The organism is Paraburkholderia silviterrae (assembly GCF_004353915.1).
In the GTDB taxonomy this organism is placed as follows: Bacteria; Pseudomonadota; Gammaproteobacteria; order Burkholderiales; family Burkholderiaceae; genus Paraburkholderia; species Paraburkholderia silviterrae.
In genome coordinates, this window is sequence record NZ_SMRP01000023.1 from 80,766 (window position 1) to 129,280 (window position 48,515).

A 48,515-nucleotide genomic window follows, 5' to 3' on the forward strand; every position below is an offset into this window, starting at 1 on the left:
GCCGCGCCGGGGAATGCGCACTGGATCGTAGAGAGATGGTGCGGCGCGGCTGTGGGGCGCACCATGGACGCAACCTGAAGAAATCGTCAAGGCCGCCCGCGCCTGGCGAGTGTTGCGTAAGAAGAACGCAAGAAAAGCGTGCCGCATGCGGCGCGGCGCATTTCAGTACAATTCCGGCTTGACTTCGGTTGCTCCGCGTTTGACCCGAAACGCGTGCACAGTCGGACCAGCGACGCCCCGCTACGCACGACACCCTGTGCGCCGCCCGCCGCGACTCGACCTCGAGCGGCGCGCCGCGAACCGAGCACACGCGCACCTCATAACGCCCCCTGCCCATGCCATTGCCCCTTCTTGCCCTTGCCGTCGCCGCGTTTGGTATCGGTACCACCGAGTTCGTCATCATGGGCCTCTTGCCCGATGTCGCGCGCGACTTGAGCGTGTCGATTCCGGCGGCGGGCATGCTCGTCTCGGCTTATGCGCTCGGCGTGACGATCGGCGCGCCCATCGTTGCCATCGCCGTCGCGAACGTGCCGCGCAAGGCGGCGCTCATGCGCTTGATCGGCATCTTCATCGTCGGCAACCTGCTGTGCGCACTCGCCCCCAATTACCCGATCCTGATGGCCGCGCGCATCGTCACCGCGTTCTGCCACGGCGCGTTCTTCGGCATCGGCTCGGTGGTCGCCGCGGGGCTCGTGGCGCCCAACCGCCGCGCCCAGGCCATCGCCCTCATGTTCACCGGCCTCACGCTCGCAAACGTGCTGGGCGTGCCGCTCGGCACGGCGCTCGGCCAGCTCGCGGGCTGGCGCACGACCTTCTGGGCCGTGACCGGCATCGGCGTGCTCGCGGCGGCGGCGCTGCAGGTCTGCCTGCCCAGGCACATCGAGATGCCCAAGGCGAGCCTCGTGCACGAATTCAGCGTGCTCAGGAACCCGCAGGTGCTGATGGTGCTCGGCATGAGCGTGCTGGCCTCGGCAAGCCTGTTCTCGGTGTTCACCTACATCACGCCGATCCTCGAAGACGTCACGGGCTTCTCGCCGCATGACGTCACCTTCGTGCTGCTGGTGTTCGGCCTCGGCCTCACGGTGGGCAGCACGCTCGGCGGCAGGCTCGCCGACTGGAAGCTCATGCGCTCGCTGCTCTCGCTGATTGCCGCAATTGGCGTGGTGCTCGCGGTGTTCGCGTTCACCATGCACGATCAGTTCGCGGCGGTCGCGACCATCTTCATGTGGGGCGTGCTCGCCTTCGCTATCGTGCCGCCGCTGCAGATGCTCATCGTCAATCGCGCGAGCGCTGCGCCGAACCTCGCATCCACGCTCAACCAGGGCGCCTTCAATCTCGGCAACGCAAGCGGCGCCTGGCTCGGCGGCGCGGCGATCAGCGCGGGCGCGCCGCTCACCGCGCTGCCGTGGGTGGGCATCCTCATGGCGTTCGCGGCGCTTGGGCTCACCTTCGTCTCGGCGCAGCTCGACCGGCGCGCGCGCCGACGCACGGCGGTGGCGGCGCCCACGTCCTGCGTTTGACGGGCCTGGGCCGCGGGCAGCGCGCCGCCCCGCATCCGCTCGCCCGTAGTAGCATCCTGCCCGATGAAAACCGTCCTCACCCGCGATTTCCTCGCGCTGATCCTGAGCGTGGCCGTGGTCGGCCTCGGTTCCGGCGCGACCTTGCCGCTCACCGCCCTCGCCCTCACCGACGCCGGCTACGGCACCGCCATCGTCGGCCTGCTCACCGCCGCGCAAGCGTTCGGCGGGCTCCTTGTCGTGCCGGCCACAGCGTGGATCACCACGCGCTTCGGCTCGCGCCAGGTGATCGTGGGCGCGGTGCTCGTCGTCGCTGTCGCAACCGCGCTCATGCAGCTCGGCGCGAACCTGTGGCTCTGGGCGCTCTTGCGCATGGCCTGCGGCGCGGCGCTGATGCTGCTCTTCACGATCGGCGAGGCCTGGGTCAACGAGCTCGCCAACGACACCAACCGCGGCCGCGTGGTCGGCATCTACGCGACCACCTTCACGCTGTTCCAGATGGCCGGCCCCGTGCTCGTGAGCCAGATCGCGGGCTTCACGGCGTGGCGCTTCGCGATCTGCGGCGCGCTGTTCCTGATCGCGCTGCCGATGCTCGCGGCGATCCGCACGCGCGCGAAGGGCGCGGACTCGCACGAAAAGCACGGCAGCTGGCGCCATGTCCTGCCGAAGATGCCCGCGATCATCGTCGCCACGGGGTTCTTCGCGCTGTTCGACACGCTCGCGCTCTCGCTCTTGCCGCTCTTCGCGATGGGCCACGGGATCGACAGCGAAACGGCCGTGCTGTTCGCATCCGCTGTTCTGCTCGGCGACACCACCATGCAGTTCCCCATCGGCTGGCTTGCCGACCGGCTCGGCCGCGAACGCGTGCACGCGCTCATGGGTGTGCTCGTGGCGGCGCTCTTGCCGCTGCTGCCATTGGCCATTGCGACGCCCTGGCTGCGCTGGCCACTGTTGTTCATGCTGGGTGCGGCGGCGGGCTCGATCTACACGCTCTCCATCGTCGCGTGCGGCGAGCGTTTCGAGGGTGTGGCGCTCGTTTCGGCAAGCGCGCTCGTGAGCGCGGCGTGGAGCGCGGCGAGCTTCGGCGGCCCGATCGTCACCGGCGCGCTAATGGAGCACGCGGGCCGCGACGCCATGCTCTGGGTGCTGTTCGCGTGCGCGCTGCTGTTTCTCGGCACGCTGCGCTGGGAACGCGCACGCGGGATTGTGCGCGTGCGGGCTTAGAAGGCCAGTTCCGACCAGTCATCCCGGTGCGGTTTGACGAACGACAATGCGAGCCCAATTCTTCACGCGCTGATCCGGGCGCGCGACCGGCGACCCATAAAATAAAAGGGCGCCACCGAAGTGGCGCCCTTACAGCAAGAAGTCGGGGGTCCGCTTACCCGGAGGCAGCTGCCGACACTGATCCCGACTTTTCGTCAGTAATCTTACGGAAAACGGAATACACGGTCAATGGAGCTCTCCGACGACACCCTGGCCGCCATCACCCTGCTCTTGTCCGGCGAGCGTCTCGGAACGTTCCTGGCGCTCGCGGGCTCTCCCCGACCGGCCATCGCGCTTCACCAGCAAACGCTGCAGGTCGCGGGAACCCTTATGTGCGTGACAGCAGTCGTCGAGATTGCACTGCGCAACACCATCTGTGACCATCTCGCAAACCACTTCGGCACCACTGACTGGCTGCGTGCCCCACCTGCGCCATTCGGTTGGCGCGACCAGGAAAAAACGCGGATCGGCGAAGCCATTGCCAGCGCGCAACGTGCTGCATACACCAAGATGGATACCGCACAGAAGCGCACTATCGACGACAGGCTGTTCCGCAATGGCGTGCCACCGGGGCTGACGCATGAACGACACGCGAAGATTAGACAACAGTCACTTGCGGTGCCAAATGGCCAGGTGATTGCCCAGTTGACGCTGTATTTCTGGAAGCGACTCTTCTCAGCCGAATATGAATCGCCGCTCTGGCGCCCCGTACTCAAGCGAGTCTTTCCCGACAAGACGCTGCGACGAGCGGACGTTGCAGTCCAACTCGAGCGGATCTACCAGACACGCAACCGGATTGCCCATCATGAACCTGTGTACGGTCATCGCCTGCACGATACGCTCGAGGCAATTGCCTTCATCGTGACGCGACTCGGACAGTACGCACCGTGCCACGCGACGCCGCTCGCGCAGTTGCTGGTCGACGAATGGCGAACACTTTCCGCGCAAGCCGCAGGGCTGCGAGCAAGCTTCGCTGCCATGTCACCGGTTTCGTCAGTCCTGCCAGCCGGACATGAAACGCATGACGCAACGGCCCTTGCCAATCCGCAGTAGGCCATCGCCAGCCTGGACAAACGACAACGGCCAACGCGCCTCTCAGCGTAACGGCCCCTGTGCGGATGGCGACGGACCGCCGCCGCCGTACCGCCTCAATTACTTCAACGCCGGCAAAATCGTGCCGACGCACGTGCCGAAGCCCACGCGATAGCCTTCGCCCTGGCACCAGCCCGCGAGCGTGAGCTCGTCGCCGTCTTCGATGAAGCCGCGCTTGCCGCCGCTCTTGAGTTCGAGCGGGTTCTTCGCGTTCCACGTCAGTTCGAGCAGGCTGCCGAACGAATCGGGTGTCGAGCCCGAGATCGTGCCCGAGCCCATCAGATCGCCCACGCGCGTGTTGCAGCCGGCCACCGTGTGATGCGCGAGTTGCTGCGCCATCGTCCAGTACATGTGGCGGAAATTCGTGCGCGCGATCGTGGTGGCCTCGCTCGCGCCTTCGGGGCGCAGCAGCACTTCGAGCGCGAGGTCGAACGCATGGTTGCCCGCGTGACGCAGATACTCGAGCGGCTGCGGCTCCTGCGCCGGCTGCGCGACGCGAAACGGCTCAAGCGCATCGAGCGTCACGACCCACGGCGAGATCGTGGTGGCGAAGGTCTTCGCATTGAACGGCCCGAGCGGCACATATTCCCACTGCTGGATGTCGCGCGCGCTCCAGTCGTTGAGCAGCACCAAGCCGAAGATATGCTCCTCGGCGTGCTCGCACGCGATGGGTTCGCCGAGCGCATTGCCGCGGCCGACGATAAAGCCCGTCTCCAGCTCGATGTCGAGCTTGCGGCACGCGCCGAACACGGGACGCTCCTGATCGGGCAGCTTCAACTGGCCATTGGGACGGCGCACCGGCGTGCCGCTCACCACCACCGACGAAGCGCGCCCGTTATAGCCGATCGGCATCTCGGACCAGTTCGGCAGCAGCGCATTCTTCGGATCGCGAAACATCGAACCCACATTCGTCGCGTGCTCCTTCGACGAATAGAAGTCCGTATAGCCTGGAATCTCCACGGGCAGATGCAGCTTCGCATCAGCGAGCTTCACGAACGCGCGCTGGCGCAGCCCGGCGTCCTCGCGCAACGCTGCCGTTTCGCGTGCGAGCAGTGACGAAAGCTGCACGCGCACGCTGCGCCACACATCGCGGCCCAGCGCGATGAAATCGTTCAGTGCGGGGCGTGCGAAAACATTCTGCGCGTTTTGCGCAGCGCCGGATCCAGCGGGCAAGCGCAACAATCCGGCCTCGTGCAGCACTGCCAGATCGACGACCGAGTCGCCGATCGCCACGCCCACGCGCGCGTTCGCGTTGCTTGCCGTGCTGAACACACCGAAAGGCAGATTCTGAATCGGGAAATCGCAGGCGGCGTCGTTCGCGCTGTCGATCCAGCTCTTGCGCTGCGGATCTAGCGTTGCCTGCAGATCGGCAGGAATGGGGTTGCTCATGGCTTCTCCGGATTGAAGTGTTTCTTGAGGCCTTGCCAGCACTCGTAGTAATGCGCCTGCAACTGCGCCGTTTCGAGCGCGAAGCGCGTCGGACGGATCAGCGTGCGGGTCTCGAACATGAACGCCATCGTGTCGCCCACCTTGTGGGGTTTCGACGTATCGGCGCTCGAAGCCTTCTCGAAGGTCTCGGCATCGGGGCCGTGGCCCGACATGCAGTTGTGCAGGCTCGAGCCGCCCGGCACGAAGCCTTCGGCCTTGGCGTCGTACACGCCGTGCACGAGGCCCATGAACTCGCTCGCGACGTTGCGGTGGTACCAGGGCGGACGGAAGGTGTTCTCGGCCGCGAGCCAGCGCGGCGGGAAGATCACGAAGTCGATCGAGTCGACGCCCGGGGTGTCGGTAGGCGCATGCAGCACGAGGAAGATCGACGGATCCGGGTGGTCATAGCTGATCGAGCCGATCGTGTTGTAGCGGCGCAGGTCGTACTTGTACGGCGCGTAGTTGCCGTGCCACGCGACCACGTCGAGCGGCGAATGGCCGATGTCGGCGCGCCAGAGCTCGCCATTCAACTTCGCGACGAGTTCGAATTGCCCTTCGCGGTCCTCGTAGGCCGCGCGCGGCGTGAGGAAGTCGCGCGGATTCGCGAGACCGTTCGAGCCGATCACGCCCAGGTCGGGCAGCCGCAGCAGCGCGCCGAAGTTCTCGCAGATATAGCCGCGCGCCTCGCCATCGGGCAGCTCGACCTGGAAACGCACGCCGCGCGGGATCACGGCGATCTCGAACGGCTCGATCTCGAGCTTGCCCATCTCGGTCGCGATCGCAAGGCGTCCTTCCTGTGGAACGATCAGGAGCTCGCCGTCGGTGTTGTAGAAGAAGCGGTCGACCATCGGGCGGTTCGCCGCGTACAGATGGATCGCACAGCCGCTCATCGAGGCCGCCGAGCCGTTGCCCGCCATCGTCACCCAGCCGTCGACGAAGTCGGTCGGCTCCGTGGGCATCGGCAGCGGGTCCCAGCGCAGCTGGTTGGGCGGCGTGGGCGGCACATCGCCAAAATCGGCAACGAGGCGCGGCGCGCTGCCGTTGCCGCCCTCGACGCTCGCGCGCGCGGCGAGCGGCGTGAACGGCTGGTGCACCGCGCCCGGACGGATGCGATAGAACCAGGTGCGGCGGTTGTGCGAGCGCGGCGCCGTGAAGGCCGTGCCCGAAAGCTGCTCGGCATAGAGGCCGTAAGCGCAGCGCTGCGGCGAATTCTGGCCATCGGGCAAGGCGCCGGGCAGCGCCTCGGTGGCGAATTCGTTGCCGAAGCCGCTCATATAGCCGTCGGCCACCGCGCTCGTGGCGCTTTTCCCGCTTTTTCCTGCCGCCGCCTGGGTTGCGTCCCGCAAGGGTGCGTTCATCACTGTCTCTCCACGTTCTGCCGCGCCGCAGGCGCCCGGACGGGCGACCTCGGGCCGGCACGAATGATCCGGTTCTACGGGCAAGACGCGTCGGCTTCCTCCGACAGAACCCGTCGCGCGATTTACGAATAGTAAAACGGATTATGATTAGTGAAATTCAACGTAAACCCTAACCTCCCCCTCTCGCCGGCCGGAAATCCGCTCTTGCATGGATATCGTTATCACTAATCGGTGCATGTTGGAGCGCCACGGGCTGCTACCATCAAGCCATGCGGCCCCGTAGCCGCAACAACCGAACCGGCGCGGGCCGCTTGCCCGCGCTTATCTCATTAAGCCTGTCGCCACCTCACTTTCGCGTCATGATTGCTCCGACCATTCCCGAGCTCGTCGCCCGCGCCGCCAACCACCCGTTTCTCGGCGAGCACCTGAGGCTGGGCGTCGGCACGCATAGCGCCGAAGCCGTCGCGCGCCGCAACGGCGTGGAGCTTCTGAGCGCCTATGAGCCGATTTACGACATCAGCGTGCACGGCGGCGCGCAGTCGCTCACGGCGGATCTCGCGTTGGCCTCGCGCTTCGGCGATGAACTCGGCTACCAGGCGGTGACGCTGCACGAGCACGACGGCAAGACCGAGCCCTTCGACCCGTTCGCCGATACGCTCGACGACCCCGAGCTCGTCGCGCTCGACCGCTGCGTGCGCGCGCTGCACACGATCAACTTTCTTGGCTCGCAGCAGCATGGGCTGCTCTTTCTGCGCGTTCACGAGCGGCTGCTCAAGAGCGTGAAATACGACCATGGGCGGCACTTCTCGAACGTGCTGGTGTCGTTCGGCCTGAACCCAGGGCGCGTGGTGATCGAATTGCCGGCGGCGGCGGTCGCGCATCGGACCTTCGTCGGCTATCTGACGAAAAGCTACCAGCGCTATGGATTCAAGGTGGCGGGCAATCTGCCCAACGCGGGGCAGATTCTTTCGGTGTCCGACATGGCGCGGCTCGACTTCGTGAAGATGGATGCGAGCGCGGCCCTGCGCGATTCGATGGTGAAGCCGCTCGTGAGCTATGCGGCGCGGTTGCGCATGCCGCTGATCTTCAACCGCGTGGTGGACGCCGCGCAGTTCGAGCAGTTGCAGCAGTACGATGTGCGCTTCGTGCAAGGGCCCGTGTTCGCTACGCAGCACAGCGCGGCGTAGCTCGGGGCAAGCCAGAAGCCGGTTGGCTGGAAAAACGCCGCGCTTCGAAGGGCGCGGCGTAGTGAGTCCCCAGGCGGGCGCCCAGAAGTGCGAAAGCCGCGCGTGCGCCGGAATTGGCTACGTGCGCGGCTGCAAGCGCGGTTGCAAGGCGGCGGCTACAGGCGGGATTACAGGCTGATGGGTTCCTGCTCGAGTTCCACGCCGAAACGCACGAGCACGTCACGGCGGATCGCCTGGGCCAGTTCGAGGATATCGTTGCCGGTGGCGCCCCCGCGGTTCACGAGCACGAGCGCCTGGCGCTCGTGCACGGCCGCCGCGCGCAGCGCGCGCCCTTTCCAGCCGCACTGATCGATCAGCCAGCCCGCGGCGAGCTTCACGCGGCCGTCGGCCTGGCGATACGAAATGATGTGCGGCTCGCGCGCGACGAGCGCGTCGAACTGCGGCGCGTCGATCACCGGATTCTTGAAAAAGCTGCCCGCGTTGCCGAGCACGAGCGGATCGGGCAGCTTCGCGCGACGCACCGCCACCACGGCGTCGAATACGTCGCGCGCGCATTGCGCCTCGGGCAGCCCGCGTTGCGCGAGCTCGCGCGCGAGGTCGGCGTAACCGGCGTTGGGTTGCCATGCCTTTGGCAGCCGGAAGGTCACCGAAGTAATCACGAAACGATCACGCCCTTCGCGCTTGAAGAAGCTGTCGCGATAGCCAAAGCGGCATTCGGCGGCATCGAACTCGTACGGCGTGCCGGACTGCAGCTCGATCGCGCGCACGCTCGCGCAGCGCTCGGCCATTTCCAGCCCATAGGCGCCGATGTTCTGAATGGGCGCCGCGCCCACCGTGCCCGGGATCAGCGCGAGGTTCTCGAGGCCGGGCATGGCCGCTTCGAGCGTCCACGTCACGAAATCGTGCCAGTTCTCACCGGCGCCTGCTTCGACGTACCAGGCGTCGTCGTCCTCGCGCGTCACACGCTTGCCCGCCAGCGCGACGAGCAGCACGAGGCCGTCGAAGTCGCGCGTGAGCACGATGTTGCTGCCGCCGCCCAGCACGAGCGTGCGCAGGCCCTGGGCACGCGCGTCCCGCACGGCGGCGACCAGATCCGTCTCGCTCCCGATACGGCATGCGAGGCGTGCGCGCACGTCGAAGCCAAAGGTGTTGTGTGCGCGCAGCGGATAGCCGGCGGCGAACCACACCGGGGACGGATCGACGGACGTGGCGGAAACGGGCATCGAGGATGGATGTGACACGAAAAAGCCGAAGACGGAAAAACGGGCGCTGAAAGCGAAAAACGCACACTGGAAAACGCGGTGCCGTGGCGTGCACGCACCAGCGAGTGCGAGAAGCTATGCGAGCCGATGCGAAGACGTGTGGCCGAGCCCAGGCACACTGGCTGCGGGGCCGCCACTGCGCAGCCTTGGGCAAACACGACGGCGCCGGTAAAATGGCGTCGGTCCGTGATTATAGCGAGTACTGGGCATATCGCCGTAAAGGCAGCCGGACAAAACGGCTGCGGCACGCTAGCGCACGATTCGTGCGGCTCGCGCGCCACTCGCACTTTTGGGAGAAAGCAATGCCATCGTTTGACGTCGTCAGCGAAGCCAACATGATCGAAGTGAAGAACGCCGTCGAGCAATCCAACAAGGAGATCTCCACGCGCTTCGACTTCAAGGGCTCGGATTCGCGCGTCGAGCAAAAGGAACGCGAACTGACCGCGTTCGCCGACGACGATTTCAAGCTCGGTCAGGTGAAGGACGTGCTGGTTTCGAAAATGGCCAAGCGCAATGTGGACGTGCGCTTCCTCGACTACGGCAAGATCGAGAAGATCGGCGGCGACAAGGTCAAGCAGGTCATCACCGTGAAAAAGGGCGTCTCGGGAGACCTCGCCAAGAAGATCGTCAGGCTCGTGAAGGACAGCAAGATCAAGGTGCAGGCGAGCATCCAGGGCGACGCCGTGCGCGTCACGGGCGCCAAGCGCGACGATCTGCAGAGCGTGATCGCCTTGCTGCGCAAGGACGTGACCGATACCCCGCTCGACTTCAATAACTTCCGCGACTGATTCGTCTGGCTCTGTCCCGGTTTTCCCGGTATCGCTCACAAAGAGGCGACGCCCGCCGGCTCTTCAATGCCGCCGCGCCCTGCTGCGCTAGTCGTCCGTGGCGACGAGCGGCATCAGCGCCTCACCCGTCTCCAGCAGCGTCTTGAGATTGGACAGGATGCGCGGCCAGCCGCCCGACACCGCCTCGATGAATTTCGAGCCCTGGCGCCCCATGCGGTGCGTGAGCGTGAGCTTCACGGCGTACTCCACCGGTTCGATCTGGAGCGTGCACAGGGAATCGCCCTCGGCGTTCAGCTCCGGGCGGAACATGTTGCGCCAGCGGATCACGAGACGATGTGGCGCATCCGACTCGACGATCTCGCCCGAATCGGCCACCCTGCCGTCGGGAAAGCGCAGCGACCACGACGCGCCCGTCTGCCACTCGCACTCGTGGTGCATGCCGAACCAGTAGCGCTCCGTGAACGCACGGCTCGTGAGCGCCTCCCATAGCACTTGCGGCGTAGCGCGGATGAACGTGACGTAGACGAACGTCGATTCGCCCGCCGCGACGGTCACGCCGCTTGCGCCACCTGCACCGGCCGTGTGGCCTTCACTGCTGCTCATGGCGATCTCCTTCTCCTTCGCGTAAGCGTTTGAGCTCGACGAGCGCCTCCACGCGCGCGTGCTCGAGTTTGCCGATCCAGCAAGCGACGGCGGCTTGCATCCGCAAGCGCGCGAAATACGACCTCGTCGTTCATGGACTTAATTATGCAACCTCATGGTTGCATGTCAAGGCGAACAAATGGGGAAGCTCGGCGGGGGAGCACGGTGCATCGGCTGGCGCCCCAATCATGTGTGCGGTGCGCACAAGGCCGGCGGCTTCTTGCGCGGACGGCCGCCCTTGCGCCCATTCGCACGGGCGGCAGCGGCCTTCGCGGGCGACGTGACGGAGCCCATGGCGCGCGCGAGTTCGCGCATCCACGCTTTCGATCCGTAGACGCCTTGCAGCAGCCCCGGCGCCCAGACGAGCAGATCGAGCCGAGGGAAGAAGACCGACTGCCCGCCTCCCCAGATCTCGAGCTCCGAAAGCTGCGCAGCCGTAGGCGGCTTCTCAAGCATCTGAAAATCCTGAATGAGCGCGATGGGCACGGCAATGCTCACGCCGTTCGCGAACGCGACCTCGAGCTTGTGATGCGTGCGGCTGTACCGCGCGGCAACCGCGACCGGACTCGCTTGTGCCGCCCGGGTCGCGGCTTCGAATTGCTCGCGGCTGATGTCGACCATGTTTGCATTCTCCATGTTTCGATTCTTTGCCATTCCCTGCACAGGCGGCCGATTTCGGGTTCGATCGCGCCAGCGAGACGGGCGACCTCGTGATGCGCAAGCATGACGCGCTCGCGCAACCCCAGAGGGCCGCTCGGGCAATTGAGGTTGAAAACACACGAGCCTTGCGGACTCACGAGATGAACATGCGCCGGCGAATGGTCGTTTGGAAAGATGACCACCCGGGCACCGAGTACGCGAAGAACTGTGGGCATGGCTTCGAGAATAACCTAACGTTGGGTTTTTGGAGTGCCCTGCGGCCCCGCGGGACACACGGCCGTTTGCACTGGATCAAGCGCGGAGCAGATTCGAGCCGATGCCCGAGCCCGTCGCCGAGAGGAAACAACATGAGCGAGCATAAGCGGCATGGCCTCGCGAGTAACCTCGGCCATCCGGCATAGGCGCAAGCGCAGCGGTTAGAACACGGAATGCACGATGTTCAGCTGGGTGTCATGCTTTCCAGGACATGGCTATTCGGAGTGGGCGGGCGACCAGTCATCTACTAGGTGGTAACGAATGCGATGTTCCTCCGGACGAGATTCAGTATCGACATATCACCCGCTAGAGCAAACACTGCGATACCCACCCCGGATTCTCCTTTAATAATTTGTTTTCCTAAGTCTTTGCATGACCCGCCAGCCCCTTGTAGCTACGACTATGGGATCACCAGACAAGACGCGGCCGGCTCACCGTCCTTCCTGCCTGGACCGCCGTTTTCCTCAGCGATTTCCAGCGGGCGGGCGAATCTCTACCCCACGATTTTTAACGCCCCCGCCTGATGAACTCGGGTGCTGTCGACCGAACCGATCTCCTTATGCATGTACAGCGCCACTTCGTTCGCACCGCAGTGTGCTATACCGCACAGACACGCGATACTGGCCAGGTTAGACGCAAACGGATTCGTACCCGACGAACCAGCTAGACGCGCCGTCAAGCTCGACGCGTTCTGCTCGTGCTCAGCGTGCGGAATCAGGATGCGGCCGAGCGCACAGACGAGCACGTCTTTGGCCTTGTATTCTTCGCGCGGGTTCGAAAACATCATGCGCATGAAGTTCGCGCTATATGACAGATCGTTCTGCGGATACACAAACGGCTGGCTGATGCTGTACTTGTGCGCCATGGCGACTACCGTCGGCAGCTTTACTGGCAAGTGGGTCGCCGACACTTCGCGGTAGCACGGATCCTGGAATTTGGAGCGCGTCTGCACTAGTCTTTATGGGTCCGTCTTTGCAATGACTAGCGGAGTTGCAACCCTGGTCCTGATGGCAAAACACGGCGACGGTAGCGATGCTTTCGCGCGCAAGGTCGAGCGCTCATCGACGTCGCCCCACGGCGGCATGTCTTCAGGGTTCCCGTCCGTGCCCAGCGCCCGCGGCATACGTTGGTTCGTCGCCAGTGCCTGTCTGTTGTCGAAGTGTATCGAAGTAGAACTGCAAGCCTGACATGGAGAAACCCATGAAGTGCGTGCCATTTCGACAAATAAGCGCCATCGGTTACGCGGCACTGCTAGCATTTAGCGTCGAAACGCATGCGCAGTCGCTCGAAACGCAGGCTGTGCAGGCTGACCAGGCGAACATCAAGGAACTACGCAACGAAGTCGATCAGCGCATCAAGGAGCTCGAAGCCCTCAAGCGCAAACTCTCTGACGAAGAGGCGAATTTTCAGCGGCTCAGCCGTTCACTGGATTCAAGGCAACTCGAAAGTAAGCGCGCCACCGGTGGCACGGATGTCAATGGACTGCCAGTGGGAACCCCGGCAACGGGTGGCGCGACCGCCGCGGCGCAGGCAGTCCAGGCCGACCAGGCCACGCAGGCGGCCGCACCCTCGAACGCGCAACCCGGTGCCACCGCACAGAGCGACCAGAACGCCGGCTCCAATGCCGGCAACGCGGCCCAAGGCACACAGGCCCAGGCAGCCACACCGGCCCAACCGGTCGGCCAGGCACCCGTCGCGGACACACACCCGCCAGCCGTCGCCCCGATCTTCGATCAGCCCGGCGTGCTTACGCCACGCCATACGTTTGTCGTCGAGCCGTACTTCCAGTTCAGCTATGCGTCGGAAAACCAGGTCTCACTCGTTGGGTACACGATCATTCCGGCGCTGCTGATCGGGCTCATCAATGTGAACGAGGTGAAAACGACCACGCTGACTGGAGGCCTCGCGTTCCGCTACGGGATCACGAACCGGATGGAGTTCGAGGTCCGTGTGCCATACGTGTACCAGACCAACGATGTCGTCGCGCGCGAGCCCTTCGTTGGCACGGCCGCGAACACCACCATCAGCAGCAGCGGCCACGACATCGGCGACGTCGAAATGACGTTGCGCTATCAGTTCAATCAAGGCGGTCCGGACAAGTTCTACTACATAGGCTGGCTGCGCTTGAAGACCGCGACGGGCAAGAGCCCGTTCGACGTCGTGACCGACTGCGTGGTGTCCTGTGTTGCAAGCACGACCGCCAACACGGGCCTGCCGCTGCAGCAACCGACAGGCTCAGGTTTTCTCGCGATCCAGCCAGGCCTCACGTGGCTGTTCCCTTCCGACCCGGTCGTGTTCTTCGGCAACTTCAGCTACCTGCACAGCTTCGGCAAGGACGAAAGTCTCACGCTGCTCAATGGACAGACCGAGTTTCTCGGCAACATTCAGCCCGGCGATATCTGGGGATTCAATATCGGCATGGGCCTCTCGTTGAACGAGAAGGCGTCGGTCAGTATCGGCTATGACCAAAGCATCGTGTTGCCGACCTCGCAGAATGGGCAAACGGTACCAGGCTCGGTGCGCGTCATCCTCGGCACGCTGCTGATCGGCTATTCGTACCGGATAACGCCGAAGACCACGCTCAACTTTTCGATCGGCGCCGGCCTCACGCGCGACACGCCGGACCTGACGCTCACGCTGCGTGTACCGATGTCGTTCTGATCCGCTCCTAAGCCCCAAGCCAACAACGCCCCCGCAACAATGCGTTAGCGCTTCTAGCGAGGGCGCACCGCGCCGGTGAGCGCGCTGTTCAACGTCGAAAGGAAGTTCATCGCCTTGAACGCGCCAAGCGAGTTCACGCTCGTATTGATCGTCGTAAGCGCCTGGATCTGCTGGCCGCTCAACGTGTTCTGGATCACCGCGCCAGTCACGCCTGGCAGCGCCGACGGTTGCACAGAGTTGTTCGGCCCGACCTGGATCAGCGCTCCGGTATTCGCTCCCGCGAGCAGCTGCGCCTGCTGGGCTGTCATAGTGGCGATATTCGGAATGTTGAAGCTCGTCTGCGCGACAAGATTGCCGTTCACGAACGCGGCACGCGAGATGCCGAACGACACCATCAGACCGGACGGCAAATCGAACCCGCCGCGCATGTCGTCCAGCCGGCTCTCGCTAACCGCCACGAGATCGGCGGACGCCCACGCCGGGTCGGCATCGTCCGTCCGTGATTCACACGCAGGCTTCGCATCGCCAGTCTCGAGAACGCGCGGTGCGGCTTGCGGCGCGCTTTGCATCGTACTGACCGGCCCGGTCGCGATCGCCGGCGAATCGCTTATGGCCGCGCCTGCTTCGAACGAGAACATGCTGCCACATACCACTGTGACAATGCCGGCAAGCTTCGGGTGTGCGGGTTTCATCGCTGCCCTCAGAATTCACCTGGACCGAGTTTCGGTACGACCACGTTGAACAGACCTTCGCGCGGAATGCCGGTATAAAGCGGCGCATCCGGCGCGACGTGCCAGTCACGTGGATCGTTGAACCTCGCCTTTTCATGCCTGTTGTGGATGACGAACACGACATGGTCCTGCCACTTTTCCTCAAAGCTCTCCTGTGACAGCGCCCGCGTGCCGGTGGCCGGATCGCCGATCAGCACGCGTCCGTTGCGCACACCCTTGACGACCACGAAATGGTGGTACCCGTGGTCGACGATCAGCACGATCGCGGGCGTGCTTGTCTGGTTGAGCTTTTCGAGCGGCACTTCATAACCGTCGGCCTCAAAGCCGAGCGACATCAGGAAGCTGCGGATATCGAGCAGCGAGAATCCTTCCCGACGAATCTTGTTCTGATCGCCGTGCTGGAACATCTGAACGAACGCCTGCTGCTCGCTCACCGGATAATCGTATTGATACGTCAGCAGCGTTGCCACTGCCGCTGAACCGCAGCTGAAATCGTATTGCTGCCTGATGGTCCACTTGAAGCGGGCCTCCTTCAGGCTCGTCACATGCAGCGAGTAATACCCACCCTCCGGATCGGTGACGTCGATAGGGTCGGCGTGCGCCGCCGCGAGACAGAACTCGCACGCGAGCGCGAATGCGAGGTACGCTGCGATGCGCTTCATTGCTCAGTTCCCGAAACGCACGTTCAACACCGTCGCGTTCTGGATCAGTACGTTCGCACCCGTATTCTGGATGACGGTCGGCAAGCCGCTCGAACTCGCGAACGACCCGTCGCTGATCGTGTTCGAGCCGGTCGCCACCTTGTTGGCGACGTTATCCGAAAGCGTACCGTTCAAATAGTTCTGACCAATCAGCGCATCGCCACCGCGATATTCGTCCAGCTGATCAGTCGTCATCGCCACGCCAAAGCCCGGCTGCTGGGCGTCCGGAGATACGGCAGCCGACGTTGCAGGCGTCACGGATTCGGGGCCAGCCGCTGGCACAACCACGTCGGTCGCAGCGGCTTGCACAGGTTGTGGCGGTGATTGCGCATCGTCCGCCGCGTATGCGGCCAAACCGTGCATGGCAATCACGACTGGAATGACGAGCAGCGAAACTCTCGTTTGCACTTGCATGGACCTCTCCTTGGCCTATGTGCAGCCAGCGTCGACCGCACACGATCCAGATGTCTGAGACCCAGCCTCGCGGATTGCCGGCAATGCACCGGTCACGTCATTCACGCGAGCGTTGGGAAATTGCCGTGGAGCGCCTTGCTGCGCGCCCCACGGCACCTACCCCCCGGTATTCATGCTTGAACCATGCTGTCGTTCAATGCCCGACAGTCAAATTCGCCTGCACGGTAACGGCCTGCTGCACCAGCGATGCCATGCCACTGTTCTGGCTCATGACAGAGATGCCGGCTGCCGATTGCGCTGCGGCGGTCATCGAGTTGCTCATGTCGAACGTGCCAGCATCGACGGAGTTGGAGCCACCTGCAGCTCCAGCACCACCGGCGCCACCGTTTCCGACACCGCCGATACCGACAGCACCCGCTGCGCCCGCGACTCCCGCTGCCCCGGCCGCACCGGCGCCTCCGGTTGCGCTGCCATTAGTGGCAAGCGCAGTCGAACTGCCGTTGCTGCCGCTGCCGCCGGTGCCCGTGCCGCCAGCACCGCCTGCACCCGCCGTTGCGGTCGCAGCACCGCCATTACCGCCGGTACCGCTGCCCGCTCCGCCTGTTGCAGTGTTCACGCCAGTTGTGGCCGCACCGCCCACGGAGGCGGCTGTACCGCCCGTGCCAGTGCCGGAACCGCCAGCACCGCCCGAGCCGCCCGCGCCGCCGGCCGATATTGCGACAGCGGTCGAGTTATGGTTCGACGTAGCACCACCACCGCTACCGCCGGTACCACCCGAGCCGCCATGGCCACCGTTCGCCTGGGCGTTCCCGCCTGCGCTTGCCGAGAAGCCGCCCAACGCGACAGCTGCGGCTCCTGCGCCACCGCCACGTCCAGAGCCATTACCGCCCTGGGTGCCGCCAGCACTTGCGTAGCCGCCAGCGGCACCGTTGCCGCCATTGCCATCACCGGCCGTCGCACTGCCATTTTTGGCACTACCGACCGTGGCGCTGCCGTTCATCGCGGTACCGCCCTTGCCGCCGCCGCCGCTAGCACCCGTGTTGCCGGCATTGCCGCCTACACCCGCGCCGGCGTACCCAGTGCCACCCTTGCCGCCATTGCCGCCGGCGGCACTGCCCCAGTTACCCGCCTGGTTGCCGATGCTCGTGACTCCCAGGTTTGTCACCGAGCCATCGAGCCTGCTCAGCGCCACGGACTTCGTGTTGTTGAAGGAGTCCTGCTTCACATTGGCGTACGACGCCACCTCGTTGGCGTTGTCACCGGTCGTTGAGGCCTGGTTGGCGCTTGCGGTACTGCTCAGCGTGTTCGCGCCGGACGACGATTGCTGATTGCAGGACTGGGAGTTGTCGCTGCAGGGGTTCGCCATCGCGTATCCGCTAACCCCAAGAGCCAACAGCGCGGCCGTCGCCATCAGAGTTCTTCGCATGAGAGCCTCCTGCTGGCTAGTGGCCAACGGTCAGGTTCGCCTGCACAGTAACGGCTTGCTGCACAAGTGATGCCATGCCGCTGTTCTGGCTCATGACCACGATGCCTGCTGCGGACTGGGCCGCACCCGTCATCGCATTGGCCATGTCGAACGTGCCTGCGTTGACGGTGTTGGCTCCACCGGCGCCGCCAGCACCGCCGGCCGCTCCGTTGCCTACGCCGCCAGTGCCTACACCGCCAGTACCGCCCGCACCGCCTGCCGCACCGAGCGCGCCACTGCCCGCGGTTGCGCTGCCGTTGCTCGCCACGGTGGCTGCGCCGCCATTCGTCGCGCTACCGCCTGTGCCTGCGGCGCCTGCACCGCCAGCACCCGCCGTAGCCGTCGCTGCGCCTCCTGCACCGCCGCCGCCCGTGCCCGCGCCGCCCGTTGCCGTGCTCGCGCCGGTCGTGCCTGCGCCGCCGGCACTGGCAACTGCGCCACCCGTGCCACCGCCTGCACCACCTGCTGCGCCAGCGCCACCCGCGCCGCCAGGCGACGTCGAAGTCGCGACCGACGTATGGTTCGCACTAGCGCCACCGCCGTTACCGCCGGCTCCGCCGCCACCACCACCGCCACCGTTGCCGCCAACGCCGCCGCCATGGCCAACAGAGAAGCCGCCAGCCGCGAGGCTGCCCGCTCCGGCCGAACCGCCATGGCCGCTGCCATCACCGCCTTGCGTACCGCCGGCGTGCGCGCTGCCGCCCTTCGCGCCGCTTCCCGCATTGCCGTCGCCGGCAGTTGCGCTGCCGTTATGGGCGTTACCGGACGTAGCGCCGCCATTGTTCGCGCTGCCGCCGCTGCCGCCACTGCCGCCTGCACCGCCGTTGCCACCGTTGCCGCCGTAGCCGTCACCGCCGTAGCCCTTACCACCCTTGCCACCGGCGCCACCCGCGGCGCTGCCCCAGTTACCGGCCTGGTTGCCAATGCCGTAGACACTGACACCCGTGACCTCGCCGTCGAGCTTGCTCAATGCGACAACCTTCGTACTGTTGTTGCTGTCCTGCCAAACCGATGCGCCGGAAGCGATTTCGTTGGCGTTACTGCCACTGGTCGACGCTTGAGTAGACGATGCGCTGCTGCTCAGCGCGTTGTTGCCGGTTATGGACGACTGATCGCAGGAACTGTCGTTGGCACTGCATGGGTTTGCTGATGCGTAACCGCTAAAGCCTAAGGCGAGGACCGCAGCGGACGCGAGTATTGTCTTGCGCATAGGAACCTCCTGTTGAGCCGAGGGGGAGCGGGTTAGCTGACTGCGCCAATCCGCCGCCTCGCGATGCATAGGTGGTGCCATGCCACTAAGCTATTGAAACAAAAGGGAAATTTCCAATTGCCGCAAAGCAGCATTCTCTTATCAGGGTTTTTGCCTGGCCTTTATGTTTCTAAAGTGCAACACCAAAACCGGCATTGCGCCGGTTCCAGATCATCATCAGCCCGAAAAAATTCTTTAAATTCAGTTGGATACGCGATCTTTCCAAGACTGATTAGAGAATAAATAAACGTTTCATCTTTGATTCAATGAAATAAAGGACTCGGGCCCATTCATGCAGTGACAGCTTGAGCTTTTCGGGTTGAAAGCCTTGTCGGGCTTGATTCCTGTTATTCCCGACCGATGCAGGCAAGGTCAAAAGAGAACGTCGGAAGCCAAGCCAGAACGTATCGTTTTCATCTCCTCGTTGCTTTAGCAACATCTCAATACGCGAGGACTACGTTTTTAATTACATGAAAAAAGCTATTTCATGAAGTATCTGTTTTGCACACACCTATTATGATGAACGCGTGACAGCCTTCTGTGTGACACCATACATTTCAGAACATTTCGCGGTTCGGCTTGTGCAACACCGGACACACAGGCCAGATTCAATCTTGACGGCAGAGCGGATGAGTCGATTACAGATCCGCAAGTGACTGTTTGCGATCATCGACGCAAAAAAAAAGCGGCGCCGCAGCGCCGCCCGGTTCCCGCCGTCGTCTCGCGGACTGCCGCGCAGACTCAATCGAGCTTGAACTGCCCCACTGCTTGCGCGAGGTTCGCGGCCTGGCCGCGCAGTGCCGCGGCCGCCGCGGTCGACTGTTCGACGAGCGCCGCATTCTGCTGGACCATCTCGTCGAGCTGGCTCACCGCGCGGTTCACTTCCTGGATGCCGCGCGTCTGCTCGCCCGCCGCATTCGTCACCTCGGAAATGATGGTGGTCACGTTCGACACGTTCGCCACGATCTCGTCCATCGTCTCGCCGGCGCGGCGCACGAGCTGCGAGCCCGAGCTCACGCTCGCCACCGTCGACTCGATCAGCGCCTTGATTTCGCGCGCCGCCTGGGCGCTGCGCTGCGCGAGGCTGCGCACCTCGCCCGCCACCACCGCGAAGCCACGGCCCTGCTCGCCCGCGCGCGCCGCTTCCACGGCCGCGTTCAGCGCGAGAATGTTGGTCTGAAACGCGATGCCGTCGATCACGCCGATGATGTCGGCGATCTTCACGGAAGCGTTCTCGATCGCGCCCATCGTGTCGACCACATCCGAAATCACCGCGCCGCCGCGCGAGGCCACCACCGATGCCGACGATGCTGTCACGTCCGCCTGCTGCGCGGCGTTCGCGGACTGCGCCACCGTCGCCGTGATCTGCTCCATCGAGGCCGCCGTTTCTTCGAGGCTCGCCGCCGCCGATTCGGTGCGGCCCGAGAGGTCGATGTTGCCCGCGGCGATCTCGTCGCTCGCGGTTCGCACCGATTCGCTCGCGTCGCGGATATGGCGCATCACGGCGCGCAGCTTGTCCATGAACACGTTGAACGCGTGCGCGATCTGCGCGACTTCGTCGTTGCCCACCGCGGGCAGGCGCTGCGTGAGATCGCCCTCGCCCTTGCCGATGGCGTCCATCGCGTCGCGCACGCGCGAGAGGCGCTGGAACGACACCGTCGCGACCGCCCCCACCACCAGCGCCGCGATCACCGCAATCACCACCAGCGCACCCAGCGAGGCCGTGAGCAACGAGCGCATGCCTGCCGTGGCGTCGGCGCGATCGAGCGCGACCACCACGCGCCAGTCGGTGCCCGCGATCGGCTGCGCGCGCATCAGCTTGGTGTCGCCGCCCACGTCGACCTTGAGCGGCGCGCTGGCCGAAAACAGCGCAGCCAGCTTTTCGCCGGCCAGTTCGGGCGCGATGTCCGTCACGGGCTTGAGCGTGAGCTTCGGGTCGTTGTGGGCGACGATCTGGCCCGCGCCGTCGATCAGCATCCCGAAGCTCGCGGGCGTCGGATGGATCGCGCGCACATTGGCAATCACGCTGTCCATCACCACGTCGCCGGACACGACGGCCTTCAGCGCGCCCTCGCGGATCACGGGCTCGGCGAACGACACCACGAGCTTGCCGGTGGCCACATCGAGATAAGGCGGCGTCACCACGGCCTTGCCCGCCGAGACGGCCTGCTGATACCAGGGGCGGCCGGTCGGATCGTAGTCGGCGGGGATGCCGGCGGAGTCGCCGAACTTCGCGGTCTTGTCGGGGTAGCCCACGTAGACGTCGGTGAAGCCGCCCGCCGCGGCAATCTGCTTGAGCATGGGCACCGGATCGGGCTGGAGCACCGCGTCCTGCAGCGAATCGATCATCCGCGCGTGGCTCGCGACCCATTCGTCGATACCCTGGGCGTGGCCGTCCTCGACGGCCGAGAGCGTGGCGTCGACCGAATCACGGTTGTGCGAGTTGGCAACGAAATAGTCGAGCGCGGTATTGGCCGCCAGCGCCACGACGACGATTACGACGCATAGCGCGACGATGCGCGCGCGAATTGTGGTGAACATAGATGGGGAAGCGCCGTAGGGAAATGAGTGAATCGAATGCGGTAAGCGTTGGGATAAAGGGATAACCCACGCGTTTACGGCGTCCGGCGCGAAGGACTTGAATCGGATTTATCGGGGCGCGAACGAATCGGTCCGCGCTCGCATGGCAAGGCGCGGGCCGAACGATGCCCAGCGAGCTAGAGAAAGCGAAGCCGAAGGCGGCTCAGGTGATGGACCGCAGGAGGCGGCCATGCATGCGGCGGAGAGTTGTCGCCGAGAAATGCAAAAGCGGCCCGCGCAAAGGGCGAGCCGCAATCCGTCGAAGCGGTTCGAAGCGGGTAGAAGCGGAGGAACTCGGGACGAAGCCGAAGAACCCGCTGCGAAGAAAGACGATGTGAGAACGAAGCGGCGCTTACTTGCTTGCCGCAGCCGCCTTCTTCTTGTCGCCGATACGGCTCTCGGTGCCATTCATGAGCTTCGAGATATTGGCGCGATGGCGCCAGAACAGCAGCACGCTCATCGCGAGAATCGCGAGCGCCGTCACGTGCGTGCCGAACAGGAAGACGTCGAAGAGCGGTGCGAACACGGCGGCCGCGAGCGCCGCCAGCGAGGAATAGCGCGTGAAAAACGCGACAATCAGCCAGGTGAGCAGCGTCGCGCCCCCGAGCACCGGATTCACGGCGAGCAGCACGCCCGCGGCGGTCGCCACGCCCTTGCCGCCCTGAAAGCGGAAGAACACCGGGTAGAGGTGGCCGAGGAACACCGCAATGGCGGACAACGCGACGGCCGTCTCGCCAAGGCCGAAGCGCGGCCCGAAGCGCGCCGTGAGCCAGACCGCGAGCCAGCCCTTGAACGCGTCGCCGATCAGCGTAAGGATGGCGGCCTTCTTGTTGCCGCTGCGCAGCACGTTGGTCGCGCCCGGGTTGCCGGAGCCGTAGGAGCGCGGGTCGTCGAGGCCCATGACGGCGCTCACGACCACGGCGAACGAAATCGAGCCGATCAGATAGGCAGCAACGGCGACAAACAGGTTGTACATGCACGAAACCCGAAGGAAGAGAAACGAAGCGCGGCGGCCCCAAGGTGATGCCGGGATGCGGGGATGCGCGCGCGAAGGCGCTCATTCTACCGAAGCACGGGCGGCCCTTGCCGCGACCCCAGGGTAATCAGGGAAATCGGGGAGCGTACCGGCCGCATTGGGGTGCTGGCCTGGCCGCTAAACCGGGCACGACCCCGGGCACTAGTCCACGCCGGGCGTCGCCACGCCGGGCGTCGCCACGCTCGCGCACTGCACCGGCTTTGCGCCCAGCAGCGAGGTGAGCACCGCAGGCGCGAGGCTCACGAGATAGCCGCGTCTGCCGCCGTTGAGCCAGATCTGGTCGAGTTCGAGGATGGTCGATTCGACGTAGACGGGCATCGCCTTCTTCGTGCCGAACGGCGACGTGCCGCCCACCAGATAGCCCGTGTGACGGTATGCGACTTCGGGCTTGCAGGGCTCGACGCGCTTGGCGCCGATCTGCCGCGCGAGGTTCTTGGTCGACACCTTGCAATCGCCGTGCATGAGGACGATCAGCGGCTTGGCGTGCTCGTCCTCCATCACGAGCGTCTTGACGACGCGATGCTCGTCCACGCCGAGCTGGCGCGCGGATTCGCTCGTGCCGCCGTGCTCGACGTACTCGTAGGGATGCTCGCCGAACGCGACGCCGGCGCGGCGCAGCATCTGCGTGGCGGGCGTTTCGGAGACGTGTTTCGATTTGCTCATGGCGGGCATTCTACCCGCGCGGATGATGCGTCTCGTGCAAGAGCCGCAGCCGCTCGCGCGCGACGTGCGTATAGATCTGCGTCGTGGAGATGTCGCTATGGCCGAGCAGCAGTTGCACGACGCGCAGGTCCGCGCCGTGATTGAGCAGATGCGTGGCAAACGCATGGCGCAGCGTGTGCGGCGAGAGCGGCGCGTGCACGCCCGCATTGAGCGCGTGGCGCTTGATGATGTGCCAGAACTGCTGGCGCGTCATGCCTTCGGCGCGTGCGGTGACGAACAGGGCATCGGCTGTGCGCGCGCCTAGCAGCGCGGGCCGCGCCTCGCGCAGATAGCGGGCGATCCAGGCCGCCGCCTCTTCGCCGAACGGAATCAGGCGCTCCTTCGAGCCCTTGCCGAGCACGCGCACGACGCCTTCGTTCAGGCCCACCTCGACCGTCTTGAGCGTGACGAGCTCGGTCACGCGCAAGCCGCTCGCGTACATCAGCTCGAGCATCGTGCGGTCGCGCAGGCCGAGCGGCGTGGCCACGTCGGGCGCGTTCAGCAGCGCCTCGACCTGCGCTTCGGTGAGCGTCGTGGGAAAGCGCGGCGCCTGCTTTGCCGAGCGCACGCGCACCGTCGGGTCCGCGCTCACGCGCTGCTCGCGCAGCGCCCAGCCGTAGTAGCGCCGGAATACCGAAAGACGCCGGTTCGCCGAGGTCGACTTGTCGTCCTTGCGGCGCACGCTGTAGGCGAGCAGATCGTCCTCGTGAACCGTGTCGATGCCGTGCGAGCGCGCGTGCGCGAGCCACTCGGCGAACAGGCGCAGATCGCGCCGGTAGGCGTCGAGCGTATTGCGCGAGAGACCGTGCTCGAGCCACATGGCGTCGCAAAACGTGTCGATGGCGAGCAGGCTCGTGGAGAGCGCCTGCGCGGCAGCAGGCGCAAGCGCGGTGGCTTCGCCGCCGTCCGGCGCGCCCGGCATCACATCGGCCACCTGATCTTGCCCGTCGTCGTCGATGCCGTATTCGAGGTCGTTATCGCTGTCGTTATCGGCATCCTTGTCGACATGGTTGCCGGCGCCGTTATCGTTCTGATCGTTCACGTGTTCCCTTTCGCTGCTCTCTTGCGCCAATTCCTGCGTGCCTCGCGCGTGCGCGCGTGGCGCTCATCGGATGGTTACGCCTTCATGGGCGAGGAGCCAGCGCTTCACGTCGCGAAAGAAACCATCGCCGCCATGATGCGCGAAGCCGCCGATGCCGCTCGCCGACACCACGCGGTGGCACGGAATCACGATCGGAAAGGGATTCGAGCCGCACGCCTGCCCCACCGCTCGCGCGCTGATGCTGCCGATGCGCTTCGCGAGCGCGCCATAGGTGAGCACCTCACCCGCCCCGATTGCGCAAATGCCGTCCCATACGCTGCGCTGAAACGCCGTGCCACGCGGCGCGAGCGGCAAGTCGAAGTCCGCTTGCGCGCTCGCGAAGTAATGCGCGATCTGTGCGACCGCGCGCTCGGCGAGCGCGCAATCGGGGTCGACTGAATGCGTGGATTCGGGCAGATAGACGATCTCACGCACGGCGCCATCGGCGGTGCGGATGCCGACCTTGCCGAACGGTGCGTCGATTACCGCGTTGAACATGGTTCCTCTCCTTGGCGCATGCAAAGCTCAATGCCCACGCCAGTCTAAGCCGCTTCCAGCGCCCATTGCACATGCTCGCGCACGAGCGCCGACTCGTCGTGCTCGCGCGCACGCAATGCCGCGACGATAGCCGCGCGCCCTTCCTGCGCATCATGCGGCTGGCCACAGGCGCCGTCATTCTCGCGCGTCGCGCGCAGTGCATTGCCCATCGCCACGGCGATATTGCGCGACCAGCATTCGTAGCCGATGCGCCTAATCGCGCTGCCCTGCATGCGTTCGTTGAACTGCGCCGCACTCCAGCCGAACAGCTCGACGAGACTCGCGCGGTCGAGCCCGTGGCGCACGTCGAAGTCGGCCACCGGCGCGGCCTGCGCGAACTTGTTCCACGGGCACACGAGCTGGCAGTCGTCGCAACCATAGACACGATTGCCGATCAGCTCGCGCAATTCCAGGGGAATGCTGCCCTTCAATTCGATCGTCAGATAGGAAATGCAGCGCCGCGCATCGACGCGGTACGGCCCGGTGATGGCCCCCGTCGGGCACGCACCGATGCAGCGCGTGCAAGTACCGCAATGGGCGCCGGGCTGTTCGGGCGCATGCGAGGCGGAGTTTTGCGCGTCTTGCGCGGCTTGCGCATTTTCCGCGTCAGTCGGCAGCGGCACGTCCACGTAGATTTCGCCGAGAAAGAACAGCGAGCCCGCGTCGCGCTGCAAGAGCAAGGTGTGCTTGCCGCGCCAGCCGATGCCCGCCTTCTGCGCGAGCTCGACTTCGAGCACCGGCGCGGAATCGGTGAAGACGCGAAAGCCGAAGGCGCCGATCTCGGCCGCGATGCGCTCGGCAAGCTGCTGCAGCCGCGCGCGCATCACCTTGTGATAGTCGCGGCCGCGCGCGTAGATCGACACCACGCCCGCAAACGGGTCGGCAAGACGCGCGTGCTCGCGCCCGCGCCAGTCCTCGTGCTCGCCCGCGGCGGGCACTTCGGTCTGAGCCCCGACGTGCGCCGCGCCAGCAAGCGTCGCGGCGGGCAAATACGCCATGCGCGCGGTGATGACACGTCGCGTACCGGCCACAAGCTCTGCGGGCCGCGCGCGTTTCATCCCATGTTTGGCCATATAATCCATCTCGCCATGGCAGCCCGCCTCGAGCCACGCGGCAAGGCCCGCCTCGGCATGAGAAAGGTCGGTGTCGCTGATACCGATCGCACCGAACCCCAGCTCGCGTCCCCATGCGCGGATGCGTGTCGCGAGCGCGGCCAGCGCCGCTTCGTCCAGCGGCGCGGCCACATTCTGCGGCGCCATCGTGCCGACGCCCGGCGTAGCCACGCCCGACGCAGTCGAATGCGCGGGCGCTTTCGCGGACGTCCTGACCGGCACGCGCGCATCGACCAGATCGTGCACTTCGTGCTGATCGTGCACTTCGTGCGTTTCGTTGTGCACCGGGTTCGAAGGGGAATGCGAGGGATTCATTACGCTATTTTACGAGAATGCCCGGAACACCCGACATGCCCGGACACGACCACGCGAGCCCGCCCGCCGCACCGATTCTGCTCGAGCGCCGCTTCGAGCTCGCGGACGAAGCCGCCACCGATGCGTTCGGCGCGCGCTTTGCGCACGCGCTCGAGAGCCTGCGCACGCAAGAATCCGGCCAGAGCGCCGGCGTCACGAAAAAAAATCAGGTCAGCGAATCCGCCGCCTCCAGCGTTGTGCCATTCAACGGCCTGCACGTGCAGCTCTTGGGCGACCTGGGCGCCGGCAAGACTTCGCTCGTGCGCGCCACGTTGCGCGCGCTCGGCCACGCCGGCCGCGTACGCAGCCCGACGTATACGCTCGTCGAGCCCTACACGGTGAGCACGGTGAGCGGGGAACTCCAGCTCTATCACTTCGATCTCTATCGTTTCAGCGACCCGGCCGAATGGGCCGACGCCGGCTTTCGCGAATATTTCGCACAAGGAGCCGTGTGTCTCGTCGAATGGCCGCAACGCGCGGGCGGCCTGCTCGGCGTACCCGATCTCGCGTTCCAGCTCGAGCCAGGCCAGTACGGTGAAGGCCGCGTGCTCACCGCGTACGCATACAGCGCATCAGGAAAGGCATGTCTAGAAAGATGTTAATCAAACCGTTCCGCTCGATCGAATCCGCGGCCACCGCCACGCACAACTGGCGGCGCCGGCAGATTCTGAAGGCGGGCGCGTCCACGCTGGTGCTCGGCCTCTCCGTCGCGGCACCGCGCCTCGCATGGGCGACCTCGGTGATCGGCGTGCGTGTGTGGCCCGCGCGCGACTACACGCGCGTGACCATCGAATCGGATCAGCCGCTCTCGAACACGCAGCAATTGCTGCAGGGCCCCGACCGGCTCGTCGTCGACCTGAGCGGCCTCGACCTCGACGATGCGCTCAAGAATCTCGTCTCCAAGATCACGCCGAACGATCCGCAGATCCAGGCCGTGCGCGTGGGCCAGTATCAGCCGAACGTGGTGCGCATGGTGTTCGACCTGAAGGGCGCCGTGAAGCCCCAGGTCTTCATGCTGCAGCCGGTGGGCTCGTACAAGTACCGGCTCGTGTTCGACCTCTATCCCGCGGTTGCGCCCGATCCGCTCATGGACCTGCTCGCGCAGACCGAGCGCAAGCAACAGCAGCTAGACGCGCGCGAGGCGATGCGCGATAACGCGCCGCCTGCGCCGCCCTCCACGCTCGCGGGCCCCAACAATCCGCCGGCGCGCGACAACAGCGACGCCTTCTTCGAGCGCTACGCGCAGAACGACGCGGGCGCGGCCACGCCCGCCACGCCTGGTGCGTCGACCGCACCCTCCGCGCCGCGCCCGATGCCGCCGGTGCCGCCTGCAACGGTCCTGCCGCGTCCGAAGCCGGCGCCGAAGCCGCCCGTCATCGCCCAAGGCAACAGCGGCGGCGACAGCAGCGACCAGGCCGACGACAACTACGGCTTCACCACGCCCAAGACCAGCAAGGGCGGGACCACGCGCCTGTTGACGGTGGCGATCGACCCGGGCCACGGCGGCGAGGATCCCGGCGCGATCGGCAGCGCGGGCACGTACGAGAAGCACATCGCGCTCGACATCGCGAAGAAGTTGCGCGCGAAGATCGACGCCCAGCCCAACATGCGCTCGATGATGACGCGCGACGCCGACTTCTTCGTGCCACTGAACGTGCGCGTGCAGAAGGCGCGCCGCGTGGGCGCCGACCTCTTCGTGTCGATCCACGCCGACGCATTCACCACGCCGGCCGCGCGCGGCTCGTCGGTGTTCGCGCTTTCCGAGCACGGCGCGTCGAGCGCGGCCGCGCGCTGGATGGCGACCAAGGAGAATTCGTCGGACCAGATCGGTGGCATCAACGTGAAGACGGCGGACGCCTCCGTGAACCGTGCGCTGTTCGACATGTCGACCACGGCGCAGATCCGCGACTCGCTGCGCTACGGCGGCTTCGTGCTCAACGAAGTCGGCGAGATCAACAAGCTGCACAAGGGCTCGGTCGAGCAAGCGGGCTTTGCGGTGCTCAAGGCGCCCGACATTCCGTCGATCCTCGTGGAGACGGCCTTCATCAGCAACCCCGAGGAAGAGCAAAAGCTCAACGACGACGCCTATCGCGACAAGATGGCGAACGCCATCCTCAAGGGCATCAAGCGCTACTTCGCGGCAAATCCGCCACTCGCGAAGAACCGCATGACGTAAGCATGCAAGCGGCGCGCGGTGTCCTTGCGCGCCGCGCCCGGCTTCGCACGGCCTCGCAGCCAGTCGATACGTCGCGCAACCCCAAGGTCGTGCGGCGTTTTCGCATCCAGACGCACCAAGCCTCGTGCGCCACCCGGCTTCAGGACCGCGCGGCCCGCATCGACGCGAGCCGCGCCCTCGCCCAGCCACCGAACACGTTCACGGCCAACCCGGCCATCACGAGCGCGGCGCCGCCGATCTGCGCGCCGGAGAGGCGCTCGCCGAGCAGCAGCGAGGCCGCCGCAAGCCCGACGATCGGCACGAGCAGCGAGAACGGCGCGACCTGGCTGGCCGGATACCTGGAGAGCAGCCGGCTCCAGAGGCTGTAGCCGAGCAAGGTGGCCACGAACGCGAGATAGACGATCGCGCCGATCGAATCGACGCCGATGCCCGCCATCGCCGCCTCGATGCGCTGCGGTCCCTCCATGAAGTACGAGAGCACGAGGAACGGCAGCGGCGGAATCAGGCTCGCCCACACCACGAGCCCGACGAGATCCACCTGGCCCACCTTCTTCGTGACGATGTTGCCGAGCGCCCACATGCAGGCCGCACACAACGTGAGCACGAAGCCAGCGGCCGTCATCGTCTGGGCCCCCGCGCCTGCGGCCGCAGACGACTGCAGGCCGATCACCGCGAGCCCGGCCGCCGCGACCAGCAAACCGATCACGTTCTGCGCGCCAAAGCGCTCGCCAAGGAAGAGCGCCGCGAACACCAGCGTGAAGAAGGCCTGCGCCTGCAGCACGACGGAGGCGAGCCCGGCGGGCATGCCCACGTACATGGCAGTGAAGAGGAATACGAACTGCCCGAACGAGATCGTCGCGCCGTAAGCGAGCAGCCAGCGCAGCGGCAATTTCGGGCGCTTCACGAACAGCACTGCCGGAAACGCCGCCAGCAAGAAGCGCAGCGCGCCGAGCAGAAGCGGCGGCACGCCGTGCAGTCCCACTTTGATCACCACGAAATTCACGCCCCACGCGAGCACGACCACGAGCGCAAGCAGCAAGTCCTTCGGCGACATCTCCGGCTCCGTTGATTGTTCTGTCGAATACGCGAGTCTACCGGCGAGCGCGCGGCCGCGCTTGCGACGCCGCCACCGCGTCGCACGCCCACCTTCAAACGCCTGCTTCAAGCGCCTGCTTCGCTGGCGGCGCGCCGGCGAGGCCGGCGTTAGAATGGGCGCCTGCTCGCGCGCTCGCGCAAAGCGCCATCATGCGTGCCGGCGCGCGTATAGCCTGTACCGTCCGACCCATCAAGGAAGCATCCATGTCCTCATCGATCAAAGCGGTCCTCAAGCCCCACCAGCGCGACATCGGCAATCTCTATGTGCGCCGCGTGCTGCCCGCGATGGCCGCGCGCCTCGTCGGCCCGTTCATTTTCTTCGACCATATGGGGCCGGCCACGCTCGAGCCGGGCTCCGGCGTCGATGTGCGGCCGCATCCGCATATTGGACTCGCCACCGTCACGTATCTCTTCGACGGCGCGCTCATGCATCGCGACAGCATCGGCTCGGCGCAGGAGATCGTCCCCGGCGACGTCAACTGGATGACGGCGGGACGCGGCATCGTCCACTCCGAGCGCACGCCCGACGCAGCGCGCAAGACCGGTCTCACCATGCATGGCATCCAGACCTGGGTCGCGCTGCCGCTCGAGCACGAAGACACCGAGCCCTCGTTCTTCCATCACGCCGCCGCCACGCTGCCGGCTATCGAGCGCAACGGCGTCTCGATGCGCGTGATCGCGGGCACGGCGTTCGGCGCGACCTCGCCTGTCGCGACTTTCTCGGGCACGCTCTACGTGGCCGCCGAGTTCGCGCCCGGCAGCGCCATCGCGCTCGACGCGGAGCATGAGGAGCGCGGCGTCTATCTCGTCGAGGGCGACCTCAGCATCGACGGCACGCCGCTCGAGCGATACACCATGGCCGTGCTGACGCCAAACGAAACCGTCACGCTCGCGAGCACGAACGGGGCGCGTGTGATGCTGCTCGGGGGCGAGAAGCTCGAGGGCGAGCGCTTCATCGAATGGAACTTCGTCGCCAGCTCGCGCGAGAAGATCGAAGCCGCCAAGGCCGCCTGGACGCGCCAGGAAATGGGGCACGTCCCCGGCGAGACCGAATGGATTCCGCTGCCCGAGAAGAGGCCGCAACATTGAAGCGCGCCGATTCGCCCTCATCTTCAGGTGTAACGGATTTCCCCAACGAGGACGCAATGGATACCACCCTGGCCACTTTTGAAAAGGACGTGATCGAGGCGTCGGCGCTCGCGCCGGTGCTGGTCGACTTCTGGGCGCCGTGGTGCGGCCCGTGCAAGTCGCTCGGGCCGATGCTCGAAAAACTCGAAGCCGAGTACGCGGGCAAATGGAAGCTCGTTAAGGTCAATGTCGACGAGAACCAGGAGCTCGCCGCCCACTTCCAGGTGCGCAGCATTCCGCACGTGGTGGCCTTCGTCGACCAGCGGCCGGTGGATCAGTTCATCGGCGTGCTGTCCGAGGGTCAGCTGCGCGAGTTTCTCGACCGCCTGATTCCCGACTCCGCACAAGCCGCGCGCCAGGCCGCCCAGGAAGCGCTCGCCGAAGGCCGCCGCGACGACGCCTATGAGGCGCTACAAGCCGCGCTCGCCTTCGACCCAGGCTTTGACGAGGCGCGCATGGACCTGATCGAGCTGCTGCTCGCCGACAACCGCGCCGACGAAGCGCACAGCGAAGTCGAGCTGCTCTCGCCGAAGACCACGCAAGGCATCGACCCGCGCTTTAACGCGCTCAAGACGCGTCTCGAGGCGCTCGACGCCGCCGCCGACCTGCCGCCCACCGACGCGCTCGAAGCCCAGGTGGCCGCGCACCCCGAAGATCTCGAAGCGCGCTTCGATCTCGCGAGCGCCCTGATCGCGCGGCGCAAGTACGCGGATGCGCTCGAGAATTTGCTCGAGATCGTCAAGCGCGACCGCACGTTCCGCGACGACATCGGCCGCAAGACCATGCTCTCGGTGTTCGATCTCGCGTCGCATCAGCCGCAGCTCGTGAGTGAATGGCGACGCAAGCTGAGCGCCACGCTGAACTGAGCACGGCGCCCACCGGTCTACCCGGCGCACAAACGAAAACGCACGGCCATGACCGTGCGTTTTTTTTTCACCTGCGTTCTTTTGCCTGTGCGCGGCCGCAGCCGGCTCGAGCATGACTGACCATGAGCGCCTTCAGCCCGCCGCGGCCCGATGCGCGAGCGCGCGCAGCACATACGCCGCGGCGGCAAAGCCGAAGCTCGCCGTCACGCACACGCTCGAGCCGAAGCCCGCGCAATTCAGGCCCACCGGCCCGTGGTGACCGGGCGAGGTGCTCACGTGCTCGGCCTCGCTGTCGATGTCGCAAACGGCGACTTCCGGGTAGATGAGCGGCTCGTCGGAATACACGGCGCTCACCTTGAAACGCGCCTTGGGGCCGCGCGGGAAGCCATGATGCTTGCGCAATTGCCCGCGCACCTTCGAGAGCAGCGGGTCCTGAATGGTGAGGGCGAGATCGTCGATGCGAATGCGCGTGGGGTCGAGCTGGCCGCCCGCGCCGCCCACGGTGATGAGCGGCACGCGATGCTCGACGCACCAGGCGATCAGCGCGGTCTTGGTGCGCACGCTGTCGATGGCGTCCACCACGTAGTCGAAGCCAGCGCCGAGCAGCGCATCGAAATTCGACGGCTCGACGAAATCCTCGACGAGCCGCACGTCGCAGGCCGGATCGATGAGCTTGATGCGCTCGGCCATCGCCTCGACCTTCGGCTTGCCGTAGTTGCCGTCGAGCGCGTGGATCTGGCGGTTGGTATTGCTCTCCGCGACGTTGTCGAGGTCGATGAGCGTGAGCGTGCCGATCGCGCTGCGCGCGAGCGCCTCCGCGACCCACGAGCCCACCCCGCCAATGCCGATCACGGCCACGTGCGCCCGCTCGAAAGCCTCGAGCGCGGGTGCGCCATAAAGCCGCGCCACGCCGCCAAAGCGGCGCGCCCGGTCGGCAACATCGGCCGCGGCGGGCGCGGTAAGATCGGCGAGGCCGGTGGAACCGGCGGAAGCGGAAAGCGGTGTACTGGACATGGCAATAGCGGATCGAAAGCGGACCGATCGCGCACTGTCACGGTCCTTGAGAACGCATATTTTGCCTGATCGCGACCAAACGGGCTGCCCCCAGGCCGATCCCGGCGCGGGCGCTGCGCCCCTGGTGCGTTGCCGCTGCCTTCGCCGCTGTCTTCGATATACTTGTCCGCATTGAAGCGCCCGCATAAAACATGACCTCGCTCGCCGACCTCCGCAAGAACTACTCGCTCGGTTCGCTCGACGCATCCGACGTCGACCCTGACCCGATCCGCCAATTCCAGACCTGGTTCAGCCAGGCGCTCGACGCCAGGCTGCCCGAACCGAACGCGATGACCGTCGCGACCGTCGATGCAGAGGGCCGCCCCGCCGCGCGCATCCTGCTGATCAAGGGCGTGGACGAACGCGGCTTCGTGTTTTTCACCAATTACGATAGCCGCAAGGGCCGCGAGCTCGCCGCCAATCCGCATGCGGCGCTGCTCTTCCACTGGATCGAGCTCGAGCGTCAGGTGCGCATCGAAGGCCGGGTCGAAAAAACCAGCGATGCCGAAAGCGACGCGTATTTCCAGTCGCGCCCGCTCGGCTCGCGCATCGGCGCGTGGGCTTCGGAGCAGAGCGCCGTGATCGGCAGCCGCGCCGAGCTCGAAGCGCGCGAGCGCGAGATCGGTGCGCAGTACGGCGAGCATCCGCCGCGGCCGCCGCACTGGGGCGGCTACCGGCTCGTACCAGGCGCCATCGAGTTCTGGCAAGGGCGTCCGTCGCGGCTGCACGACCGCATCCGCTATACACGGGACGGCGCCGCATGGCGCATCGAGCGGCTCGCCCCCTGATCCAGCGCGGCTTCTCGAAGGTTTCGCAGGGCTCCTGCGCATCACCTCGTAGTACCCAGCTTCACCCCGCATCACGCGCGCGCCGCAGTTCACCGCGGCGCTGCGCCAATCGATTTTGCCTCGTAGCACGCATTGCAATTCGCTTTTGTCTTTGGGCTTGATCCGTTCATCGGAACGCAACCATCCCGCAGGGGACCGGAGTCAGTGCGCAAGCACGCACTCCGGATCGACACGGAGAGAAACGCATGTTCTGGGAGAAAAAACTCGCACAGTGGGTCGACGAAGTCCGCAACCAGGCCAACCTGCCCGCGCGGCTCGTGCTCTGGAGCGGCCAGCAGTACGACTTCGGCCACTTCGCCGCCCCGCAGGTCACGCTGAAGGTCAACAGCGCATCGGCGCTGCCGCTCTTGCTCGAACCGAGCCTCGACAATCTCGGCGAGGCCTACGTGAAGGGCAAGATCGACATTGAAGGCCGGCTCGCCGACATCATCGACATCAGCTACTCGCTCGCGCGCAACACCCTTTCGAGCGCGGGCAAGCTCGCACGGGTGCGCCGCTACTTCACGCACTCGAAGAGCACCGACCAGCGCGCCATCCAGTACCACTACGACGTCTCGAACGACTTCTACAAGCTGTGGCTCGACGAGAACATGGTCTATTCGTGCGCGTACTTCGAGAACGGCGACGAAGACATCGGCACCGCGCAGCTCAAGAAAATCGACCACATCCTCACCAAGATCCAGCTGCAGCCGGGCCAGACGCTGCTCGACATCGGCTGCGGCTGGGGCGCGCTCGTGCTGCGAGCGGCGCAGAAGTTCGGCGCGCGCTGCGTGGGCGTGACGCTCTCGCAGAACCAGTTCGACCTCGCCACCGAGCGCGTGAAGGCCGCAGGGCTCGCCGATCGCATCGAGATCCGCCTGCAGGACTATCGCGACATTCAGGGCCAGTTCGACCGCATCACGAGCGTGGGCATGTTCGAGCACGTCGGGCGCAAGAACCTGCCCGGCTATTTCACGAAGGTGCGTGAGTTGCTCGCCGACGACGGCGTCGCCATGAACCACGGCATCACGTCGAGCGACGCCGAGAGCGGCGAGACGGCGCTGGGCGGCGGCGAGTTCATCGACCGCTACGTCTTTCCTGACGGCGAGCTGCCGCACATCGGCCTCGCGCTCGAGGCGGCGCAGCGCGGCGGGCTCGAGGCGGTTGACGTGGAAAGCCTGCGCCGTCACTATGCGCACACGCTCGGAATCTGGGCAGAAAACTTCGAGGCGCGCGCCGAGGAAGCGAAAAAGCTCGTCGACGACGAGAAGTTCCGCATCTGGCGCGTCTATCTGGCGGGTTGCGCGTACGCGTTCGAGCACGACGACGTGTCGATCTACCAGATCGTCTGCCGCAAGGCGGGTCGCAGCGCAAAGACGCTGCCATGGTCGCGCCGCTATATGTACGAAAAGCCGCTCTGACGCCGCTGTGATGGATCGGCAAGCCGTGCAGCGGCGCAGGCATCGGCCCGCGCCGCTGCGTTTTTTTGCGGGAAGGCGCGCTTGCCAGCCGTGCCCGAGCCTGGCCCATTGCGGCGAGCGGCTTTGACCACCCGATCGCCACCACGACTCAAACGCATGAACGAACGCGACGACGGCCTTTTCGGGGCACTAGAGAACGACGGCTCCGGCGCGGGGCCGCAAGAGGATGACGACGAAGCTCGCAGCGCGACACGCCCTTCGAGGCAAGTGGGCCGCACGGTCGAGCGGCGCAATACGCGCGCCGCGCACGCCGACGCGCAGCCCGACACCCAGACCGACCTGTTCGGCTTCGTGCCGCCCGAGCCGCGTGAGCCACAGTCCGGGCGCGCCGCGCGCCGGAAGGCCGCCGATGCCGCGGCCGCGGAATCGGACGGCGACGACGAGTCCGTCATGCGCGAACGCCCAACGCAGTCAAAGGCCGCGAAGCCGGCCCAATCGGCGCCCGATTCGCCCGATTCGCCCGCCCCGCGCCGCCGGGCGAAAGGCGTGCTGCCCGCCATTCCCGACCAGGGCGTGCTCGATCTCGCCGCCGAACTGCCGCCGGGCGTGCGCCTGGGCACCTCGTCGTGGTCGTTCCCGGGCTGGCGCGGCATCATCTACGGCGACGACTACAGCAACTCCAAGCTTGCGCGCGAGGGGCTCGCCGCCTATGGCGCGCATCCGCTCTTGCGCTCGGTGAGCATCGACCGCTCGTTCTACGCACCGCTCACCGTCACCGACTACCTGCGCTACGCCCAGCAGGTGCCGGACCACTTCCGCTTCATCGTGAAAGCGCCCGCGCTCATCACCGATGCGAGCGTGCGCGGCGATCGCGGCGAGCCGGTCTCGGCCAATCCGTGCTTCCTGAACGCCGATCTCGCCGCACGCGAATTCGTCGAGCCGTGCCTCGCGGGGCTTGGCGCAAAAGCGGGCGCGCTCGTGTTCCAGTTCCCGCCGCTGCCCGACCAGTTGCTCGCCGATCCGGCCGCGTTCGTCGAGCGTCTCGCGGCCTTTCTCGCCGCGCTGCCGCCGCTGCCCAAGTCTAATCCGGCGCCCGCGCCGAATCCGGCGTCGGCACAAAGTCCCGAGGTCAGCGACGCGAGCTCCCGCAGTGCACCCTCGGGTGATGCGCCCTCCAGCGACGCGCCCTCTAGTGACGCGCTCTCCAGTGACGCGCTCTCCGGCGGCACGCTCTCCAGCGATGCGCCATCGGCCGGCGCCCCGTTCGGCGACGGCCCGTGCTACGCCGTCGAGATCCGCGACGGCATCCTGCTCACGCCGCGCTTCGTGCGGACGCTGCGCGCGGCGGGCGTGCGCTACTGCGTCGGGTTGCACGCGCGCATGCCCGACCCGCTGCGCCAGGCCGCCGCGCTCGCGCTGATGGACGGGGAAGCGCCCGCGGGCCCGCTGATCGTGCGCTGGAGCCTGCACAGCGGCTTCAAGTACGAACAGGCGAAAGCGCGCTACGAGCCGTTCGACAAGCTCGTCGACGAAGACCCGCACACGCGCGACGCGCTCGCCGAACTGGCTGCGCGCTACGCGATCGCGGGCCAGCCGGTGCTGATCACGACCAACAACAAGGCGGAAGGCTCGGCGCCGCTGACCTGCGCGAAACTCGCACGCGCCATCGCCGACGAAATGCTCCGCATGCGCAGCGAAAGCGCCTCGACGGCCGAATAAAGTCCGACATAAAGCGGCGGGCGCGGTTCAGAAGCCTGAACCGCGCCCGCCGTCCCTATCAACGCGCTTGCGCGCCGCTCACTCGGCCTTGAGCCGATGCGCGAACTTCTGACGAAACTTCGCCACCTTGGGCGCGACCACGAACGCGCAATAGCCCTGGTTCGGATGCTGCGCGAAGTAGTTCTGGTGATACGCCTCGGCGGGGAAATAGTTGCCGTCGAGCGGCACCACCTGGGTGACGATTTCGCCGTCGTAGACGCCTTCGGCCTTCAGCTCGCGGATCGCCTGCAGCGCCGTCTCGCGCTGCGCCTCCGAATCCGTGAAGACCACCGAGCGATACTGCGTGCCGACGTCGTTGCCCTGGCGGTTCAACTGGGTCGGATCGTGAATCGCGAAGAAGATGTCCAGGATCTCGCGATAGCCGATCTTCGCCGGATCGAAATCCACTTTCACGACTTCCGCGTGGCCCGTGTCGCCATTGCAAACCTGCTCGTAGGACGGGTTCGCGGCATGGCCGCCCGCGTAGCCGGACTCCACCGCCACCACGCCGTCCACGCGCAGATACACCGCCTCCAGGCACCAGAAACATCCGCCGCCGAGCGTGGCGGTTTCGATCGTTTGACTCATGCTGCACTCTCCTTTGATGCCGCGCCGGCCCCATTGCCGTGAGATCCGCAGGCCCGCGCAGATATTCGCTGATTTCCCGCGCCAACCGAAGCAGCCAGGCCAATGAGCCGCCGCCCGCCGCTTTTCGTTAAAATTGGGACAATTCGCCGAAATTACACATGACGTTTACACCGACTCCCGCCTGCGCCGCCCGCCCCATCCAGCTCACGCCGGACACGCGCCCCAATGCCCGGGGCCTGCGCCCATGACCCGCCGCGCCAGCCCACCCAACTTCGACGACGGCGCGTTCCGCCGTGCGCTCGGCCAGTTCGCCACCGGCGTGACCGTCATCACGACGCGCGCGCCCGACGGGCAGCTGATCGGCATCACCGCGAGCTCGTTCAACTCGGTCTCGCTCAGCCCGCCGCTCGTGCTGTGGAGCCTCGCCACGCGCTCGGCGTCGATGCCGGTGTTCCGCAGCAACAGCCATTATGTGGTGAATGTGCTCGCCGCGTCGCAGCTCGACCTGTGCAAGCGCTTCGCCACCGTGAAAGGCGACCGCTTCGAAGGCGTCTCGCACGCGGCCGGCGACAGCGGCATGCCCGTGCTCGACGGCGCCATCGCGTGGTTCGAGTGCCATAACCGCAGCCGCTACGACGAAGGCGATCACGTGATCTTCGTGGGCGAGGTGGAGCGCTGCGGCGTTCGCGAACCGGGCGAAGACAGTAGCGACAACGGCGCGCCGCTCGTGTTCCACGCCGGCGCCTTTCATCAGTTGCTGCCGCTCTAGGCCGCGGCAAACGCAAGCGCAAGCGCCTCGAAAGGCGCAGCCGGCCAAACCGCTACCCTTGCCGCCGCCGGGCGCGGCAGCTCGAAAGCGGCCCACACATGGCCAAACGGGAGAGAACGGAACCCCGCAGGGCCGAGCGCATCTATGAAGCCTTCGGCTCCCCGCGATGCGCTATCAAATCGACCGGGATCCCCGCCTCAGTCTTGAGCGTGGTGAGCACGATGTTCGAGCGTATATCCATCACGCCCGGCGCCTTGTAGAGCTTGTTGAGCACGAACTCCGAATAGTGCTTCAGGTTATGCGCGAGCACGCGCAGCAGATAGTGCGTCTCGCCGGTCACCACGTACGCCCCTACCACCTCGGGCCAGTCGCGCAGCGCCGAGACGAAGCGCTCGTGCCAGCTTTCCTGGTCGTTGCGCATCGAGACCTGCACGAAAGCCTCCATTTCAAAACCGAGAATCTCCCGGTTCAGGCAAGCGCGATAGCGCTCCACCACGCCCTGCTCTTCCAGCAGGCGCAACCGCCGCAGACACGCGGACGGCGAAAGCGAAATACGCTCGGCCAGGTCCAGGTTGCTGATGCGCCCCTCGTTCTGGAGTACAGCAAGAATCCGGCAATCCGTGGCATCAAGCGAGATGGCGTTCATATTTGGTCTCCTTTCCCGTCTTGACTCAAATTATGTGCCAAGAACTGTAGCGTACGGCGTTTTTTTCGCAAGCACATTTCGCGACGAGTTGCCTATCATTCGAAACACACGGAGACAACCTCGTCAACACAATGAACGACCTCTGGGACATTTCCCCGCCCATTCAGCCCGCAACGCCCGTCTGGCCCGGCGACACGCCCGTTGGCGTCGAGCGCGTCTGGCGCATGGAAGCCGGCTCGCCGGTCAACGTGGCGCGCGTGACGCTTTCGCCACACACCGGCGCGCACACCGACGCCCCGCTGCACTACGACGCGGCGGGCGCGCCCATTGGAGCCGTGCCGCTCGACGCCTATATCGGCGCGTGCCGCGTGATTCACTGCGTAGGCGCCGCGCCGCTCGTGCTGCCCGAGCACGTGCAAGCGGCGCTCGATGGCATCCCGCCGCGCGTGTTGCTGCGCACCTACGCCAACGCGCCGCAGGATCGCTGGGACAGCGCGTTTTGTGCGGTCGCACCCGAGACGATCGACCTGCTGGCGGCGCATGGCGTGCGCCTGATCGGCATCGACACGCCCTCGCTCGACCCGCAAGAATCGAAGACGATGGACGCGCACCATCGCATCCGCGCGCATCGCATGGCGATTCTCGAAGGCATCGTGCTCGACGCCATCGAGCCCGGCGACTATGAGCTGATCGCACTGCCGCTGAAGTTCGCGACGCTCGATGCGAGCCCCGTGCGTGCCGTGCTGCGCGCCCTGCCCTCCCGAGCGTGAGCGGTGCACAAGCCATGAAACGCCGCTAGAGCTTGATAGACGAAGTTTTATCGACGCAGTTTTATCGAATTTCTCACCGCCGTCGCCCTGACCCGACACTCTCACCGCACCGAAGAACCGACATGAACGACCGTAACGACGCATTGGCGCTCGACCGCGCCGACCCGCTCGCAGCACTGCGCGAACAATTCGCGCTCGCGCCCGAAACCATCTATCTCGACGGCAATTCGCTGGGCGTGCCGCCCACGGCGAGCGCCGCGCGCGCACAAGCCGTGATCGGCGGCGAATGGGGCGACGGCCTCATTCGCAGCTGGAACACGGCTGGCTGGTTCGCCATGCCGCGCCGCCTCGGCAACAAGCTCGCTTCGCTGATCGGTGCGGCCGAGGACGAAGTGGTCGTGACCGACACCATTTCGATCAATCTGTTCAAGGCGCTCTCCGCCGCGCTGCGCGTCGCGAACGCGCGCGATCCGAAGCGCCGCGTGATCGTCTCCGAGCGCTCGAATTTCCCGAGCGACCTGTACATCGCGCAAGGCCTCATCGAGCAGCTCGACCGCGGCTATGAGCTGCGCCTCGTCGACGACCCGAGCGAGTTGCCCGCCGCCATCCGCGAAGACGTGGCCGTGGCGATGATCACGCACGTGAACTACCGCACGGGCGAAATGCACGACATGCGCGCGCTCACCGGGCACATCCACGCGCAAGGCGCGCTCGCGCTGTGGGACCTCGCGCACTCGGCCGGCGCGGTGCCCGTGGACCTGAACGGCGCGAATGCCGACTATGCGGTCGGCTGCACCTACAAGTACCTGAATGGCGGCCCGGGGTCGCCCGGCTTCGTGTGGGTGCCCAAGCGCAATCAGGACGCGTTCTCGCAGCCGCTTTCGGGCTGGTGGGGACACAAATCGCCGTTCGAGATGAACCCCGTGTATCGCCCGGACAACGGCATCGGCCGCTATCTGTGCGGCACGCAGCCGATCGTTTCGATGGCGCTCGTGGAATGCGGCCTCGATGTGTTCCTGCAGACCGACATGCAGGCGATCCGCCGCAAGTCGCTCGCGCTCACCGACCTCTTCATCGAACTCGTCGAGACGCGCTGCAAGGAATACCCGCTCACGCTCGTCACGCCGCGCGAACATGCGCAACGCGGCTCGCACGTGAGCTTCGAGCATCCGCACGGCTATGAGGTCATGCAGGCGTTGATCGCGCGCGGCGTGATCGGCGATTATCGCGAGCCGCATGTGCTGCGCTTCGGTTTCACGCCGCTGTATCTGCGTTATGTCGATGTGTGGGACGCAGTGGAGACGCTGCGCGACGTGCTCGCGACCGAAAGCTGGCGCAAGCCCGAATTCGCCGCGCGCGGCGCGGTGACCTGAGGAGCCATACATGACCGACCACATGCAGATTCCTGGCGTGCCCGACACCGATGTCGCCCCTGCTCACTCCACGGATGCCAACGAAGGCGCGCGCGGCGGCTGTCCGTTCGGGCATGGTGCTGCGGCGGCCACGCCGCAAGCGGGTGTGAGCGCCTCGGCGGCGACGCAAACGGGCGAAGGCTGGCATGAAGCCCAGCTCGACTTCTCGAAGTCGATGAGCTATGGCGATTACCTCTCGCTCGACGCCGTGCTCAACGCACAGCATCCGCTCTCGCCCGATCACAACGAGATGCTGTTCATCGTTCAGCATCAGACGAGCGAATTGTGGATGAAGCTCGCGCTCTATGAGTTGCGCGCCGCGCTCGCGTGCGTGCATCGCGACGAGCTGCCGCCCGCTTTCAAGCAGCTCGCGCGCGTCTCGCGCATTCTCGAGCAGCTGGTGCAAGCGTGGAACGTGCTCTCGACGCTCACCCCATCCGAGTACACGGCGATGCGGCCGTATCTGGGCGCTTCGTCAGGGTTCCAGTCGTATCAGTATCGGCAGATTGAATTTCTGCTGGGGAACAAGAATGAGCAGATGCTCAAGCCGCATGAGCATCGGCCCGAGATTCTCGCGCAGGTGAAGGCAACGCTTGAGGCGCCTTCGTTTTATGACGAGGTGATTCGGCTGCTCGCGCGCAGAGGGTTTGCTATCGCGCCGGAACGCCTCAATCGCGACTGGACGCAACCGACGCTGCATGATGCGTCTGTCGAGGCGGCCTGGCTCGAGGTTTATCGCAATCCTTCGCAGTACTGGGATTTGTATGAGATGGCCGAGGAGCTCGTCGATCTCGAAGATGCGTTCAGGCAGTGGCGGTTCAGACACGTCACTACGGTTGAGCGGATTATCGGGTTCAAACAGGGCACCGGTGGGACTAGCGGCGCGCCTTATCTGCGCAAGATGCTGGATGTCGTGCTGTTTCCGGAGCTTTGGCACGTGAGGACGGTGCTCTGAGCACCACGCGTGCGCTTCGCGGCTTGCGAGCCGTGAGGCGCACGCGTATTGAATGCTCAGCGCTCGCCGAGCGAATCGTTCAGCGTCTTCGTGAGCGGCTTCGTGAGATAGCGCAGCACCGTGTTCGAGCCGGTCTTGATTTCCACCGTGGCCGTCATCCCCGGCTGCACGTCGAGGCGCCGGCCATGCGCGTGCAAGAAAGGCCCCGCGTCGGTCTTGACCTGCACGCGGTAGTACGGCTGCTCGTTGCCCTGGCGCGTCTCGTCGCTGAGCGTGTCCGCGCTGATGTACGTGACCGTGCCCTGCAGCGTGCCGTAGATCGTGTAATCGTAGGCGTCGAGCTTGATCTTCGCGGGCAGGTCGCGCTTCAGGAACGCAATGTCCCTCGGCTTGACCTTGGCCTCGATGATGAGATCGTCGTCCACCGGCAAGATCTGCATGATTTCGTCGCCCGCGCGCGCCACGCCGCCCGGCGTCGTAATGCGCACGTTGCGCACGATGCCGTCCACAGGCGACTCGATGACCGTGTGATCGAGCTGGTCCTTGCGCTGCGCCACCACCTGCTCGACGCCGGCGAGATCCTCGAGCGCCTTCGACAGATCGGTCTGCGAATCCTGCAAGTACTTGTTGCGGCGGTTGACGATCTGGCCTTGCAGGTCGGCGACCTGGCGTTCGAGCTTGAGCACTTCGGCCTTGCTGACGTCGCCGGCCGCGAGCAGCGGCAGATTGATGTTCAGCTCGTCCTGCACGTACTGGAGCGCCTTCGACAGCGATGCCACCTCGTCGTCCACGGCCGCCTGGCGCTTGCGGAACAGCACCTCTTCGTTCGCACGGATGTCCGGGTAGGCGTCGAGATCCTGCGGAAACTGCGGCTTGCCACCGTAGACCTCGGCGTGCAGGCGCGCCACTTCGGCTTCCAGCGACGCCGCCTTGCTGCGTGATTCCAGCCACGCGGCCTCGGCGCGGGCGCGCTCGAAGCGCACGAGCGGCTGGCCGCGCTTGACCTGCGCGCCTTCCTTGACGAGCACCTGGTCGATCGTCATGAGGTCCTGCGCCTGGATGATCTGGTCGCGCGAGCTGGCGATCACCTGGCCCTGCGCGCGCGTGATCTGGTCGATACGGGCCCAATGCGCCCACGCGACGAAACCGAAGATCGCGAGGCCGCAACAGGCCGTCAACGCCCAGCGCATGTGATGTTTTTCGGCGTAGTTATCCTGCATGGTGTTGACCTCAAACTTCCGATGAAACGGCTGTCGGCGTCTTGCCGAACAGCTTTTCGAGCACCTGATCGCGCGGACCGTCCACCACCACGCGCCCTTCGCGCATCACCAGCAGACGGTTCGTCACCGGCAGCAGCGCCGTCTTGTGGGTCGCCACCAGCACCGTCGTGCCGCGCGTGGCGATGGCTTCGAGCACCGCGACGATGCGTGCCTCCGTGGCGGCATCCATCGACGCCGTCGGCTCGTCGAGCACCAGCACCTTCGGCCGCGTGAGCAACAGGCGCGTGAGGCCGATCAGCTGGCGCTGGCCGCCCGAGATGCCGCGGCCGCCTTCCGTGATCGGCAGCGCGAGGCCCTTCGGGTGGCGCATGATCAGATCGGAGAGACCCGTGAGCTTCGCGACTTCGAGCAGGCGCTCGTCGCCCGGATCGGGCAGGCCCTGCACCAGGTTGCTGCGCAGTGTGCCGCTCGTCAGGCGGATGTCCTGCGGCAGGTAGGCAATCTTCTCGTGCAGCACGTCGGGCAGGATCAGCGACATGTCCACGCCGTCGATCGTGGCTCGCCCCGACGCCGGTCGGTACAGACCCGATGCGAGCTTGAGGAACGTGCTCTTGCCCGAGCCGATCGTGCCGATGATGCCGATGCGCTCGCCCGAGCGGATCTCGAGCCGCTCGATCTCGAGCGCGGCGTCGCCGCCCTGGCCGTAGCGGAACTTCAGGCCTTCAAAGACAAGCGAGCCGTTGACGATCTCGGGCACGAGCGCGACGCCGCGCTCGTCGTTGTCATTGGGCAGCGAGATCAGCTTGTCGAGACCGCTCATGGCGGCGCGCGCGTTGGACCATTGCACGAGCGTCGAAGGCAGTTGCGCGATCGGCGACATGGCGCGCCCGCTGATGATCGTGCACGCGATGAGCGAACCCATGGTGAGCTTGTTGTCGGCGACGAGCCACGCACCGAACGCGACGAGCGCGACGTAGCCGATCTGCTGCAGCGACACCGTGAGGTGGCTCGAGAGCGACGCGTAGTGCTTGACCTTGTAGTCGGAACTGCCGGCGTCACCGACGAGCGCCGCCCAGCGGCGTTGCAGCGTCCAGTCGGCGCGGTTGGCCTTGAGCGACTCGGCGCCGTCGATCGACTCGACGAGCAGACCCGCCTTGCGGTTGCTTTGCCCCTGGTTTTCGAGCGAGTGACGCGCGATCTGCGACTGGAACATGAGGCCCGTGAACAGCGACACCGGCACCATCAGGAGCGGCACGAGCACGAGGCGCCCGCCGATCAGCCCGATGATCGCCACGAAGAGCGCTGCGAACGGCACGTCCACGAGCACGAAGAGCGACGCCGAGCTGAGCACCGCGCGCACCGACTCGAACCCCTTGACCTGCGAGGCGAGCGTGCCGATCGACGGCGGCCGGTGTTCGAGGCGCACGTTCAGGAGTCGGTTGAAAAACCAGATGGAGAGGCGCTCGTCGATGCGCCGCGCGGTGCGCTCGATGGCGATGCCGCGCACGTGCTTGAGTACCAGTTCGAGCAGGATCGCCAGGCACACGCCCACTGACAACACCCACAGCGTCGAGAAGCCACGGTTCGGAATCACGCGGTCGTAGACCTGCATGCTGAAGAGCGAGGTGGTGATGGCGAGCAGGTTGGCCAGCACGGTCGCGAAGATCGCCTCGACGTAGAACGCCTTGTTGCGCCATAGGGCCTCCATCACGAGGCGCTTCGCGCGTGGTGCCTGTTCCGCCTCGCTGCGACGCAGCGGCAGCGCAAAGCAGGCAGCGCCCGCCAGGTCATCGAGCATGACGGCGCGCTTGTCGGCCGTGCAAGCGCTCCAGCTACCGTCGGCGTTGTGCGCCTGCACGACCCGCCACTCGCCGTCGGCCACGCGGGCGAGGAACGGACAGTGCTCGGGGGCGGGATGGGCGAGCGGCGTGATCTCGCCCTGGAGATGCGCGGCGTGCCAGCCGGCTCGCACCTGCTCGATGAGCGGAGCGTCGGCGAGCGCGTCGAGCGCCTCGCGGATCTCGTCGGAGAGCGCGTGCGGCACGATTTGGCCCACCTCGCGGGCGGCCAGCGTGAGTGCTTGAAGGAGTGCGTCCATCGCTTGGGATTTACCTTGATTGGGGCTGGCGAGCGCCTTAGTTGCTGTCGCCGTTACCGATGAACGACAGGTCGCCAGTGCGGACCTCAAGCCTGAGGGCGGCCGCCGTCATCTGCGCACGCGCGTCGATCACGTTCATGTCGGCCTGGATCGACTCGCGCACCGTGTTCATCACGTCGAGCCACGATTTCTTGCCGGCCGAATACTGGCGTACGTACGATTCGTAGACCGCCTTTGAGCTCTCGCTCGACAGCCTGGTGTTGGCAAAGCGCACGCGCGAGCCGTTCAGGTCGTTCCAGTCGGCCGCCACGTTCAGGCTCAGGTCACGCTTCGCGCTCGCGCTCGCCTGTTCGGCCGCCGCTGCGGCGGCCTGCGCGGCCTTCACGGCCGAGACCGCCGACAGGCCCGCGCCCGGCTGCGCCTCGATCAGCAGCATCACGCGGCTGCCGCGCTGGGTGTTGTTGACGATCGGGTCCTGCCCGTAGAACTGGTCGAAGCGCACCGACACCTGCGGCATGACCGCTGCCTTCTTCACTTTCACGTCGGCAAGCGCGGCGTCGCGCTCGAAGTTGAGCCGGAGCAGCGTCGGCGAGGCGCCCGTCGCGCGATCCAGCGCGTTATCGAGCGAACCCGGCATCGGCAGGCTCTTGATGTCGTAGTCGGAGACCGAATCGACCGGCTTGCCGGTCAGCTGCGAAAGCTGCACGAGCGCCGTGGCGAGCGCCTGCTGCGCGGTCGAAAGATCGTCGTTGGCTTGATAGAGGCGCGATTCGGCAAGCTGGGCGTCCACGCGGGCGCTCGCCTGCGCAGCCACGCGCCGGTTGATCATGTCGAGCAATTGTTGATGCTGCGCCACCTCGCGCTCGGCGACGTTCTCGCGCGCCTGCTGGCGCATCGCCTCGACGTAGGCGGTCATCACGCGCAACAGCACGTCCTGGCGCGCTTCGTCGACGCCCGCCGAGGCGGCGTCTTTCGACGCCTCGGCCGAGGCGATGCCGCCCGTGATGCGGCCGCCCGTCCAGATCGGCTGGGTGACGCTGATGTCGGTGAAACGCGGACTGCCGTCGTTGGCCTTGCCGGCCTCGACGCCCAAAGTGGGGAAACGCTGCCACTTCGCGCCTTGCACGTTCGCTTCGGCGGCGTCGAGCGAGTATTCCTTGCCGACGATGTCAGGGTGGCTCGCCAACGCCTGGCGCGCCACCTGCTCCAACGTCCAGCTGGCGGCCAAGGTCCCGTGGCTCGCCATGACAAGCGCGCCCGCGAGCACGCCTGCCGTCATTTTTCTGAAGTGCATCGTATTGCCTGGAATTCTGGTTTTTCTAGAGATCCGACTCCCCGATTCGTGTCGAACCCTACTACTCAGGCTACATCGAAAAACGGCCCCATCGAAATTCGATGGGGCCGCTTTTTAAGACAACGCTAGCTTAGCACGCGTGTTTGCTGATCAACGCAGCATTCAATTAGATCACCTTGAACGTGTGTTGATCTTGCAACGTCACGCTGGTCGTGTTGGCGAGCACGACGGCGTGAATATTGCCGCTGTTGTCGTCCCACGTCAGCGTCTTCGAGGAGCTGTCGAAGGCGTACTCATTCGCCTGCGTGACCGCTGCCGCATTGGCTACCTGCGACCCGGACGTCAGCGTGACGCTACCGAGGCTCAGCGTGTCGTTGTGCTGCAGACCCGCGATCGTCACCGTCGCGTTCGTGCCGACCTCGTCGTTGAGGTTCACGTTCAGCGTCCCCTGCGCGTGGCTGACGAGCGAGAGGATGCCGCCATCGGATTGCACTTGCGTGATCAACTCGGTGAGCTTGCCGGTGCCAATCGAGTCGCCGACGGAGTTGATCTGGTTGAGTTCCGTATCCGTCAAAGTGACCGATTGGCCGTTCAGATCAATGCCGTGCACATGCAAGTCAAGCGGCGACGAGGTCAGGTCCGTGTTCGACGTGAACTGTTCGACGATCGAACCCGTCAGGCCGCCCGACGAATCGATGATGCCGTAGTGGCTGTTCAGGCTTGCGATCTCGCTGTCGGTCAGCTTCGCCGAATAGCCCGCGAGGTCGAGCCCCTGGACATGGCCGAGACTGCTGCCCGTCATGTTCACCGCGCCCGAGAGCTGCTCGAACACGTAGCCCAAGCCCCCCGTGTCCGTGATGGTCAGCGAGCTGAGCTCAGCGGACGTAAGCGTCGCCACGTGGCCGTTCAGGTCGATGCCGGTGACGTGCTGCAGTGTCAGGTCGGTCCCCGTCAGGTTGACGTCCGCCAGGAGCTGCTCCGTCACCGTGCCACTGCCAATCGAGTCCGTGAGGATGATGGAGTTCAGCTGCGCGGCGGTCAGCTTGGCCGTGTGGCCTTCGAGGTCGATCTGCGTGACGTTCGTCAGCGCCGCCGTCGTCAGGTCGAGGCTGCTGCTCAACTGCTCGTGGATCGAACCCGGGCCCTGCACGTTGAGCGTGGCAAGCGCGTTCGACGTGAGCGTGGCCTGGTGGCCGTTCAGGTTCAGCGTCGTGACGAAGCTGCTCAGCGGTCCAGCAACATCGCTCTGGAGATTTTCGATGACCGAACCGTTACCGATCGAGTCGGTGATCCCGCCCGTGAGCTGTGCAATCTCCGTGTTCGTGAGCGTGGCCTGGTGGCCGCTCAGGTCCAGCGCGGTCACGATGCTGGCAAGCGCGTAGCTGCCGCTCGTCAGGTCGCGGTTCGCCGTGAGGACTTCCGCTACCGTGCCCGGACCTTGCAGGGTCAGGAGCAGTTCCGCGTCGCTCATGCGGACCACCTGACCGTTCAGGGCGACGGCCGTCACGCCGTTGTCCAGCGTTACCTTGCTCAGATCCGTCGTCGACGTGAGCGTCGCCGTCACGCTCGTGACACCCGCGAAGGTCGTCCAGTCGTGCGTGCCGGTGCTCAGCGCCGCCACCGTGTCGGAGACGGCGTAGGACTTCGCGCCGCTCGTGACGATAGCGTTGATCGACACGGCCTGGCTGACCGTCGCCGTACCGGTGATCGTCAGCGTGCCGATGTGGCTGCTGATGTCCGCCGAATGGCTGATGACGTTGGCTGCCGTGTCCTGAACGTTGTAGGTCGCCGCGTGGTTGTAGCCGTAGATCGTATCCGCCTGGGCTGCCGTCAACGTGTCGCTGACAGCTACGGCGCTCGCGCTTTCCGTCGCGGCCAGGTTGGCCAGGGCGGTCAGGTTGGCGTACGTGTCCGCGAGCGAGTAGCTGTAGTGACCCGAGACGAAGTTGCTTGCGCCTGCCGCCAGTGCCGCGTTCGCCAACGTCAGTGCGCCGAGGTTGGTGTTCGCGTCGGTCAGCGAGTAGCCGCCCGTCGAGCCCGACAGCAGGCCGGGCGCCGCGCCTTCCAGCTGCAGCAGCGTATCGCTCAGCTCGTACGTGTAGTGGTTCGAGCCGAAGTTGCTTGCGCCCTTCGCCAGCTCCGCGTTTGCCACCGTCAGCGTGCCGAGGTCGCTGTTCGCTGCGTCGGTCAGCATGTAGCCGCCCGTCGCGCCCGAAATGATGCCGGCCGTCGCGCCTTCCAGGTTCAGCAGCGTGTCGCTCAGCTCGTACGTGTAGTGGTTGAACGCGAAGTTGTATGCGCCCGTCGCCAGTTCCGCGTTCGCCACCGTCAGCGTGCCGAGGTCGCTGTTCGCGTCGTCGGTCA

Annotated in this window: 41 protein-coding genes and 1 pseudogene; 17 read left to right on the top strand and 25 right to left on the bottom strand. The window is 65.7% G+C overall.

Translation table 11 applies throughout. The features are described 5' to 3' along the window. Window positions 1-335 precede the first annotated feature (335 nt). From EYW47_RS31350 to EYW47_RS31360, 3 genes are all read left to right on the top strand, one after another. Window positions 336-1,520: an MFS transporter gene (locus tag EYW47_RS31350; protein ID WP_133198692.1), complete on the top strand. Its 1,185-nt coding sequence runs from the start codon at window positions 336-338 to the stop codon at window positions 1,518-1,520. Window positions 1,521-1,583: 63 nt separating this feature from the next. Continuing rightward, window positions 1,584-2,741, top strand: coding sequence for an MFS transporter (locus EYW47_RS31355; protein ID WP_133198693.1), 1,158 nt, complete (start codon window positions 1,584-1,586; stop codon window positions 2,739-2,741). 228 nt (window positions 2,742-2,969) lie between these two features. Beyond that, window positions 2,970-3,833, top strand: a complete 864-nt coding sequence (locus EYW47_RS31360; RefSeq protein WP_133198694.1) for a hypothetical protein — start codon at window positions 2,970-2,972, stop codon at window positions 3,831-3,833. 99 nt (window positions 3,834-3,932) lie between these two features. On the opposite strand, the gene fahA is transcribed toward EYW47_RS31360, so the two are convergent. Both fahA and hmgA read right to left on the bottom strand, forming a co-directional pair. After that, entirely contained in the window at window positions 3,933-5,261 is a 1,329-nt protein-coding gene (gene fahA / locus EYW47_RS31365) for a fumarylacetoacetase (protein ID WP_165976727.1), read from the bottom strand. Further along, window positions 5,258-6,574 (bottom strand): homogentisate 1,2-dioxygenase, encoded by a 1,317-nt coding sequence (gene hmgA / locus EYW47_RS31370; RefSeq protein ID WP_240763999.1) that lies wholly within the window; start codon window positions 6,572-6,574, stop codon window positions 5,258-5,260. The genes fahA and hmgA overlap by 4 nt, the downstream gene beginning before the upstream one ends. A 443-nt stretch (window positions 6,575-7,017) precedes the next feature. Here hmgA and EYW47_RS31375 point away from each other — a divergent pair, with 443 nt between their 5' ends. Continuing rightward, window positions 7,018-7,845 carry an EAL domain-containing protein gene (locus EYW47_RS31375; RefSeq protein WP_133198697.1) on the top strand — a complete coding sequence of 276 codons (828 nt, stop codon included), beginning with the start codon at window positions 7,018-7,020 and terminating at the stop codon, window positions 7,843-7,845. A 167-nt stretch (window positions 7,846-8,012) separates the two neighbouring features. Here EYW47_RS31375 and murB read toward each other — a convergent pair whose 3' ends face one another. Beyond that, a complete protein-coding gene (murB, locus tag EYW47_RS31380; RefSeq protein WP_133198731.1) occupies window positions 8,013-9,068 on the bottom strand; it encodes a UDP-N-acetylmuramate dehydrogenase in 1,056 nt (351 codons plus the stop codon). A gap of 341 nt (window positions 9,069-9,409) precedes the next feature. On the opposite strand from murB, the gene EYW47_RS31385 reads away from it, so the two are divergent. Then, window positions 9,410-9,895, top strand: a complete 486-nt coding sequence (locus tag EYW47_RS31385) for a YajQ family cyclic di-GMP-binding protein (RefSeq protein WP_133198698.1) — start codon at window positions 9,410-9,412, stop codon at window positions 9,893-9,895. Between the two features lie 87 nt (window positions 9,896-9,982). Here EYW47_RS31385 and EYW47_RS31390 read toward each other — a convergent pair whose 3' ends face one another. From EYW47_RS31390 to EYW47_RS31400, 3 genes and pseudogenes are all read right to left on the bottom strand, one after another. After that, window positions 9,983-10,498, bottom strand: coding sequence for an SRPBCC family protein (locus EYW47_RS31390; RefSeq protein WP_133198699.1), 516 nt, complete (start codon window positions 10,496-10,498; stop codon window positions 9,983-9,985). Window positions 10,499-10,723: 225 nt separating this feature from the next. Further along, window positions 10,724-11,173 (bottom strand): DUF2442 domain-containing protein, encoded by a 450-nt coding sequence (locus tag EYW47_RS31395; protein WP_133198700.1) that lies wholly within the window; start codon window positions 11,171-11,173, stop codon window positions 10,724-10,726. Window positions 11,174-11,968: 795 nt separating this feature from the next. After that, a pseudogene (locus EYW47_RS31400) lies at window positions 11,969-12,380 on the bottom strand (citrate/2-methylcitrate synthase); the annotation flags it as partial. Window positions 12,381-12,652: 272 nt separating this feature from the next. Between EYW47_RS31400 and EYW47_RS31405 the strand changes: the two are divergent. After that, window positions 12,653-14,113, top strand: coding sequence for an acetate kinase (locus EYW47_RS31405; protein ID WP_133198701.1), 1,461 nt, complete (start codon window positions 12,653-12,655; stop codon window positions 14,111-14,113). Between the two features lie 53 nt (window positions 14,114-14,166). On the opposite strand, the gene EYW47_RS31410 is transcribed toward EYW47_RS31405, so the two are convergent. From EYW47_RS31410 to queG, 11 genes are all read right to left on the bottom strand, one after another. Beyond that, complete coding sequence (locus EYW47_RS31410; RefSeq protein WP_133198702.1) at window positions 14,167-14,805, bottom strand: hypothetical protein; 639 nt, start codon at window positions 14,803-14,805, stop codon at window positions 14,167-14,169. A gap of 8 nt (window positions 14,806-14,813) precedes the next feature. Continuing rightward, on the bottom strand, window positions 14,814-15,506 hold the full coding sequence (locus tag EYW47_RS31415) for a C39 family peptidase (protein ID WP_133198703.1): 693 nt from the start codon (window positions 15,504-15,506) through the stop codon (window positions 14,814-14,816). A gap of 3 nt (window positions 15,507-15,509) precedes the next feature. Next, on the bottom strand, window positions 15,510-15,959 hold the full coding sequence (locus EYW47_RS42170; RefSeq protein WP_133198704.1) for a hypothetical protein: 450 nt from the start codon (window positions 15,957-15,959) through the stop codon (window positions 15,510-15,512). A 193-nt stretch (window positions 15,960-16,152) separates the two neighbouring features. Further along, window positions 16,153-17,385 (bottom strand): hypothetical protein, encoded by a 1,233-nt coding sequence (locus EYW47_RS31425; RefSeq protein WP_133198705.1) that lies wholly within the window; start codon window positions 17,383-17,385, stop codon window positions 16,153-16,155. Between the two features lie 16 nt (window positions 17,386-17,401). After that, entirely contained in the window at window positions 17,402-18,634 is a 1,233-nt protein-coding gene (locus tag EYW47_RS31430) for a hypothetical protein (RefSeq protein ID WP_133198706.1), read from the bottom strand. A gap of 780 nt (window positions 18,635-19,414) precedes the next feature. Beyond that, window positions 19,415-21,214, bottom strand: a complete 1,800-nt coding sequence (locus tag EYW47_RS31435) for a methyl-accepting chemotaxis protein (protein WP_133198707.1) — start codon at window positions 21,212-21,214, stop codon at window positions 19,415-19,417. 391 nt (window positions 21,215-21,605) lie between these two features. Then, window positions 21,606-22,229, bottom strand: coding sequence for a glycerol-3-phosphate 1-O-acyltransferase PlsY (gene plsY / locus EYW47_RS31440; RefSeq protein ID WP_133198708.1), 624 nt, complete (start codon window positions 22,227-22,229; stop codon window positions 21,606-21,608). 201 nt (window positions 22,230-22,430) lie between these two features. Further along, window positions 22,431-22,952 (bottom strand): Cys-tRNA(Pro) deacylase, encoded by a 522-nt coding sequence (gene ybaK / locus EYW47_RS31445; protein WP_133198709.1) that lies wholly within the window; start codon window positions 22,950-22,952, stop codon window positions 22,431-22,433. 10 nt (window positions 22,953-22,962) lie between these two features. Continuing rightward, window positions 22,963-23,913 (bottom strand): site-specific tyrosine recombinase XerD, encoded by a 951-nt coding sequence (xerD, locus tag EYW47_RS31450; protein WP_133198732.1) that lies wholly within the window; start codon window positions 23,911-23,913, stop codon window positions 22,963-22,965. Window positions 23,914-24,096: 183 nt separating this feature from the next. Beyond that, the gene (locus EYW47_RS31455) at window positions 24,097-24,570 is read right to left on the bottom strand and encodes a methylated-DNA--[protein]-cysteine S-methyltransferase (protein ID WP_133198710.1); all 474 of its coding nucleotides are present in this window, start codon (window positions 24,568-24,570) and stop codon (window positions 24,097-24,099) included. A 44-nt stretch (window positions 24,571-24,614) separates the two neighbouring features. Further along, complete coding sequence (gene queG, locus EYW47_RS31460) at window positions 24,615-25,868, bottom strand: tRNA epoxyqueuosine(34) reductase QueG (RefSeq protein WP_133198733.1); 1,254 nt, start codon at window positions 25,866-25,868, stop codon at window positions 24,615-24,617. A gap of 203 nt (window positions 25,869-26,071) precedes the next feature. On the opposite strand from queG, the gene tsaE reads away from it, so the two are divergent. Both tsaE and EYW47_RS31470 read left to right on the top strand, forming a co-directional pair. Continuing rightward, entirely contained in the window at window positions 26,072-26,677 is a 606-nt protein-coding gene (gene tsaE, locus EYW47_RS31465; protein WP_133198711.1) for a tRNA (adenosine(37)-N6)-threonylcarbamoyltransferase complex ATPase subunit type 1 TsaE, read from the top strand. Continuing rightward, window positions 26,659-28,251: an N-acetylmuramoyl-L-alanine amidase gene (locus tag EYW47_RS31470; protein WP_133198712.1), complete on the top strand. Its 1,593-nt coding sequence runs from the start codon at window positions 26,659-26,661 to the stop codon at window positions 28,249-28,251. Before tsaE ends, EYW47_RS31470 begins: the two co-directional genes overlap by 19 nt. A gap of 139 nt (window positions 28,252-28,390) precedes the next feature. Here the strand turns inward: EYW47_RS31470 and EYW47_RS31475 are convergent, their stop codons facing one another. Then, window positions 28,391-29,305 (bottom strand): EamA family transporter, encoded by a 915-nt coding sequence (locus EYW47_RS31475; RefSeq protein WP_133198713.1) that lies wholly within the window; start codon window positions 29,303-29,305, stop codon window positions 28,391-28,393. A gap of 245 nt (window positions 29,306-29,550) precedes the next feature. Between EYW47_RS31475 and EYW47_RS31480 the strand changes: the two genes are divergently transcribed. Both EYW47_RS31480 and trxA read left to right on the top strand, forming a co-directional pair. Next, window positions 29,551-30,435 (top strand): pirin family protein, encoded by an 885-nt coding sequence (locus tag EYW47_RS31480; protein ID WP_133198714.1) that lies wholly within the window; start codon window positions 29,551-29,553, stop codon window positions 30,433-30,435. 56 nt (window positions 30,436-30,491) lie between these two features. Continuing rightward, window positions 30,492-31,340, top strand: coding sequence for a thioredoxin (gene trxA / locus EYW47_RS31485; protein ID WP_133198715.1), 849 nt, complete (start codon window positions 30,492-30,494; stop codon window positions 31,338-31,340). A gap of 132 nt (window positions 31,341-31,472) precedes the next feature. Here trxA and tcdA read toward each other — a convergent pair whose 3' ends face one another. Next, window positions 31,473-32,354, bottom strand: a complete 882-nt coding sequence (gene tcdA, locus EYW47_RS31490; RefSeq protein WP_133198716.1) for a tRNA cyclic N6-threonylcarbamoyladenosine(37) synthase TcdA — start codon at window positions 32,352-32,354, stop codon at window positions 31,473-31,475. Window positions 32,355-32,545: 191 nt separating this feature from the next. Between tcdA and pdxH the strand changes: the two genes are divergently transcribed. The 3 genes from pdxH to EYW47_RS31505 all read left to right on the top strand — a co-directional run bounded on the left by pdxH (window position 32,546) and on the right by EYW47_RS31505 (window position 36,360). After that, a complete protein-coding gene (gene pdxH, locus EYW47_RS31495; protein ID WP_133198717.1) occupies window positions 32,546-33,181 on the top strand; it encodes a pyridoxamine 5'-phosphate oxidase in 636 nt (211 codons plus the stop codon). 245 nt (window positions 33,182-33,426) lie between these two features. Next, the gene (locus tag EYW47_RS31500; RefSeq protein WP_133198718.1) at window positions 33,427-34,641 is read left to right on the top strand and encodes an SAM-dependent methyltransferase; all 1,215 of its coding nucleotides are present in this window, start codon (window positions 33,427-33,429) and stop codon (window positions 34,639-34,641) included. A gap of 156 nt (window positions 34,642-34,797) precedes the next feature. Beyond that, a complete protein-coding gene (locus EYW47_RS31505; RefSeq protein WP_133198719.1) occupies window positions 34,798-36,360 on the top strand; it encodes a DUF72 domain-containing protein in 1,563 nt (520 codons plus the stop codon). Between the two features lie 78 nt (window positions 36,361-36,438). On the opposite strand, the gene msrA is transcribed toward EYW47_RS31505, so the two are convergent. Then, window positions 36,439-36,987 (bottom strand): peptide-methionine (S)-S-oxide reductase MsrA, encoded by a 549-nt coding sequence (gene msrA, locus EYW47_RS31510; protein ID WP_133198720.1) that lies wholly within the window; start codon window positions 36,985-36,987, stop codon window positions 36,439-36,441. A gap of 244 nt (window positions 36,988-37,231) precedes the next feature. On the opposite strand from msrA, the gene EYW47_RS31515 reads away from it, so the two are divergent. After that, entirely contained in the window at window positions 37,232-37,756 is a 525-nt protein-coding gene (locus EYW47_RS31515; RefSeq protein WP_133198721.1) for a flavin reductase family protein, read from the top strand. A gap of 142 nt (window positions 37,757-37,898) precedes the next feature. On the opposite strand, the gene EYW47_RS31520 is transcribed toward EYW47_RS31515, so the two are convergent. Beyond that, a complete protein-coding gene (locus tag EYW47_RS31520; protein WP_133198722.1) occupies window positions 37,899-38,402 on the bottom strand; it encodes an Lrp/AsnC family transcriptional regulator in 504 nt (167 codons plus the stop codon). A gap of 131 nt (window positions 38,403-38,533) precedes the next feature. On the opposite strand from EYW47_RS31520, the gene kynB reads away from it, so the two are divergent. The 3 genes from kynB (at window position 38,534) to kynA (ending at window position 41,539) form a co-directional block, all read left to right on the top strand. Beyond that, window positions 38,534-39,172, top strand: a complete 639-nt coding sequence (kynB, locus tag EYW47_RS31525; protein ID WP_133198723.1) for an arylformamidase — start codon at window positions 38,534-38,536, stop codon at window positions 39,170-39,172. 122 nt (window positions 39,173-39,294) lie between these two features. Further along, on the top strand, window positions 39,295-40,545 hold the full coding sequence (kynU, locus tag EYW47_RS31530) for a kynureninase (RefSeq protein ID WP_133198724.1): 1,251 nt from the start codon (window positions 39,295-39,297) through the stop codon (window positions 40,543-40,545). Window positions 40,546-40,555: 10 nt separating this feature from the next. After that, a complete protein-coding gene (gene kynA / locus EYW47_RS31535; RefSeq protein ID WP_133198725.1) occupies window positions 40,556-41,539 on the top strand; it encodes a tryptophan 2,3-dioxygenase in 984 nt (327 codons plus the stop codon). A gap of 56 nt (window positions 41,540-41,595) precedes the next feature. On the opposite strand, the gene EYW47_RS31540 is transcribed toward kynA, so the two are convergent. The 4 genes from EYW47_RS31540 to EYW47_RS41095 form a co-directional block, all read right to left on the bottom strand. Then, window positions 41,596-42,759, bottom strand: a complete 1,164-nt coding sequence (locus EYW47_RS31540) for an HlyD family type I secretion periplasmic adaptor subunit (protein WP_240763996.1) — start codon at window positions 42,757-42,759, stop codon at window positions 41,596-41,598. Window positions 42,760-42,769: 10 nt separating this feature from the next. Beyond that, window positions 42,770-44,857 (bottom strand): ATP-binding cassette domain-containing protein, encoded by a 2,088-nt coding sequence (locus EYW47_RS31545; RefSeq protein ID WP_240763997.1) that lies wholly within the window; start codon window positions 44,855-44,857, stop codon window positions 42,770-42,772. A 37-nt stretch (window positions 44,858-44,894) separates the two neighbouring features. Continuing rightward, complete coding sequence (locus EYW47_RS31550; RefSeq protein ID WP_133198726.1) at window positions 44,895-46,151, bottom strand: TolC family protein; 1,257 nt, start codon at window positions 46,149-46,151, stop codon at window positions 44,895-44,897. Window positions 46,152-46,317: 166 nt separating this feature from the next. After that, window positions 46,318-48,515: beta strand repeat-containing protein (locus EYW47_RS41095; protein WP_205710187.1), on the bottom strand; the 2,198-nt coding region annotated here is incomplete at its 5' end.

What these genes read in the sequence shown, in the direction of transcription:
- EYW47_RS31350 (WP_133198692.1), top strand. Translation starts at nt 336, where the DNA reads ATGCCATTGCCCCTTCTTGCCCTTGCCGTCGCCGCGTTTGGTATCGGT.
- EYW47_RS31355 (WP_133198693.1), top strand. Translation starts at nt 1,584, where the DNA reads ATGAAAACCGTCCTCACCCGCGATTTCCTCGCGCTGATCCTGAGCGTG.
- EYW47_RS31360 (WP_133198694.1), top strand. Translation starts at nt 2,970, where the DNA reads ATGGAGCTCTCCGACGACACCCTGGCCGCCATCACCCTGCTCTTGTCC.
- fahA (WP_165976727.1), bottom strand. Translation starts at nt 5,261, where the DNA reads ATGAGCAACCCCATTCCTGCCGATCTGCAGGCAACGCTAGATCCGCAG.
- hmgA (WP_240763999.1), bottom strand. Translation starts at nt 6,574, where the DNA reads ATGAGCGGCTTCGGCAACGAATTCGCCACCGAGGCGCTGCCCGGCGCC.
- EYW47_RS31375 (WP_133198697.1), top strand. Translation starts at nt 7,018, where the DNA reads ATGATTGCTCCGACCATTCCCGAGCTCGTCGCCCGCGCCGCCAACCAC.
- murB (WP_133198731.1), bottom strand. Translation starts at nt 9,068, where the DNA reads ATGCCCGTTTCCGCCACGTCCGTCGATCCGTCCCCGGTGTGGTTCGCC.
- EYW47_RS31385 (WP_133198698.1), top strand. Translation starts at nt 9,410, where the DNA reads ATGCCATCGTTTGACGTCGTCAGCGAAGCCAACATGATCGAAGTGAAG.
- EYW47_RS31390 (WP_133198699.1), bottom strand. Translation starts at nt 10,498, where the DNA reads ATGAGCAGCAGTGAAGGCCACACGGCCGGTGCAGGTGGCGCAAGCGGC.
- EYW47_RS31395 (WP_133198700.1), bottom strand. Translation starts at nt 11,173, where the DNA reads ATGGAGAATGCAAACATGGTCGACATCAGCCGCGAGCAATTCGAAGCC.
- EYW47_RS31405 (WP_133198701.1), top strand. Translation starts at nt 12,653, where the DNA reads ATGAAGTGCGTGCCATTTCGACAAATAAGCGCCATCGGTTACGCGGCA.
- EYW47_RS31410 (WP_133198702.1), bottom strand. Translation starts at nt 14,805, where the DNA reads ATGAAACCCGCACACCCGAAGCTTGCCGGCATTGTCACAGTGGTATGT.
- EYW47_RS31415 (WP_133198703.1), bottom strand. Translation starts at nt 15,506, where the DNA reads ATGAAGCGCATCGCAGCGTACCTCGCATTCGCGCTCGCGTGCGAGTTC.
- EYW47_RS42170 (WP_133198704.1), bottom strand. Translation starts at nt 15,959, where the DNA reads ATGCAAGTGCAAACGAGAGTTTCGCTGCTCGTCATTCCAGTCGTGATT.
- EYW47_RS31425 (WP_133198705.1), bottom strand. Translation starts at nt 17,385, where the DNA reads ATGCGAAGAACTCTGATGGCGACGGCCGCGCTGTTGGCTCTTGGGGTT.
- EYW47_RS31430 (WP_133198706.1), bottom strand. Translation starts at nt 18,634, where the DNA reads ATGCGCAAGACAATACTCGCGTCCGCTGCGGTCCTCGCCTTAGGCTTT.
- EYW47_RS31435 (WP_133198707.1), bottom strand. Translation starts at nt 21,214, where the DNA reads ATGTTCACCACAATTCGCGCGCGCATCGTCGCGCTATGCGTCGTAATC.
- plsY (WP_133198708.1), bottom strand. Translation starts at nt 22,229, where the DNA reads ATGTACAACCTGTTTGTCGCCGTTGCTGCCTATCTGATCGGCTCGATT.
- ybaK (WP_133198709.1), bottom strand. Translation starts at nt 22,952, where the DNA reads ATGAGCAAATCGAAACACGTCTCCGAAACGCCCGCCACGCAGATGCTG.
- xerD (WP_133198732.1), bottom strand. Translation starts at nt 23,913, where the DNA reads ATGCCGGGCGCGCCGGACGGCGGCGAAGCCACCGCGCTTGCGCCTGCT.
- EYW47_RS31455 (WP_133198710.1), bottom strand. Translation starts at nt 24,570, where the DNA reads ATGTTCAACGCGGTAATCGACGCACCGTTCGGCAAGGTCGGCATCCGC.
- queG (WP_133198733.1), bottom strand. Translation starts at nt 25,868, where the DNA reads ATGGCGCCGCAGAATGTGGCCGCGCCGCTGGACGAAGCGGCGCTGGCC.
- tsaE (WP_133198711.1), top strand. Translation starts at nt 26,072, where the DNA reads ATGCCCGGACACGACCACGCGAGCCCGCCCGCCGCACCGATTCTGCTC.
- EYW47_RS31470 (WP_133198712.1), top strand. Translation starts at nt 26,659, where the DNA reads ATGTCTAGAAAGATGTTAATCAAACCGTTCCGCTCGATCGAATCCGCG.
- EYW47_RS31475 (WP_133198713.1), bottom strand. Translation starts at nt 29,305, where the DNA reads ATGTCGCCGAAGGACTTGCTGCTTGCGCTCGTGGTCGTGCTCGCGTGG.
- EYW47_RS31480 (WP_133198714.1), top strand. Translation starts at nt 29,551, where the DNA reads ATGTCCTCATCGATCAAAGCGGTCCTCAAGCCCCACCAGCGCGACATC.
- trxA (WP_133198715.1), top strand. Translation starts at nt 30,492, where the DNA reads ATGGATACCACCCTGGCCACTTTTGAAAAGGACGTGATCGAGGCGTCG.
- tcdA (WP_133198716.1), bottom strand. Translation starts at nt 32,354, where the DNA reads ATGTCCAGTACACCGCTTTCCGCTTCCGCCGGTTCCACCGGCCTCGCC.
- pdxH (WP_133198717.1), top strand. Translation starts at nt 32,546, where the DNA reads ATGACCTCGCTCGCCGACCTCCGCAAGAACTACTCGCTCGGTTCGCTC.
- EYW47_RS31500 (WP_133198718.1), top strand. Translation starts at nt 33,427, where the DNA reads ATGTTCTGGGAGAAAAAACTCGCACAGTGGGTCGACGAAGTCCGCAAC.
- EYW47_RS31505 (WP_133198719.1), top strand. Translation starts at nt 34,798, where the DNA reads ATGAACGAACGCGACGACGGCCTTTTCGGGGCACTAGAGAACGACGGC.
- msrA (WP_133198720.1), bottom strand. Translation starts at nt 36,987, where the DNA reads ATGAGTCAAACGATCGAAACCGCCACGCTCGGCGGCGGATGTTTCTGG.
- EYW47_RS31515 (WP_133198721.1), top strand. Translation starts at nt 37,232, where the DNA reads ATGACCCGCCGCGCCAGCCCACCCAACTTCGACGACGGCGCGTTCCGC.
- EYW47_RS31520 (WP_133198722.1), bottom strand. Translation starts at nt 38,402, where the DNA reads ATGAACGCCATCTCGCTTGATGCCACGGATTGCCGGATTCTTGCTGTA.
- kynB (WP_133198723.1), top strand. Translation starts at nt 38,534, where the DNA reads ATGAACGACCTCTGGGACATTTCCCCGCCCATTCAGCCCGCAACGCCC.
- kynU (WP_133198724.1), top strand. Translation starts at nt 39,295, where the DNA reads ATGAACGACCGTAACGACGCATTGGCGCTCGACCGCGCCGACCCGCTC.
- kynA (WP_133198725.1), top strand. Translation starts at nt 40,556, where the DNA reads ATGACCGACCACATGCAGATTCCTGGCGTGCCCGACACCGATGTCGCC.
- EYW47_RS31540 (WP_240763996.1), bottom strand. Translation starts at nt 42,759, where the DNA reads ATGCAGGATAACTACGCCGAAAAACATCACATGCGCTGGGCGTTGACG.
- EYW47_RS31545 (WP_240763997.1), bottom strand. Translation starts at nt 44,857, where the DNA reads ATGGACGCACTCCTTCAAGCACTCACGCTGGCCGCCCGCGAGGTGGGC.
- EYW47_RS31550 (WP_133198726.1), bottom strand. Translation starts at nt 46,151, where the DNA reads ATGCACTTCAGAAAAATGACGGCAGGCGTGCTCGCGGGCGCGCTTGTC.